Source organism: Rhizobium sp. 01N447_2 (assembly GCF_056399245.1).
Genome location: NZ_JBFTQY010000003.1, coordinates 1 through 57,671 on the forward strand (window position 1 = coordinate 1; position 57,671 = coordinate 57,671).

At 59.8% G+C, this 57,671-nt stretch carries 48 protein-coding genes, 1 tRNA gene and 1 pseudogene (1 of these 50 running past the window's edge); 24 read left to right on the forward strand and 26 right to left on the reverse strand.

Annotated elements, in window-relative coordinates; genetic code table 11:
• Positions 1 to 148 precede the first annotated feature (148 nt).
• From AC1ECN_RS02535 to AC1ECN_RS02595, 13 genes are all read left to right on the forward strand, one after another.
• The gene (locus AC1ECN_RS02535; RefSeq protein ID WP_130671984.1) at positions 149 to 1,468 is read left to right on the forward strand and encodes an ABC transporter ATP-binding protein; all 1,320 of its coding nucleotides are present in this window, start codon (positions 149 to 151) and stop codon (positions 1,466 to 1,468) included.
• Complete coding sequence (locus AC1ECN_RS02540; protein ID WP_477952099.1) at positions 1,465 to 2,445, forward strand: NAD-dependent 4,6-dehydratase LegB; 981 nt, start codon at positions 1,465 to 1,467, stop codon at positions 2,443 to 2,445. Before AC1ECN_RS02535 ends, AC1ECN_RS02540 begins: the two co-directional genes overlap by 4 nt.
• Complete coding sequence (locus tag AC1ECN_RS02545) at positions 2,438 to 3,151, forward strand: nucleotidyltransferase family protein (protein WP_477952101.1); 714 nt, start codon at positions 2,438 to 2,440, stop codon at positions 3,149 to 3,151. Before AC1ECN_RS02540 ends, AC1ECN_RS02545 begins: the two co-directional genes overlap by 8 nt.
• Entirely contained in the window at positions 3,144 to 3,989 is an 846-nt protein-coding gene (locus AC1ECN_RS02550; protein WP_477952103.1) for an NAD-dependent epimerase/dehydratase family protein, read from the forward strand. The genes AC1ECN_RS02545 and AC1ECN_RS02550 overlap by 8 nt, the downstream gene beginning before the upstream one ends.
• A gap of 1 nt (position 3,990) precedes the next feature.
• Complete coding sequence (locus tag AC1ECN_RS02555; RefSeq protein WP_003545680.1) at positions 3,991 to 5,061, forward strand: radical SAM/SPASM domain-containing protein; 1,071 nt, start codon at positions 3,991 to 3,993, stop codon at positions 5,059 to 5,061.
• A 116-nt stretch (positions 5,062 to 5,177) separates the two neighbouring features.
• Entirely contained in the window at positions 5,178 to 6,194 is a 1,017-nt protein-coding gene (locus tag AC1ECN_RS02560) for an N-acetylneuraminate synthase family protein (RefSeq protein WP_130671982.1), read from the forward strand.
• Positions 6,191 to 6,868, forward strand: coding sequence for a cytidylyltransferase domain-containing protein (locus AC1ECN_RS02565; RefSeq protein WP_130671981.1), 678 nt, complete (start codon positions 6,191 to 6,193; stop codon positions 6,866 to 6,868). Before AC1ECN_RS02560 ends, AC1ECN_RS02565 begins: the two co-directional genes overlap by 4 nt.
• Entirely contained in the window at positions 6,850 to 7,815 is a 966-nt protein-coding gene (locus AC1ECN_RS02570) for a PseG/SpsG family protein (RefSeq protein ID WP_024321389.1), read from the forward strand. Before AC1ECN_RS02565 ends, AC1ECN_RS02570 begins: the two co-directional genes overlap by 19 nt.
• Positions 7,812 to 8,513 (forward strand): WbqC family protein, encoded by a 702-nt coding sequence (locus AC1ECN_RS02575; protein ID WP_024321390.1) that lies wholly within the window; start codon positions 7,812 to 7,814, stop codon positions 8,511 to 8,513. Before AC1ECN_RS02570 ends, AC1ECN_RS02575 begins: the two co-directional genes overlap by 4 nt.
• Positions 8,510 to 9,142: a PIG-L deacetylase family protein gene (locus AC1ECN_RS02580; RefSeq protein ID WP_130671980.1), complete on the forward strand. Its 633-nt coding sequence runs from the start codon at positions 8,510 to 8,512 to the stop codon at positions 9,140 to 9,142. The genes AC1ECN_RS02575 and AC1ECN_RS02580 overlap by 4 nt, the downstream gene beginning before the upstream one ends.
• Entirely contained in the window at positions 9,127 to 9,993 is an 867-nt protein-coding gene (locus tag AC1ECN_RS02585; RefSeq protein ID WP_130671979.1) for a motility associated factor glycosyltransferase family protein, read from the forward strand. Before AC1ECN_RS02580 ends, AC1ECN_RS02585 begins: the two co-directional genes overlap by 16 nt.
• Before the next feature lie 121 nt (positions 9,994 to 10,114).
• Positions 10,115 to 10,972, forward strand: a complete 858-nt coding sequence (locus AC1ECN_RS02590) for a glycosyltransferase family 2 protein (RefSeq protein ID WP_024321393.1) — start codon at positions 10,115 to 10,117, stop codon at positions 10,970 to 10,972.
• Complete coding sequence (locus AC1ECN_RS02595; protein WP_024321394.1) at positions 10,969 to 11,991, forward strand: class I SAM-dependent methyltransferase; 1,023 nt, start codon at positions 10,969 to 10,971, stop codon at positions 11,989 to 11,991. The genes AC1ECN_RS02590 and AC1ECN_RS02595 overlap by 4 nt, the downstream gene beginning before the upstream one ends.
• Positions 11,992 to 12,136: 145 nt before the next feature.
• Here AC1ECN_RS02595 and AC1ECN_RS02600 read toward each other — a convergent pair.
• Positions 12,137 to 12,247 (reverse strand): annotated as a pseudogene (locus AC1ECN_RS02600) (glucose-1-phosphate thymidylyltransferase RfbA); the annotation flags it as partial.
• A gap of 117 nt (positions 12,248 to 12,364) precedes the next feature.
• Between AC1ECN_RS02600 and AC1ECN_RS02605 the strand changes: the two are divergent.
• Complete coding sequence (locus tag AC1ECN_RS02605) at positions 12,365 to 13,153, forward strand: glycosyltransferase family 2 protein (RefSeq protein ID WP_024321396.1); 789 nt, start codon at positions 12,365 to 12,367, stop codon at positions 13,151 to 13,153.
• Positions 13,154 to 13,196: 43 nt separating this feature from the next.
• Here AC1ECN_RS02605 and AC1ECN_RS02610 read toward each other — a convergent pair whose 3' ends face one another.
• From AC1ECN_RS02610 to AC1ECN_RS02620, 3 genes are read right to left on the reverse strand one after another with little or no spacing between them, the layout of a single operon-like run.
• On the reverse strand, positions 13,197 to 14,000 hold the full coding sequence (locus AC1ECN_RS02610; RefSeq protein ID WP_130660950.1) for an anti-sigma factor family protein: 804 nt from the start codon (positions 13,998 to 14,000) through the stop codon (positions 13,197 to 13,199).
• Positions 13,997 to 14,602 carry an RNA polymerase sigma factor gene (locus AC1ECN_RS02615; RefSeq protein ID WP_130660949.1) on the reverse strand — a complete coding sequence of 202 codons (606 nt, stop codon included), beginning with the start codon at positions 14,600 to 14,602 and terminating at the stop codon, positions 13,997 to 13,999. Before AC1ECN_RS02615 ends, AC1ECN_RS02610 begins: the two co-directional genes overlap by 4 nt.
• Before the next feature lie 47 nt (positions 14,603 to 14,649).
• Entirely contained in the window at positions 14,650 to 15,186 is a 537-nt protein-coding gene (locus tag AC1ECN_RS02620; protein WP_130660948.1) for a tetratricopeptide repeat protein, read from the reverse strand.
• Between the two features lie 171 nt (positions 15,187 to 15,357).
• Here AC1ECN_RS02620 and AC1ECN_RS02625 point away from each other — a divergent pair, with 171 nt between their 5' ends.
• From AC1ECN_RS02625 to AC1ECN_RS02635, 3 genes are all read left to right on the forward strand, one after another.
• Complete coding sequence (locus tag AC1ECN_RS02625; RefSeq protein ID WP_024321399.1) at positions 15,358 to 16,410, forward strand: type III polyketide synthase; 1,053 nt, start codon at positions 15,358 to 15,360, stop codon at positions 16,408 to 16,410.
• Positions 16,407 to 16,910, forward strand: a complete 504-nt coding sequence (locus tag AC1ECN_RS02630) for an isoprenylcysteine carboxyl methyltransferase family protein (RefSeq protein ID WP_477952112.1) — start codon at positions 16,407 to 16,409, stop codon at positions 16,908 to 16,910. Before AC1ECN_RS02625 ends, AC1ECN_RS02630 begins: the two co-directional genes overlap by 4 nt.
• A gap of 76 nt (positions 16,911 to 16,986) precedes the next feature.
• Positions 16,987 to 18,237, forward strand: a complete 1,251-nt coding sequence (locus tag AC1ECN_RS02635) for an NAD(P)/FAD-dependent oxidoreductase (protein ID WP_018070260.1) — start codon at positions 16,987 to 16,989, stop codon at positions 18,235 to 18,237.
• On the opposite strand, the gene AC1ECN_RS02640 is transcribed toward AC1ECN_RS02635, so the two are convergent.
• The 8 genes from AC1ECN_RS02640 to AC1ECN_RS02675 form a co-directional block, all read right to left on the reverse strand.
• The gene (locus AC1ECN_RS02640; RefSeq protein ID WP_477952114.1) at positions 18,227 to 18,766 is read right to left on the reverse strand and encodes a gluconokinase; all 540 of its coding nucleotides are present in this window, start codon (positions 18,764 to 18,766) and stop codon (positions 18,227 to 18,229) included. The genes AC1ECN_RS02635 and AC1ECN_RS02640 overlap by 11 nt on opposite strands.
• A 27-nt stretch (positions 18,767 to 18,793) precedes the next feature.
• A complete protein-coding gene (locus tag AC1ECN_RS02645; protein WP_018070262.1) occupies positions 18,794 to 19,747 on the reverse strand; it encodes a peptide ABC transporter ATP-binding protein in 954 nt (317 codons plus the stop codon).
• Entirely contained in the window at positions 19,744 to 20,760 is a 1,017-nt protein-coding gene (locus tag AC1ECN_RS02650; protein WP_020572222.1) for an ABC transporter ATP-binding protein, read from the reverse strand. Before AC1ECN_RS02650 ends, AC1ECN_RS02645 begins: the two co-directional genes overlap by 4 nt.
• A complete protein-coding gene (locus AC1ECN_RS02655) occupies positions 20,760 to 21,650 on the reverse strand; it encodes an ABC transporter permease subunit (protein WP_018070264.1) in 891 nt (296 codons plus the stop codon). The genes AC1ECN_RS02650 and AC1ECN_RS02655 overlap by 1 nt, the downstream gene beginning before the upstream one ends.
• Before the next feature lie 9 nt (positions 21,651 to 21,659).
• Entirely contained in the window at positions 21,660 to 22,664 is a 1,005-nt protein-coding gene (locus AC1ECN_RS02660; RefSeq protein ID WP_130664100.1) for an ABC transporter permease subunit, read from the reverse strand.
• An 87-nt stretch (positions 22,665 to 22,751) separates the two neighbouring features.
• Positions 22,752 to 24,347, reverse strand: a complete 1,596-nt coding sequence (locus AC1ECN_RS02665; RefSeq protein WP_018070266.1) for an ABC transporter substrate-binding protein — start codon at positions 24,345 to 24,347, stop codon at positions 22,752 to 22,754.
• A 337-nt stretch (positions 24,348 to 24,684) separates the two neighbouring features.
• Positions 24,685 to 25,167: an iron-responsive transcriptional regulator RirA gene (rirA, locus tag AC1ECN_RS02670; RefSeq protein WP_003545647.1), complete on the reverse strand. Its 483-nt coding sequence runs from the start codon at positions 25,165 to 25,167 to the stop codon at positions 24,685 to 24,687.
• Positions 25,168 to 25,469: 302 nt separating this feature from the next.
• The gene (locus tag AC1ECN_RS02675; RefSeq protein WP_018070268.1) at positions 25,470 to 26,966 is read right to left on the reverse strand and encodes a CoA-acylating methylmalonate-semialdehyde dehydrogenase; all 1,497 of its coding nucleotides are present in this window, start codon (positions 26,964 to 26,966) and stop codon (positions 25,470 to 25,472) included.
• A 179-nt stretch (positions 26,967 to 27,145) separates the two neighbouring features.
• Here AC1ECN_RS02675 and AC1ECN_RS02680 point away from each other — a divergent pair, with 179 nt between their 5' ends.
• Both AC1ECN_RS02680 and AC1ECN_RS02685 read left to right on the forward strand, forming a co-directional pair.
• The gene (locus AC1ECN_RS02680; protein ID WP_018070269.1) at positions 27,146 to 27,460 is read left to right on the forward strand and encodes a putative quinol monooxygenase; all 315 of its coding nucleotides are present in this window, start codon (positions 27,146 to 27,148) and stop codon (positions 27,458 to 27,460) included.
• Positions 27,457 to 28,338 carry a LysR family transcriptional regulator gene (locus AC1ECN_RS02685; RefSeq protein WP_018070270.1) on the forward strand — a complete coding sequence of 294 codons (882 nt, stop codon included), beginning with the start codon at positions 27,457 to 27,459 and terminating at the stop codon, positions 28,336 to 28,338. Before AC1ECN_RS02680 ends, AC1ECN_RS02685 begins: the two co-directional genes overlap by 4 nt.
• Here the strand turns inward: AC1ECN_RS02685 and AC1ECN_RS02690 are convergent.
• The 5 genes from AC1ECN_RS02690 to AC1ECN_RS02710 form a co-directional block, all read right to left on the reverse strand.
• Complete coding sequence (locus tag AC1ECN_RS02690; protein WP_017990318.1) at positions 28,335 to 28,502, reverse strand: hypothetical protein; 168 nt, start codon at positions 28,500 to 28,502, stop codon at positions 28,335 to 28,337. The genes AC1ECN_RS02685 and AC1ECN_RS02690 overlap by 4 nt on opposite strands.
• A 44-nt stretch (positions 28,503 to 28,546) precedes the next feature.
• A complete protein-coding gene (locus tag AC1ECN_RS02695; RefSeq protein ID WP_477952121.1) occupies positions 28,547 to 28,984 on the reverse strand; it encodes a DUF4174 domain-containing protein in 438 nt (145 codons plus the stop codon).
• 381 nt (positions 28,985 to 29,365) lie between these two features.
• Entirely contained in the window at positions 29,366 to 35,959 is a 6,594-nt protein-coding gene (locus AC1ECN_RS02700) for a M10 family metallopeptidase C-terminal domain-containing protein (RefSeq protein WP_477952122.1), read from the reverse strand.
• A 731-nt stretch (positions 35,960 to 36,690) separates the two neighbouring features.
• A tRNA-His gene (locus tag AC1ECN_RS02705) sits at positions 36,691 to 36,767 on the reverse strand.
• 131 nt (positions 36,768 to 36,898) lie between these two features.
• Positions 36,899 to 37,348 (reverse strand): phasin, encoded by a 450-nt coding sequence (locus AC1ECN_RS02710; RefSeq protein ID WP_130671977.1) that lies wholly within the window; start codon positions 37,346 to 37,348, stop codon positions 36,899 to 36,901.
• A 213-nt stretch (positions 37,349 to 37,561) separates the two neighbouring features.
• Between AC1ECN_RS02710 and AC1ECN_RS02715 the strand changes: the two genes are divergently transcribed.
• Positions 37,562 to 41,422, forward strand: coding sequence for an ATP-binding protein (locus AC1ECN_RS02715; RefSeq protein WP_477952124.1), 3,861 nt, complete (start codon positions 37,562 to 37,564; stop codon positions 41,420 to 41,422).
• Between the two features lie 289 nt (positions 41,423 to 41,711).
• On the opposite strand, the gene AC1ECN_RS02720 is transcribed toward AC1ECN_RS02715, so the two are convergent.
• Complete coding sequence (locus AC1ECN_RS02720) at positions 41,712 to 43,664, reverse strand: acetoacetate--CoA ligase (protein ID WP_477952126.1); 1,953 nt, start codon at positions 43,662 to 43,664, stop codon at positions 41,712 to 41,714.
• A 275-nt stretch (positions 43,665 to 43,939) separates the two neighbouring features.
• Here AC1ECN_RS02720 and AC1ECN_RS02725 point away from each other — a divergent pair, with 275 nt between their 5' ends.
• The gene (locus AC1ECN_RS02725; RefSeq protein WP_024320920.1) at positions 43,940 to 45,832 is read left to right on the forward strand and encodes an AsmA family protein; all 1,893 of its coding nucleotides are present in this window, start codon (positions 43,940 to 43,942) and stop codon (positions 45,830 to 45,832) included.
• Between the two features lie 89 nt (positions 45,833 to 45,921).
• Here the strand turns inward: AC1ECN_RS02725 and AC1ECN_RS02730 are convergent, their stop codons facing one another.
• The 5 genes from AC1ECN_RS02730 to AC1ECN_RS02750 form a co-directional block, all read right to left on the reverse strand.
• Complete coding sequence (locus AC1ECN_RS02730) at positions 45,922 to 46,740, reverse strand: ABC transporter permease (protein WP_017967096.1); 819 nt, start codon at positions 46,738 to 46,740, stop codon at positions 45,922 to 45,924.
• Between the two features lie 3 nt (positions 46,741 to 46,743).
• Positions 46,744 to 47,655, reverse strand: a complete 912-nt coding sequence (locus AC1ECN_RS02735) for an ABC transporter permease subunit (protein ID WP_024320921.1) — start codon at positions 47,653 to 47,655, stop codon at positions 46,744 to 46,746.
• Between the two features lie 4 nt (positions 47,656 to 47,659).
• A complete protein-coding gene (locus AC1ECN_RS02740) occupies positions 47,660 to 48,802 on the reverse strand; it encodes an ABC transporter ATP-binding protein (RefSeq protein ID WP_024320922.1) in 1,143 nt (380 codons plus the stop codon).
• A 113-nt stretch (positions 48,803 to 48,915) separates the two neighbouring features.
• A complete protein-coding gene (locus tag AC1ECN_RS02745) occupies positions 48,916 to 50,013 on the reverse strand; it encodes a polyamine ABC transporter substrate-binding protein (protein WP_024320923.1) in 1,098 nt (365 codons plus the stop codon).
• Positions 50,014 to 50,139: 126 nt separating this feature from the next.
• Positions 50,140 to 51,549 carry a helix-turn-helix domain-containing protein gene (locus tag AC1ECN_RS02750; RefSeq protein ID WP_024320924.1) on the reverse strand — a complete coding sequence of 470 codons (1,410 nt, stop codon included), beginning with the start codon at positions 51,547 to 51,549 and terminating at the stop codon, positions 50,140 to 50,142.
• Positions 51,550 to 51,739: 190 nt separating this feature from the next.
• Here AC1ECN_RS02750 and aceA point away from each other — a divergent pair, with 190 nt between their 5' ends.
• Together aceA and AC1ECN_RS02760 are read left to right on the forward strand one after the other, a co-directional pair.
• Positions 51,740 to 53,029 carry an isocitrate lyase gene (aceA, locus tag AC1ECN_RS02755; protein ID WP_130671975.1) on the forward strand — a complete coding sequence of 430 codons (1,290 nt, stop codon included), beginning with the start codon at positions 51,740 to 51,742 and terminating at the stop codon, positions 53,027 to 53,029.
• A gap of 21 nt (positions 53,030 to 53,050) precedes the next feature.
• Positions 53,051 to 53,287, forward strand: a complete 237-nt coding sequence (locus tag AC1ECN_RS02760; RefSeq protein ID WP_003545603.1) for an SMc00767 family acetate metabolism repressor — start codon at positions 53,051 to 53,053, stop codon at positions 53,285 to 53,287.
• 143 nt (positions 53,288 to 53,430) lie between these two features.
• Here AC1ECN_RS02760 and AC1ECN_RS02765 read toward each other — a convergent pair whose 3' ends face one another.
• The gene (locus tag AC1ECN_RS02765) at positions 53,431 to 54,300 is read right to left on the reverse strand and encodes a LysR family transcriptional regulator (protein WP_018072614.1); all 870 of its coding nucleotides are present in this window, start codon (positions 54,298 to 54,300) and stop codon (positions 53,431 to 53,433) included.
• A 90-nt stretch (positions 54,301 to 54,390) separates the two neighbouring features.
• On the opposite strand from AC1ECN_RS02765, the gene AC1ECN_RS02770 reads away from it, so the two are divergent.
• The gene (locus tag AC1ECN_RS02770) at positions 54,391 to 54,627 is read left to right on the forward strand and encodes a hypothetical protein (protein WP_130671974.1); all 237 of its coding nucleotides are present in this window, start codon (positions 54,391 to 54,393) and stop codon (positions 54,625 to 54,627) included.
• Here the strand turns inward: AC1ECN_RS02770 and AC1ECN_RS02775 are convergent.
• Together AC1ECN_RS02775 and AC1ECN_RS02780 are read right to left on the reverse strand one after the other, a co-directional pair.
• Entirely contained in the window at positions 54,600 to 56,447 is a 1,848-nt protein-coding gene (locus AC1ECN_RS02775; RefSeq protein WP_130671973.1) for a methyl-accepting chemotaxis protein, read from the reverse strand. The genes AC1ECN_RS02770 and AC1ECN_RS02775 overlap by 28 nt on opposite strands.
• A gap of 258 nt (positions 56,448 to 56,705) precedes the next feature.
• Positions 56,706 to 57,671: the 3' end of a methyl-accepting chemotaxis protein gene (locus AC1ECN_RS02780; protein ID WP_130671972.1), read on the reverse strand. 1,566 nt of this gene lie beyond the right edge of the window; 966 of the gene's 2,532 nt are visible here — the last part of the coding sequence; its start codon lies off the right edge, out of view; its stop codon occupies positions 56,706 to 56,708.

Consider the following 57,671-nt stretch of genomic DNA (forward strand, 5'->3'; position numbering starts at 1 on the left):
CGGTTCAGCTATTCCGTTGGGCACTTTTCGACGCGTCGCCGCTTCCTCTGAGCATTTGCCTGGCGAATGTCGCGGCCACTCTGATTATTATAATTGGCGGCTTGATACTTTTTGCGCGGGCTGAGGCAACCGCTATGGATACCGTTTGATGAATGATATCGTTATACACGCCGAGAATGTCAGCAAACACTATCGCTTGGGTATCATCAATCACGGCACCTTGTACCGTGACCTCCAAAGCTGGTGGGCGCGGTTCCGCAATCTGCCGGACCCCAATGCCTCCGTGTCGGATTACGCTTCCGACAGACAGAACAAGGCTCGGCTTAAGAACGATATTTTTCACGCCCTGGATGATGTCTCCTTCGAGATTTCCCGCGGCGATATCGTTGGCGTAATCGGTCGCAATGGGGCAGGCAAGTCGACCCTTCTGAAGCTGATGTCTCGCATAACGCGTCCAACCTCGGGCTATATTGGCATTCGAGGCAGGATTGCGAGCCTCTTGGAAGTCGGAACCGGCTTCCACCCCGAACTCACGGGCCGCGAAAACGTTTACTTAAACGGTGCCATTCTTGGAATGACACACTCCGAAGTTCGCACGAAGTTCGATGAAATTGTCGAGTTCGCAGAAATCGGCGATTTCATCGACACCCCAGTCAAACGTTACTCTTCAGGCATGTATGTTCGACTTGCCTTTTCCGTTGCGGCACATCTGGAACCCGAAATACTTCTTGTCGATGAGGTTCTGGCAGTTGGCGACGTCAACTTCCAGAACAAATGTATGGGCCGAATGCGGGAGGTGACCAAGGCGGGCCGAACAATCATGTTCGTCAGCCATAATATGACGGCTGTAAGCAGTCTTTGCCCTCGATCCATTCTGTTGTCCGACGGTCGCGTGGCTGCCGTGGGCAGTACGTCCGATGTCATTCGCGCCTATCTCGACCGGCCTGAACTGAGCGGGAAGATAGATTTTGAAATCGACCCACAGGATGTCGACGGCAACGCGGTGATCTCTCGCCTTTCCATCCGAAACGAAGATGGCGAGCTAGCACAAACTGTTGAACTCACGAAGAATTTTATCATCGAGATGGAGTATGAACTGCGCGAGCCACTGACAGGGCTTTCCGTCGGGCTGCAGATCATGATGGAGGATGGTTATTCCCCGATCATCAGCCTGTCTGATCCGGAACTCGACGTAAGCCGCCTCGACACCCGGTCTCCAGGTTATTATCGGGCGCGAGTAGTCATTCCGGCTGGCTTGTTGAACACCGGAACCTTTTATCTCCGCGCCGGCATTTCCAGCCGTTTTTCGATCTATTCGGTGGTTGAGGGTATTCGCTTCGAAGTCGAAGACAATGTCGGGATCATCCAGATGCTGGGCCAGCAACGAAAACCATCAATTTCGGCGATCCAGCTCCCCTGGGATGTGAAGATGCTCTACCTCCGCGATTCTAAGGGCTTATTGAAATGAAGAAAGTACTTGTGACCGGCGCGGACGGCTTCATCGGCTCGCACCTCGTTGAAACCCTGACAAAGGCAGGCGTCGAAGTCCGCGCCCTTTGCCAGTACAACTCGTTTTCCAGCTGGGGCTGGCTGGACCAGTCTGAATACCGCGGCAAGTTCGAGGTCATTCTTGGAGACGTTCGCGACCCAGCGCAAWTGCGTGCCGTCGCTAAAGGCGTTGACACGATATTTCATCTAGCCGCGCTCATCGCTATTCCCTATTCCTATCAGGCGCCGTCCAGCTATGTGGACACCAACATTAATGGCACGTTGAATGTGCTTCAGGGCGCTCTCGATGCCAGCGTTGGCCGCGTCATCCAGACCTCGACCAGCGAGGTCTACGGAACGGCTCGCTTTGTCCCAATCAGCGAAAGTCATCCGCTGCAGGCACAGTCGCCCTATTCGGCGTCAAAAATCGGTGCTGACGCGATGGCATACAGTTATCATTCGAGTTTTGACCTACCGGTGACGATCGCACGGCCTTTCAACACTTTCGGCCCGCGACAATCTGCAAGGGCGGTTATTCCGACTGTGATTTCGCAGCTTCTGAGTGGACGAACGACGCTGAAGCTTGGTGCGCTCTCGCCCACCCGGGATTTCAATTTCGTGGAGGATACATGCGACGGCTTTCTGGCGCTCGCGGCCTGCACCGAAGCCATCGGACAGACGGTCAATATCGGCTCGGGCAGCGAGATATCGATCGGTGATACCGTCCAGTTGATCGCCGACATCATCGGCGTCAGCGTGGAGATCGAATGCGACGAACAGCGTTTGCGTCCGGCAAATAGCGAAGTGGAGCGTCTGTGCTGCGACAACAGCCTGATCAAGTCTCTGACAGGATTTTCGCCGCGTTACAGCTTGGAAGATGGTCTGAAAGCGACGATCGACTGGCTGCGTCAGCCGCAGAATCTGGCGAGATACAAGGCGGATATCTTCAATGTCTAGGCGCGCAGTCATTCTGGCGGGCGGAATGGGAACGCGGTTGCGGCCCTATACTGTCGTGCTTCCCAAGCCTCTGATGCCGATCGGCGACTATCCTATTCTTGAGGTGATCATTCGTCAGCTGATATCAGGCGGATTTCAGCATATAACACTTGCCGTCAACCACCAGGCCGAGTTGATCAAGGCYTTCTTCCAGGATGGCGACAAGTGGGGTGTACGCATCGACTATTCGCTCGAGGACGAGCCTCTTGGCACCATGGGGCCGCTGCGGCTGATAAAGGATCTGCCGGAGAATTTCCTGGTGATGAACGRCGACATTCTGACGGATCTCAACTATGCCGATTTTCATGATGCTCACGTCCGCGATGGGAATATATTCACGATCTCGTCCAAGACGCGTCAGCATCGCATAGACTATGGCGTTCTTGACACCGGCGAGGCCGGGCTGTTGACCGGCTTTCGAGAGAAACCGACGGCCGAATACAAAGTCAGCATGGGCGTCTACATGGTGTCTTCGAGGGCCGTTGAGCACATACCACAAGGTGGTGCCTACGGCTTTGATCAGTTGATGCTTGATCTTCTTGCGGCAGGCAAGCCGGCCACGGTTCGAGATTTTGCGGGCTATTGGCTCGATATCGGACGGCCTGACGATTATGCCTTGGCAATCGAGCAGTTTGAATCCATGCAGTCCAGGTTCTTGAATGGTTGATGCCATCGTCACCGGTGCTGGCGGTTTTCTCGGGAGCCRTCTGGTCAGACGGCTCAAGGAGGCCGGTTTTGACGTGCTTGCGCTTGACCGAGTACATGGAGATATAAGCGAAGAGCAGGTTTGGCAGGAGCTTCCCGCGGCGCGCACGCTGTTTCATCTGGCCGGCAGGACATTCGTTCCGGATAGCTGGACACAAGGACCGAGTTTCACGGCCGCCAACGTCCTCGGAACGCAACACGCTTTGAACTGGTGCAAGCGGCACAAGGCCAAACTCGTGTTCGCAAGCGCCTATGTTTACGGAGTGCCTGACCGGCTGCCGATCCATGAAAGCGATCCGGTCAGGCCGAACAACCCTTACGCTCTTTCCAAACATCTTGCCGAACAGCTTTGTGAGTTCGCCGCCACGCACGAGCAGATACCGGCGGTGGTATTGCGTCTTTTCAATATATACGGCGCAGGGCAGCGCCCCGAATTTCTGATACCGACGCTTCTGAACCAGATTCGGACGAAGCAGGAAATACAGGTCCTGGATCTCAGTCCCCGGCGTGACTATATCTTCGTCGAAGATGTCCTGAGCGCCTTTACCAAGGCCATGGACGTCGTGGAAGGCTACCATTGCATCAATATCGGCTCCGGAATGTCGTATTCGGTGCGGGAAATAATCGACATCTTGCAAGAAGCTGCCGGCACTGATCTACCTGTAGTGTCATCTTGCACAGTTCGGCGGAATGAAATACCTGACGTGCGGGCCGATATCACGCGGGCTCGCACCGTTCTCGGATGGCGGCCGGAATGGGATCTGCCGGCCGGGATGCGCGCGATGATGAAGGAGTCGTAAATTGAACGAACGTTACGTTCCGATCAACAAGGGCAACTACTCGATGGACACGGTCGAGCGCGAAGCCGCGTTCGACAAATTCCGGGGCGAAGGGTGGGAAGCCGAATACGCGGACTACCGTCGCAAGTGGTCGGAATATGCCCTGAACCAGCAGGTTTCGGATTATCCGCTGCTGGTCGATCTCGAGTTGGCATCGATCTGCAATCTGCGCTGCCCGATGTGCTATACGATCAGCGACGAGTTCAAGAAAAGTGTGAACACGACGCGGATGGACTGGGATCTCTACTGCCGTATCATCGATGAGATCGGCGGCAAGGTTCCTGCGATCCGTCTGTCGCTGCGTGGCGAGGCCACACTGCACAAGCGCTTCGCTGACTGCGTGCGCTATGCCAAGGACCATGGGATCAAGGAAGTCTCGACCCTCACCCACGGCTTCAAGCTCAACAGAGATTATTTCGCTCAGCTTGTCGACGCCGGCATCGACTGGATCACCGTTTCGATCGACGGCACCGGTGAGACCTACGAAAAGATCCGCAAGCCGATCAAGTTCGAGGCGCTACTCGACAAGATCAAGGACATCAAGAAGTACAAAGACGAGCGCGGGCTCCACCGTCCAGTCATTAAGGTGCAGGGCATCTGGCCGGCAATCAGGGAAAATCCGGATCTCTATTATGAAACCTTTGCGCCTCACGTAGATCTTGTTGCCTTCAATCCGCTGATCGACTACCTCGGAAACGATTCTGACGTTCAATATCTGGATAACTTCACCTGCCCACAACAATACCAGCGCCTCGTTATCGGCGCCGACGGGCTTGTGATGAAGTGCTCGAACGACGAGGAAAATCGCGAAGTCATTGGTGATGCGACGACGGAGACGGTACACCAGATTTGGCACGGCGAAAAAATGAATGCAGTCCGCGCCTTGCACAAAGAACCGCAGGGCTTCTTGAAAAGTGAAGTATGCCGCCGATGCTATCTGCCTCGCCTGACGGATGACGAACCGACCGAAATCTGCGGCCGGAAAGTGATTGTCCGAAATTACGTGGATCGGGCTCAGGAAATCGGAAAATAGAGAAGCAGCCGGGAGTTGTATACCGGTCGTGTGCGGGATGACATCGCACAGAGCTGGACTGAGCTGTGTTACCGCTATTGGAACGCCGGCTGTATAGTGAATTGCGGGAGTAGCAGATGTTCCGGAACTACCGACCTGACCGGTGTTATATTATCGCCGAAATCGGCGGGAATTTTACGACTTTTGATCAGGCAAGACGGCTGATCGACGAGGCCAAGGCGTCCGGCGTGGATGCTGTCAAGCTCCAGACTTATCGCGCAGAGACCCTGTCGAGCCGCAACGCCATGTTCGATATGGAAAACACCGGCGTTACCTCGCAATTCGAGCTTTTCCGTAAATATGAAATCGGTCACGAGCTTCACGAAGCGGTTTTCCGCTATGCCGAGAAGCAAGCGCTGGACTGGTTTTCGTCGCCCTCACACGAAACGGATGTCGATCTGTTGGAGAAGTGTGGAGTTGGCGCCCACAAGGTAGGTTCGGACGATGCAGTCAACATTCCCTTTCTTCGCTATCTGGCAAAAACGGGCAAGCCGATAATCTTGTCGACGGGGATGTCGACGCTCGAAGAGGTTCGGGAATCTGTCGCCGCAATCAAGGAGGCTGGCAATCAGAAGCTCATTCTGCTGCACGCCATCACAAGCTATCCGACGCATCCGGAAAATGTGAACCTGCGTGCAATGCAAACGATGATGGAGGCGTTTCCGGATCTCGACGTTGGCTATTCCGACCATACATTGAACCCTGTCGCGAGCCTTTGTGCGGTCGCGATGGGCGCCCGGGTCATCGAGCGACATTTCACCTACGACAAGGCCGCCGATGGTCCCGATCATATGCTTTCGGCCGATCCGGCGGAAATGAAATGGCTTGTGGATGCGATACGTGCGTTCGAGGTGATGAAAGGCAGTGGTCGCAAGGAACCGGCCGCCAGTGAAGCGACGACAAGATTGAACAACCGCAAAAGCATTGTCGTCAATCGACCGCTCAAAGCCGGCCATGTCTTCTCGGCCGGGGATATCTCGGTCAAACGACCTGGGACAGGGATTGAACCTAAGCATCTCGACACTCTTGCGGGGCGACGGCTCGTAAAGGATCTCGATGCGGACGCCGTTCTCCAGTGGAGCGATCTGGCGTGACGCTTGGAATCATTATCCAGGCGCGCATGGGATCGACTCGATTACCTGGAAAGGTGCTTCGCGACATTTCCGGCAAGCCGCTTCTCGAACATGTCCTGGGTAGGCTTCAGATGTTGAAGCGGCCTGCTAGGGTTGTCGTTGCAACATCATCGGCCAGCGAGAACGATGTTGTCGAAGCTTGGTGCCTTGAGCATGGCGTAAGCTGCTTTCGTGGCGACGAAGCCGATGTTCTCGATCGTTATTTTCAATGCGCAAAATCGCTTGGAATGTCCGACATTGTTCGATTGACCGCGGATAATCCTTTCACTGACATCGAGGAGCTCGAAAGGCTGATCGATTTGCACCAAAGACAGGGATTCGACTACACGCATGCGTTCGGCCAGTTGCCTATCGGCGTCGGCGCCGAAATATTTACCTTCGAAGCGCTCTCACGCAGTCATCGCGAGGGAAAGCTGCCGCACCATCGCGAGCACGTGAATGAATACTTCACCGACCGGCCGGAGTTGTTCAAGATTGGCCAGCTCGATGTGCCTCTAGCCAAAATATCCCCAAATCTGCGTCTGACGGTAGATACTGAGGAAGACTGGAGACGTGCTTGTGCTCTGGCAGCGCGGGGGGGTGGGAACTGGCTCGGGACAGAAGAAGCAATCAGACTATGTTCGTCTTCTGCATAGAAAGTTCACATGCACGCGGCATGGGGCATCTGTTTCGGTCGTTGACGCTCGCCACCGAACTGCGTTCACGCGGTCATCCGGTCCTATTTTTAGCGAACGATCATCCGAATTCGTTGAGAATCATCCGAGAGCGCGGCTTTGATGTGGCGCTTCATGACCTCGCCTCCGTGACCGGATGGGAGAATGGCTTTATCGAACCCGATGCATCATCTTCAGTCTGGATTAATGACCGCCTGAACACGCAGCGATCCCACGCTGAAGCGATTAAGCGTTTGGGCGCCAAGCTCGTTACCTTTGATGATCGTGGTGATGGCGCGGAACTTGCCGACATGAATATCTGCGCTCTCCTGTTCGAAAAGACTGAGGGTCTCAAGGGCAAGGATGTTCGGCTGGGGGTGGAGTATATGATACTCAATCCTGAAATCGCGGCGTTTCGCAGACTTCGGCAAAGCCTTGCATCAATCCTTGTCACGCTCGGYGGCGCCGATACCTACGGAGTGACCGTCCGCGTTGCCAAATGGCTGAGCAGCAAGCCTTTTCCTGTCACCATCGTTACAGGCCCGAGCTTCCAACACATGGCGGAGCTTGAAGAGGTCGTCGCGACCGCTGCACCGGGTCGGTTCAAACTGCTCAACCAGGTGCCATCGCTTGCGGCCGAGATGCATGGACACGATCTGGCGATTACCGGCGGCGGTGTTACCCCATTCGAAGCCTGTGCGGCTGGCTTGCCGTGTGTGGTGATCGCCAACGAACCTTTTGAAATCCCGGTCGGGCGTGCGCTCGAAGATCTGGGAGCGGCGTTCTTTGCCGGGCATCACTCGGCGTTCGACCTCGGCATCCTGGAAACGCCGATCCCCATCAGGACCATGAGCCAGACGGCCATGACCAAGGTGGACCTTGGCGGGGTCGGCCGCGTTGCCGATTTGCTGGAAAGACTGGCTGCATGACCATCACAGCGGTTATTCATCAGCCGGATTTCGCCTCATATCTCGGCTTTTTTCAGCGTTTTTTGAATGCCAATCTCTATATCGTTCTCGATCATGTTCAGTTTGTGCATGGTACGAGCAAGAGCTGGACGCACCGTGACAAAATAAAGACGGCACAGGGTGATCGGTGGCTCACCGTCGGAATTAGAAAGCCGAGGCTCGGCACCCCGATCAACGCCGTGGAACTGGCGCCCGGCACCGGCTGGATAGACCAAAACCTTTCCCTGCTTCGCGAAAATTATCGCAAGTCTGCCGGTTGGAGCGAGGTCTTTCCCCGTATCGAGGCCCTCTACGGCAAGCGGTTCGAGCTGTTGGCCGATTTTAACATGCATTTCCTCGAAGGCATTCTGGAGATGCTTGAGATCACCATGCCAACGGTGCGGTCGAGCACCTTAAACCCGGAAGGGCATAAGAACGAGTTGCTTGTCGAACTGCTGCGCAAAGTCGGAGCGACGCGTTATCTCTCAGGTCTGGGTGCGCGCGACTATATGCGGCCGGAACTGTTTGCCGCGGCCGGAATAGAAATCGAATGGCAGCATTTCGTCCACCCGGTTTATCCACAGCCCTTCGGCGAGTTCATTCCCTATCTCAGCATTCTCGACACACTACTGAATTGTGGTATTGCAGGCACGCGTGACCTGCTCTGGAGTTGCAAATGAATATTCTCGCGATCGGTGCCCATTTTGACGACGTGGAACTGGGCTGTGGCGGCGCATTGGCGCGCCATGCGGCAAACGGCGACACGGTGTACGTCTATGTTGCAACCGTATCCGGCTTTTCCAACCAGTATGACCAGTCCGTCCGCAGCAGTCAGGTCGCCAGGGCGGAAGCGGATGCTGCGATGGAAATTCTCGGCGTCCACAAGATGTTTTGCGGCGAGTTCAAGACGCTCCAGATCGAATTCGTCGATCCGCTGAATATCGAGATCCTCAAGCTCGTGCAGGATCTGAAGATCGACGTGGTTTACACCCACTGGGTCGGAGACATCCACCATGACCATCTGGCCTTGTCGCGGGCGTCGCTGCACAGCTGCCGCCATGTGCCGCGCCTGCTGATGTACCGCAGCAACTGGTATCATTCGACGGTCGATTTCAGGGGGAATTTCTACGTCGACATCACCTCCCATTGGGACCAGAAGGAAAAGGCGATCCTTGCCCACGAATCCGAGATGGAGCGCACCGGGCGGAAATGGGTGAGCTTCTTCCGCAATGAAGCCGAGAACGCCGGCCAGCGCATCGGTGTAAAACACGCGGAGGTTTTCGAGGTGGTAAAGTGGCTGCAGCTTTGAGGAAGATTTTGACCTTTGGCTCTATGCTGCTCCCCTATGGTGTGCATGAGCTGAAGCGCAGGCTAAAAAATCGTCACAAATTCTCTGCAGATGTCGCGAGTTCGCTGGCAGAAAATACACAGCTTGCTGGTCTGCACGCGGGGCAGCGCTGTTTTATTTTAGGCAATGGCCCAAGCGTCAAGGGCTTGGATCTGTCGCGACTTCAGGGCGAAACCGTTATAACCGTTTCCAATGGTTACCTGCACTCCGATTTCGACAAGTTCCAGTCTCGTTATCATTGTGTTCCGCAAATTACCTACGTATCGATGACATCGGAGGATGTGATCGACTGGTTTAAAGAGATGCATTCGCACTTGGGCGCCGCGGAACTGTTTCTCAGTTCCACTGAAGCGGAGCTGGTTCGAAAACACAATCTGTTTTCAGGGCGAACGGTTCGGTATCTCGTGCTCGGTGAAAGCTTCGACGAAAGAACATCAGAGGAAATCGTCGATATCTCTCAACCGGTCCCTCGTGTCGAGTCGGTGCCGGTGATGGCCTTGATGATCGCGATGTATCTTGGTTTCAAGGAGATCATCCTGCTCGGCGTCGACCACGATCGTTTCCTGTCGTCAACCTACAGATACGCGTTCGACCTCAAGGTGCAAAAGGGAAAAGATTTCACCGTAAATGTGGACGGCACCTTGACAAGGACCCTTCACGATGAATTCCAACAGCTGGCGCGACTGTGGCGGCAGTATCGAGCCATCTCAAATATTGCCAAAGCGAATGGTATCCGCATCGTCAATTCCACACCCGGCGGAGCACTGGACGAATATGAGAGGCGGCCTTTCCAGGCTTGGTTTGAAGAATGAAGCGCCTTCATCCTGAGTCAATACTGGTTGATAGAACAAACGCGCGGTTCGCTGTCGCCGATGTGTCTTTTGTGCAACGGCCAGATTTCTGTTGGTTCGTAAGGAAAGACGACAATATTTGATGCGCGTAAACGTCTTAATCCCGGTCTTCAATCGGCTTGAACATACTCGCAAAGTCATCGCGGCCTTGAGAGCCCAAACAGTTGCGGACAATATTCGAATTGTCATCATCGATGACGGCTCCACCGATGAAACGGCTGAGTTCCTCGCGGCACAGCCTGACGTGACGAGCATAAGAGGCGACGGCAATCTGTGGTGGGGCGGAGCCATAGAGGTCGGCTTGAAGCGGGTTCTGCCTGACTGCGGCCCCGAAGACTACATCCTGTTCGTCAACAATGACACGTGGTTTGGCCCGACCTATGTCGAGACATTGATACGGTGTTCACGCGAAAATCGGGACGCCATTGTCGGCAGCGTTGTTCATGAGGAGGAGAGCGATCCGCCTTTGACGGGCGTGGGACCGCACTTGAACATAAATCGCATTGCGGTATGGGACATTCTCGCCGAGTTGAGTGACGAGGAGCGCCGAAATCCCAAGCCGCTCTATAAGGCGGACGCGCTCAGCGGTCGCGGAACGTTGTTCCCCGCAGAACTGTTCAAACGGCATGGAACCATGCGTCCGCGTCTCCTGCCGCATTATATGGCCGATTACGAAATATCGATGCGCTTCGCGCGAACGGGCGTACCACTCCTTGTTTCCAGCGAAGCCATAGTTTATTCACCGCCCGTCTACGGCGCTCACGTGTCGAATACGTCTTCGTGGAAGAAACATTTTGGCCGGCGCTCGCCCCACAATGTATTTCAGCGGGTCGCGTTCTATTCTTTGATCGGCACACCTTTGCAACGGATGACAGCGCCATTGCGCATGGGGGCCTTCATGATTATCCGGACGGCGCATGCTCTGCGAGCGAAGAAATGAAAAAGGACAATGACGACGCGATGAAGAGCGATCATCAGATGCAGTGTATTGCCTGCGGTTCGAATATGGAAACATTTATCGAGCGCATATCCGACGATCGATACGGCTGCCCCGGTGTATATTCGATCGAGAGGTGCGTGTCTTGCGGTCATATGACGACGACACCGCCGCTCACGGAAGAAGACCTGCCTGGGCTTTACAGTACGTATTATCCACGCCGGGAAGTTGATTTCTCCGCGATAGAGCGAGAAGCTGCGCTGGTAAACAAGCCTTTCGCCGCTTTCAATCGTTGGATGGCCGGCACCGATCATCAAGGCCACTATCTGGCGCAGCCTGGTGAGAAAGTACTGGATGTCGGTTGCGGCTCATGCATTTCACTCCTTGAAATGCGCAACAAGGGTATTGAAAGCTGGGGGATCGAGGCGGATCCGAATGTGCGGACAATCGCTGATCATTTCGGTCTGCAGGTCCATATCGGCAACATTTACGATCTGCCTTTTCCCGACATGAAGTTCGACCTGATTGTATTGAACCAGGTGCTCGAACATGTGCCGGATCCCTCGGCCATGCTGCAGGCGGTAAGAGAACGTCTCACCCCCCAGGGTCGCGTGATCATGGCGTTCCCCAATACGGGCTCGTTTCATCACAAGATCTGGAAAGACCGCTGGATCAATTGGCACATTCCCTATCACCAAAATCATTTCAACCGCACCTCTTTTACCAAACTCGCCGGCAAGTTTGGTTACAAGGTCGAAAACGTCAGAACGGTTACGCCTAATCTCTGGTCGGTCCTGCAATTACGCACCGCACGCGAGCGGAAGCAGGAGGGTAAGTCATCATCCACCTGGACGCACAATGCTGATGCAATCCAAGTCAGGCCACCGTTCTTCACTCGGCTGAAGAACGTAGCCCTATCGCGTGGCGCACGTGGGGCCGGGATGGTGATGGGATTGGGCAATCGAATTCTGGATGCCGCAGGCAAGGGCGACAGCCTTCTCTTCGTGCTAAGGCCGATCTAGAAATTCCAGCCCGCTCTCCCGCAAGGTCAGGCGATCGCACGTAGGAGAATTCAACGGAACGCTCCAACTGCATAGGAGCGGATATGCGAGCACGGGTGCAGTTCAAGCTCACGCCGCAAGGCCTGGATACAATGAGGTATGACGTGTCAAGAACCGGAAGAAGTTGCTTCGAAATGTCGAGGGGCGCAGGACGGAGCCGAATGCTCGAGCCCCCGGCTAGCAGGATGCCCTTGCGCAGCTTTTTCTTCGAAGACAAGGGACCTTCTACATTGATCAAGGATAATCTGCAGTACTGGATTGCGACGCCGCCTTTCCGTCTGCTACGGGTTGGCCAGATTTCGCCCTTTAGAATGTAAGCAAGACACCCGTCAAAATGGCTGCAGACACCGCCGATCCACGTACTCCCCGGATAAGCCTCATCACTGTTTGCTGGAACGCCGAGCGGACCATTGCCGATACGTTGCGGTCCATCGACACGCAAACCTACCGCGATTTCGAGCACATCATCATTGACGGTGGCTCAAGCGATTCCACGCTCGCCATCATCGCTTTGGCGCCGGCGGACAACCGCCGCGTACTTTCGGGACGGGACGGCGGTATCTATGAGGCCATGAACAAGGGGATTGGCCTTGCGAGCGGCGACATCATCGGCTTCTTGAACGCGGACGACACTTTCGAGAGCAGCGACTCGCTCGAAATCGTGGCGGCCGCGCTGGACGATGAAGCCTATGACGGCTGCTATGGCGATCTCATCTATGTTTCCAACCAGCATCCCGATCGCAAAGTCCGTTATTGGAAATCCTGTGCGTTTGAATCCGGTACATTTGGACGCGGCTGGTGTCCGCCGCATCCTACATTCTATGTTCGGCGTCGCATCTATGAACGGTTTGGGACGTTCGATCTGCGTTATCGGCTGGCAGCCGACGTCGAGCTTATGATGCGATTTCTGGAAGTCGCGCGCATCAGGACCCTTTATATCCCCCGCTTGTTGGTGAGGATGCGCTTGGGGGGCGCCACAAACAAAAACATTCAGAACATATCGCGTCAGAACAAGGAAGTGCTGCGTGCCCTTGCTGACCACGGCTTAAGGGTCTCGACCCTCATGTTCTGGGCATCGAAGCTTGTGAACCGCCTCGGTCAGTTCGTGAAACGAAATCGATAGCAGGATTTATCAAGTCCGATTTCAGGCCGGGGCCAATAGCAGGTCAGACCGCCACTTTCCCCCGCACCCCTTCCGCAATTGCCGTCATCCTGTCAGCCGCGGCATGGCCGATCAGCATGAAGGCGTGCGTGCCGTTCGACCAGTAGACGACGTTCATGCCCTTGCGGCTTTCGAGATCCGGCGCTTTGGGACCGGCATCGGAGCGGACAATGCAGAGCGCCATCGGGCCGGTCTCGGGGTCGAGATAGGCGACCTGGGCAAGCGCCTTACCGTCATATTGCAGCAGCAGGGCGCGTTTGAAATCGATCCCCGGGAGCGAGACGGCTTCAGGGGAGAGTGACAGGCCGAGCTTTTCGTCAAGACTGGCGAGCTGGGCGGCCTGGTCCTCCCTGCCAGGGACGGGGCCGGCGAGCGTTTCCGCGGTATAGAGCGAGATATAGTCGGCGACCACGGCGCGCCATTCGCTGTTTTCGTCCTTTGCCGAAAAGCCTTTGCCGATGCCGATGACGGCGCGGTCGATGGCGATGCCGACGACAAGCGAGGCGGCGAGCGCGCCGAGGAAGCGGCGACGGCTGGCGAATGCGGGCGTGGAGGCTGGTCTTGCGCTCGGCTGCGCCGGGATGGCGGCAAGCATCGTCTCCAGCTTCTCGCGCGGGGCTTCCGACAGCAGCGGGGCGAAGGCCTGCTTGAACGGCAGGCTGGCGCGCGCCAGGAATTCCAGCCGTTCGGCGGTGCTCTCGTCTTCCTCCACCATGGTTTGAATGCGCGCGGCCTCTTCGGCCGTCAGCTCGCCGTCGATGAAGGCGGTCAGGTCCTCGTCGGAGGGAATGGTGTGTTTCGTGTTCATTGCCGTCCCCCTTCCGATCCGGCGCCGGAGAGCTTGGCGCGGGCAGCAGCCAGCCGGCTCATCACGGTTCCGATCGGGATATCCAGTATGCCTGCAACCTCGCGATAGGAAAGTCCTTCCACATAGGCGAGGAAAACCACCGTCCTCTGCGCCTCGGGCAGCGCAATCACCTGTTTCAGCACCTGATGGGCCATCACATGCGTTTCGGTGTCGTGCGCGCCGTCGAAGGTCAGCGTCTCCCCGGCATCGACGAAACCCTGGCCCTGGCGCACCCGGCGGGAGCGAATTTCGTTCAGCCAGATCGAGTGCAGGATCGAAAACAGCCAACGGTCGAGCCGGGTGCCGGGGATGAACTGATCGGCGCGCTCCAGCGCACGAAGGCAGGTCGCCTGGACCAGGTCGTCGGCGACATCGCGCTGATGCGAGAGAACGAGACCATAACGCCAGAGCCTTGCCAGATTTTCCGTCAGGCCGCTTCTGATATCCGCTTCGCTCGCGATGGCCGCCTCCGCCAATCCTGCATCCCTTGGAACCGCCGGATGAACCGGCGATTCCATTCTCGCGCGACTATAGGCAGGAATTATGCTGCGCGCGACCGACATTCTCACATCCCTTTCGTGGTTCCGTTTTCTCGCCCGTGGCCGGCCGATCAGATCTTCGAAGGTTCGAGGATTGCGGCGTTCAAGTCCTGATATTCCTCGCAGCCGGTGCCGCAGATCGCCTTGATCGTGTTCAACTGGTCCTTGGCGAGATCGAGCTGACCCTTGATGACATAGGCTTCGCCGAGATATTCGCGGACCTTGGCATATTGCGGGTCCATCTTCACCGACTGCAGGTAGTAGGAGATGCCTTCGTCGGTGCGGCCGAGCTTGCGGGTGGCATAGCCGCGATAATTCAGCACTTCCGCGGTGTTCTGGTCCTTGACGGTGTCGAGCACGGCAAGCGCCTCTTCATAACGACCGGCCTTGGCCAGCGAATAGGCATAGTCGGCGCGGTTCTCGTCGGAGACGTTGGCGCTCTGCTGCTTGACGCATTTCTTGGTCTTCTGGTCGTAGATCTCGCCCTTCTTGCAGGTGGGCGTTGTGCTACTGTTATCACCAACCGCAAAGACCGGGCCGGAGAAAACAGAAGCGACAAGGCAGCCGCCGAGAACGATGGAAGCGATGCGGGCTGTCATGATCGTCATAGGGAAACTCCTCTAGAAATGACGTTGCGAGGAGAGAACACCGCTGCTTCGGACTTTATTCGGCTGCTCCCCGCATTTTTTTCATCACGGTTTCGTGAAGCACGCTGATCCGAATAATTTCGGCGTAGGCGTGTTCTCAGTCGTTGCGCCGGGAACGACAAGGAGAACTCCGTGACCGATACCGTGAAACTCGTCAGCCTCGCCGTCGCTACACCAGAACATGTCATTTTCCAGAAACAGGCGGTCGAAGCCTCGGCCCGGCTGTTTGCCGACCGCTTCGAGGATTTCCGCCATCTTGCCCGCGTCTTCGACAGCGCCGGTATCGAAAAGCGTCATGCGGCGCGGCCGCTTGCCTGGTTCGACGAGCCGCATGGTTGGCAGGACCGGATGCAGGCCTTTGCAGAGGTGGCAGGCGGGCTATTCGTCGAGGCTGCCAGCTCCGCCCTTCGCCAGGCAGGGCTTGAGGCCAGCGATGTCGACTGTGTCGTGACCGTCTCCTCCACCGGCTTTACGACGCCGAGCCTCGATGCACAGCTTAGCCGCAGGATGGGTTTCAGACCCGATATCGAACGCGTGCCGGTCTTCGGGCTCGGCTGTGCGGCTGGCGTGTCAGGCTTTGCGATCGCCTCGCGGCTGGCGCGAAGCCGGCCGGGCACTGTTGTGCTTTTCGTCTCGATCGAGCTTTGCACGCTCGCCTTCCGGCTGGACGAGCTGACGCGGCCGAACATCATCGCGACAGCGCTTTTTGGCGATGGCGCTGCCGCCTGCGTGCTGCGATCAGGCGAAGACGGGCTGGCGGAGGTGGAGTCGACCGGCGAACATCTCTTTCCCGACACGCTCGATATCATGGGCTGGAAGATCGACGACGGCGGCTTCGGCATCGTACTGGCGCAATCGCTGCCGCCCTTTGCCGAAAAGGAGCTTGGCCCGGCGGTGGGGGCTATTCTGGCGCGCAACGGGCTGAAACCGGAGGATATCGACCGCTTCATCTGCCATCCCGGCGGCACGAAGGTGCTGGCCGCGATGGAGAGCGCGCTTTCGCTGGTGCCGGGCACGCTCGATCACGAGCGCGCCGTGCTTGCCGAATATGGCAACATGTCCTCGCCAACCATCCTGTTCGTGCTGGAGCGGGCAATCCGCGCCGGGTTGCCGGAGCGTTCCGCGATGATCGCCATGGGGCCGGGCTTTTCGGCCAGCTGCGTGACGCTGCGGAGGGCGGCATGATGTGGCCGTCGATCGCGCTTCTGGCATTCGTGACGCTGCAGCGGCTGGCGGAACTCGTGCTCGCGCGGCGCAACACGGCGGCGCTTCTTGCCAGAGGCGCCAGAGAGGTGGCGCCTGAGCATTATCCCACCATGGTGGCGCTGCATGCCGGCTGGATCATCGGGCTTTGGCTGCTTGCACCGGGCAGGCCGGTCGCGCTCTTCTGGTTTTTCGTGTTCATGGGGCTGCAGGCGCTGCGGCTCTGGGTGCTGGCGACGCTGAAAGACCGCTGGACGACGCGCATCATCGTCCTGCCCGGCGCGCCGCTCGTCAGATCCGGGCCCTATCGCCTCCTCCGCCATCCGAACTATGCGATCGTCGTCGGCGAGATCGCCGTCCTTCCGTTCGCCTTCGGCCTGCCGCTTTACGCGATCGTCTTTTCCCTTCTCAACGCGCTTATCCTCTGTGTCCGCGTCAAGGCTGAAAATGCCGCACTGAAAAGCGCAATGATTTTGAAATGAAGGCGATTTTCCGTTTGCGTCGCGGTATCGGCGCGGGCATTTTCACCGCGTTAGACAAAGCGGAATGCAAGCGGAAATGACGAAGAACGCAATCGTGCTCGGCGCCGGCATCGTCGGGGTTTCCACGGCCATCCATCTTCAGCGGCGCGGCCGGCAGGTGACGCTGATCGACCGGAAGGATCCGGGCAACGAAACCTCGTTCGGCAATGCCGGCCTGATCCAGCGCGAAGGTGTTATGCCTTATGGCTTTCCCCAGCAGCTCGGGCTTTTGCTGCGTTATGCGCTGAATAACCGCATCGATGCACATTATCACCTGCGCACGCTGCCGAGCCAGATCGCCTTTCTCGCTCGCTACTGGTGGAATTCCAATGCGCGCCGCCATGCGAACATCACCCGGGCCTATGCGCCGCTGATCGAAAATTCGGTTGTCGAACACAAGGATCTGATCGAGGCGTCGCAGGCCGAAGCGCTGATCCGCAAGGACGGCTGGATGAAGATTTTCCGCAGTGAAGCCAAGCGCGACGCGGCTTTTGCAGAGGCAGCACTTTGGCAGAATGAATTCGGCGTCGAGTATGACAGCCTGACCTCGGCCGATATCACCCGCATGGAGCCTCATATGATGACCAGCGATTTCGCCGGCGGCATCCGCTGGCGCGACCCCTGGTCGGTGCTCGACCCGCATGCGCTGACATCGGCCTATCGCCGCTATTTCGAGAGCCTCGGTGGCCGGTTCGTCGCGGGCGACGCCGCCTCGCTCGGTCCGTTCGGCTCCGGCTGGAAAATCATGACCGCGGAAGGTCCGCTCGAAGCCGACGATGCTGTGATGGCGCTCGGCCCCTGGGCGGCCGTTGCGACGCGCCGGCTCGGCTACTCCTTCCCGCTCGGCGTCAAGCGCGGCTATCACATGCACTATGCCACCGAGGGCAATGCCCTGCTCAACAACTGGACGCTCGATGCCGAACGCGGCTATCTCCTTGCGCCGATGAACCGCGGCATCCGCCTGACGACAGGGGCGGAATTTGCAACGCTCGACGCGCCGAAGACGCCGGTCCAGCTCGGCCGCGCCGAAGCCGCGGCGCGCACGATCTTCCCGCTCGGCGGCAGGCTCGATCCCGAACCCTGGATGGGCGCGCGCCCCTGCACGCCAGACATGATGCCGATCATCGGCAAGGCGCCGCGCCATCAGGGCCTGTGGTTTGCCTTCGGCCATGCCCATCACGGGCTGACGCTCGGGCCAGTGACCGGCCGTGTGCTTGCCGAAGTCATCACCGGCGAGACGCCGTTCATCGATATTGCGGCCTATTCGCCGCAGCGTTTCAAGCCGTGACGCCGAGTATGGCGAGACCTTTCAAGGCCGTTGCCGTAATACCTTCCACCGAGTCGTCGATATCGACAGTGACGACGCCCGGCTCATCTGTGGGCACCTCAAGCGTCGCCAGCTGGCTGTCGAGCAGCGAGRCCGGCATGAAATGTCCCCTGCGCTCGCCCATACGCTTCATCAGCAGCGCCCTGGAACCTTCGAGATAGACGAAGAACAGATAGCCGCCGGCAGCAGCCCTGAGCCTGTCGCGATAGAGACGCTTCAGCGCCGAGCAGGAGACGATAATGCCCTCGCCTTTTTCCAGCGAGGCCTTGATGTCTTCGCCGATGCGGTCGAGCCAGGGCATCCGGTCCTCATCGGTCAGCGGAATGCCCTTCGACATCTTTTCGACATTGGCGGCGGGATGGAGCGCATCACCTTCGACGAAGGCCAGGTGCAGAGCTTCGGCGAGTTTCTCGCCGACAGAGGATTTGCCGCAGCCGCTGACCCCCATGACGATGATCGCATGAGGCCTGTTCATCTGCTCATCCGGCATGTTTACTCCTCGGGCTTATCTTCCCGCTCAATCGAGCGGGAAGTGACAGGCATATTGATGTGTGCCTTCCCCAGTTAATTCGGGAGAAACCTGGCGGCAATGGTCCTGCGCCTTCCAGCAGCGCGGATTGAAGTGGCAACCCGACGGCGGCTTCAACGGCGAAGGCAGTTCACCCTGCAGGCGAATGCGGGTCTTTTCGCGATCGGGATCGGCGATCGGCGTCGCCGACAGCAAGGCTGCCGTATAGGGATGGCGCGGCCTTGCGAAGACCTCGGCGGCGGGACCGGTTTCCACGGGACGGCCGAGATACATTACCATCACCTCGTCGGCGATATGATGGACGACGGACAGGCCGTGCGAGATGAAGAGATAGGCAAGCCCCATCTCCTTCTGCAGGTCCATCAACAGGTTCAGCACCTGCGCCTGGATCGAAAGGTCGAGCGCCGAAACCGGTTCGTCGAGCACCAGCACCTTCGGCCGCAGCATCAGGGCGCGGGCAATGGCGATGCGCTGGCGCTGGCCGCCTGAGAACATATGGGGATAGCGGCCATAATGCTCCGGACGCAGGCCGACGCGGGCCATCATCTCCTCCACCTTGCGGCGGCGGGCGGCAGCGTCGAGATTGGTGTTGATCTTCAGCGGCTCTTCGAGGATCGAGCCGACCTTCTGGCGCGGGTTGAGCGAGCCGTAGGGGTTCTGGAAGACGATCTGCACTTGGCTGCGCAGGCTGCGGTCGCCGACTTGGGCGGGCTTGCCGTCGATCAGCAATTGCCCCGATGTCGGATTCTCGATCATCGTGACCAGGCGAGCGAGCGTCGACTTGCCGCAGCCGGATTCGCCGACGACGGCGAGCGTCTTGCCGGAATGCAGGCTGAAGCTAACGCCGTTCAGCGCCTTGACGGTGGCATCGGCTTTAAACAGGCCACGATTGACGGTGTAGAAGCGGGCGAGATCCCTGCCCTCGAGAACGGCGCCCGTCATACGAGGTCTCCTGCAGTTTCAACGGCCATGATGCCGGGATGTCCGAGCGGCTTGCCGTCCTTCAAAGGATAGTTGCAGAGCGCCAGTCCGAGCTCCGGTCCCTGGCGGACGACGCCGCGATCGCATTCGACCGTGGCAAAGCCGCAGCGCGGCGCAAACAGACAGCCTGTCGGACGACCATGTTGGCCGGGAACGACACCGGCGATCGAGGGAAGACGCTGGCCGACCTTGGCGCGTTCCGGCAGAGCGGCGAGCAGGGCTGCGGTATACGGATGATGCGGATCGCGGAACAGCGCCCTCACCGGCTGTTCCTCGACCTTCTGGCCGGCATATTGCACCTGGACGCGCTCGGCGGTTTCGGCGACGACACCCATGTCGTGGGTGATCAGCACCAGCGCCATGCCCTGCTCCTTCTGCAGGCGAACGAGCAGGTCGAGGATCTGCGCCTGGATCGTCACGTCGAGCGCGGTGGTCGGCTCGTCGGCGATGAGGAGCTTCGGATTGCAGGCGAGCGCCATGGCGATCATGACGCGCTGGCTCATGCCGCCGGACATCTGATGCGGGAAGTTCGACAGGCGGTCTTCCGGCGCCGGAATGCCGACGAGGTTCAAGAGCTCGATCGAGCGTTGGCGGCGTTCCTTGCGGTTGAGGCCCATATGGACGCGCAGGGTCTCGCCGAGCTGGAAACCGACCGTGAAGCACGGATTGAGGCTCGACATCGGCTCCTGGAAGATCATCGCCATATCCTTGCCGACGATCCTGCGGCGCTGGCGGGCGGAGATGCCGCGCAGATCCTGGCCGTCGAACTGCATGCGGTCGGCGGTGATCTTTGCTGTCCAGGGCAGAAGCCCCATCAGGGCGAGCATGGCAACGGATTTGCCCGAGCCGGATTCACCGACGATCGACAGGATCTCGCCCTTGTCGCAGGCAAGCGATACGCCGTCGACGGCGCGGAAAAGACCAGAGGAAGTCTGGAATTCGACAGTCAGATTTTCGATTTCAAGAAGTGGCATCACGACCTCTTCAGCTTGGGATCGAGCGCGTCGCGCAGGCCGTCGCCCATCAGGTTGATGGCGAGAACGGTGATGAGGATGGCAAGACCCGGGAATGTCACCACCCACCAGGCGCGCGAGATGAACTCACGCGATTCGGCAAGCATCGTGCCCCATTCGGGTGTCGGCGGCTGGGCGCCCATGCCAAGGAAGCCGAGGGCGGCGGCATCGAGAATCGCCGCCGAGAAGGCGAGCGTCGCCTGGACGATCAGCGGCCCAAGACAGTTCGGCAGGATCGTCTGGAACATCAGGCGGAAAGTGCCCGCGCCTGAGACGCGCGAGGCGATGACATATTCCTTCTCGCGCTCGGACATGACCGAGGCGCGCGTCAGGCGCACGAAATGCGGCTGGTTGACCAGCGAAATCGCGATCATCGCATTGGTGAGACCGGGTCCCAGCACGGCCACCAGCACGAGAGCGAGCAACAGCGACGGGAAGGCCAGGATGATATCCATCAGGCGCATGATCGCCGTATCGATCTTGCCGCGGAAAAATCCGGCGACGAGGCCGATCAGGACGCCTGAAATGACCGAAAGCGTGACGACGACGACGCCGATGAAGAGCGAGAAGCGCGCGCCGTAGATCAGGCGCGAGAGGATATCGCGGCCGACGGCATCGGTTCCAAGCGGGAAGGAAGCGCTGCCGCCTTGCATCCAGAATGGCACCGACAGCAGGACTGCGCGGTTCTGCTCATTCGGACCGTGCGGCGCAAAGAGCGGCGCGAGGATTGCCACGACGAGGATGATTACGAAAACAACGAGGCCGATGACGGCGCCCTTGTTACGGGAGAAATAATGCCAGAACTCCGCAAGAGCGGATGGCTGGCCGGTTTTGACGGTGACCGTGCTCATGGACCGCTCCTAATGACGAATGCGCGGATTGATGAAGCCGTAGAGAACATCAACAATCAGATTGACCAGCATGATGACGCCGGCGATCAGCAGAAGACCACCCTGGACCACGGCATAATCGCGCTTGAAGACCGAATCGACCATCCATTTGCCGATGCCCGGCCAGGAGAAGATCGTCTCAGTGAGGATGGCGCCGGCAAGAAGGACGCCGATCTGCAGGCCGATCGTGGTGATGACGGGGATCATCGCATTGCGCAACGCATGCACGCCGACGACGCGCAGCGGCTTCAAGCCCTTGGAGCGCGCGGTGCGGACATAGTCCTCGCCCAGAACCTCGAGCATCGCCGAACGCGTCTGGCGCGCAATAACCGCGAGCGGAATTGTCGCCAGCACGATGGTCGGCAGAATGAGGTAACTGACGGCCGAGGAGAACGCTCCCTTCTGGCCCGACAGCAGGCTGTCGACGAGCATGAACCCGGTGACCGGCTTGAAGAAATACATCAGCGAGATGCGGCCGGAAACCGGCGTCCAGCCGAGATAGCCGGAGAAGAAGATGATGAGCAGCAGGCCCCACCAGAAGATCGGCATGGAATAACCGATGAGCGCGACACCCATCACGCTCTGATCGAACCACGTGCCTCGCTTGACGGCCGCAAAGACGCCGGCGGGCACGCCAAGACAGACGGCGATGATGATGGCACAGAGCGAAAGCTCCAGCGTTGCCGGGAACAATGTAAAGAACTCGCCGAGAACGGGCCGCTTGGTGACGATCGAGGTGCCAAGATCGCCGTGCAGCACTTTTACGAGATAATCGAAATACTGCACATATATGGGCCGGTCGAAACCGAGATCATGCATGATCTGGGCGTGACGCTCCGGCGCCATCACACGTTCACCCGACAAAAGCATGACGGGGTCGCCGGGGATCATGCGGATGAACGAGAAGGCTATCAGCGAAACGCCAAGGAATGTCGGGATCAGCACCGCGAGGCGGCCGATGAAAAAACGCAACATAGCAGGTTTTCCAATAGTTTCCGGCGGTCAGGGGAACCTGACCGCCGGCCGCACCCGGCGTTGACCGGGTAGTTTACAGATTTTTTATTATTCGGAAATGTCCACGCCGTCGAAGCGGTGAATTCCGAGCGGATCCATGAAGAAGCCCGAGACCTTCTTGCTCATCGGAACGAAGACCAACGAGTGGTCGAGTGTATTCCAGGGAGCTTCCTTCTTGAAGATCAGCTGAGCCTGCTCATACGCCTTCGTGCGCTCGGCGACGTCGGCCGTCAGCTTGGCCTTCGTCATCAGATCGTCGAATTCCTTGTTGCACCACTGAGCGCGGTTGTTGCCGCCGACAGCATCACAGCCAAGCAACGTATCCATGAAGTTGTCAGGGTCGCCGTTGTCGCCGGTCCAGCCAAGGATCACGGCACCGTCGCGTTTCTTGTCGGAGGAGAGCTTCAGATATTCGGCCCATTCATGGGTGACGATTTCCGCATCGACGCCGACCTTGGCCAAGTCGGCCTGCATCAATTCTGCGGCGCGGCGCGCGTTCAACATGTACGGACGCGAAACCGGCATCGCCCAGATCTTCATCTTCAGATCCTTGACGCCGGCATCGGCCAGCATCTTCTTCGCCGCATCGGGGTCGTACTTGTCGTCTACGACGGCATCATTATAGGACCACATCGTCGGCGGGATCGGGTTCTTGGCAACGGCCGCGGCACCCTGGAAGACGGCGTCGACGATCGCCTGCTTGTTGATCGCCATGTTCAGCGCTTTGCGGACTTCGGCCTTGTCGAAGGGAGCAATCAAGGTGTTGTAGGCAAGATACGAAACGTTCAGGCCGGCCTGCTCGAGCACGGTCAGGTTCTCGTCCTTCTTGAGTTCGGAGACGTCGGCCGCATTCGGATAAGGAATGAGGTGGCATTCGCCAGCCTTCAGCTTCTGCGCGCGGACGGCAGCATCAGAGGTGATCGCGAAAACCAGATCGTCGATCTTTTCCTTGCCCTTGAAATAGGTTTCGTTCGCCTTGTAGCGGATGACAGCATCCGGCTGGTAGGCGACGAAGGTGAACGGGCCGGTGCCGAGCGGCTGCTGGTTCATCTGCGCCATCTTGCCGTCGGCAGCAAGCTTGTCGGCATATTCCTTGGAGACGATCGAGGCGAAGTCCATGGCGAGATCGGCGAGGAACGGCGCTTCGGGATGATTGAGGACAAACTTGACTGTGAGGTCATCGACCTTCTCGATCGACTTGATCAGCTCCGGGAAGCCCATGCCGGCGGCGTATTCGTAAGAGCCGCCCTCGACATACTTGTTCCACGGATTGTCAGCCTTAAGCTGACGCTCGAACGAGAAGATGACGTCGTCGGCGTTGAAATCGCGCGTCGGCGTGAAGAAGTCGGTGGTCTGGTACTTGACGCCAGGATGAAGCTTGAAGGTGTATTCCGTGCCGTCGGCCGAAACGCTCCAGCTGTCGGCTAGGCCCGGCTCGATCTCGGTGCCGCCATGCTTGAATTCGACGAGGCGGCTATAGACCGTGCGCGACGACGCGTCGAAGGTCGTGCCTGCCGTATAGAGGCTCGGGTCGAAGCCTTCCGGCGAGCCCTCGGAGCAATAAACAAGGGTCTTGGACCAGGCCGACGTCGCCATGACGGAAATCAGGGCCGTCGCTGCCAGGAGGACAGAGATCTTTTTCATAATATTGTTTCCCGGTTGTTCTTCTTGATGTTTGGAGATCGTAGAATGCATCTCGATCGACGGTTGATGGAACGATATTTATCTACTGAAAGCAACGGGCTATGCAGAAAAATTTTCCAGCTGGACAATTTTAGAAATTTTCAGTCAAAAATCAGCCGCATTTGGAAATATTCGGACAAAAATGACCGAAATTTTGTCGCATTTGGTATAAAAGCGCGCCCATCGCGACATGCAACCGGCATTTTCCCAGCATTCGGAGGCCGATGAGACGTCCGCAAAAACAAAAACCGCGGTTGCCAGGGCAACCGCGGTTCAGAAGCAAATTCTGATCTTTAAATCAGGCGGCGGGGGCAACGATCGCGGGTTTGCGATATGCCGGCTCGCCGGTAATTCCGAGAAGAAAATTGATCTGCGGACGCGCCTTGACGAGGTCGTCGATGGAATATTCCGACAGCACGGCGAAGAAGGCGTTAAGCGCCTTGCGCAGTGCCGAATTCAAACCGCAGCTGTCGACCAGCGGGCATTCGACCTCACCGTCATCCTCGAAGCATTCGGCCATGGCGAAGCTGTCTTCCGTCACCCGAACGACGTCGAAAAGACTAATGTCGGCGGCCGGTTTGCCCAAGCGCACGCCGCCATTGCGACCGCGCACGGTTTCGACCAGACCCGCCTTGTTCAGCGGCTGAAGGATCTTGAAAAGAAAGAGCTCGGAAACGCCATAGGCCCTGGCGATTTCCGGAATCCGGCTCAAGTGCCCGTCGTTGGCAGCACAATACATCAACATGCGAACCGCATAGTTCGTCTGCTTCGTCAACCGCATGCCATTCTCCTGACTCGTCTGTTCAGACCTATATAGGCGGTTTGCTAGTTTTGAACAATTCCAAAATATGAAATTCGCATTCAGCTTATGAGGCCATTTGCCGCGACGTCAATCCCGCTCCAGGATCCCAACGTCATCGAAGATCGCCTGCTTGCGCTCGGGCGCCTTGCGCATCAGTTTGACCTCGGCGCTGGACATCCTCGACGCCGGACCGATAATCGCCGGCAGTCACTATAACGAGGAAAAATTCGGGGGCCGAAAGGCCCCCGAATTCCAGATTGCAGATTGGAATGTGGTCACGATCACTTCATCGTCGGCATGACGAATTCAGCGCCGCTCTTGATGCCGGAGGGCCAGCGGGCGGTGACGGTCTTGGTCTTCGTCCAGAACTTGATCGAATCCGTGCCGTGCTGGTTGAGGTCGCCGAAGCTCGAGGCCTTCCAGCCGCCGAAGGAGTGGTAGGCGAGCGGAACCGGGATCGGAACATTGATGCCGATCATGCCGATATTGATACGCGAGGCAAAATCGCGAGCGGCATCGCCGTCGCGGGTGTAGATCGCAACGCCGTTGCCGTATTCGTGCTTCATCGGCAACGACAGCGCTTCCTCATAGTTGTTGGCGCGAACGACGGAGAGCACAGGTCCGAAGATCTCGGTCTTGTAGATATCCATCTCCGGCGTGACGTGATCGAACAGGCAGCCGCCGACGAAATAGCCGTCTTCATAGCCCTGGAGTTTGAAATCGCGGCCGTCGACGACGAGCTTGGCGCCTTCCTCGATGCCGCGGTCGATCAACCCGCGAACACGGGTATAGGCTTCCTTGGTGACGAGCGGGCCCATGTCGGCCTTGTCGTCGGTATAGGGGCCGATGCGCAGAGATTCGATCTTCGGCGTCAGTTTCTCGACGAGGCGGTTGGCTGTCTCCTCGCCGACCGGAACGGCAACCGAGATCGCCATGCAGCGCTCGCCGGCCGAGCCGTAGCCAGCGCCCATCAGCGCGTTGACGGCCTGATCCAGGTCTGCATCGGGCATGATGATCATGTGGTTCTTGGCGCCGCCGAAGCACTGGGCGCGCTTGCCGTTCATCGCCGCGGTGCCATAGACGTAGCGGGCGATCGGCGTGGAACCGACGAAGGAGACGGCGCCGATATCGGGATCGGTGAGGATCGCGTCGACGGCGCCTTTGTCGCCATTGACGACGTTGAGGATGCCGGCGGGCAGGCCGGCCTCGATCATCAGTTCGGCGAGGCGGATCGGCAGGGAGGGATCACGCTCGGAGGGTTTCAGGATAAATGCGTTGCCACAGGCGATCGCCGGCGCAAACATCCACATCGGGATCATGCCCGGGAAATTGAAGGGGGTAATGCCGGCGCCGATGCCGACCGGCTGGCGAATCGAATACATGTCGATCGCAGGCCCAGCGCCCTCGGTGAACTCGCCCTTGGCGAGATGGGGAATGCCGCAGACGAATTCGCAGACTTCAAGGCCGCGAATGACATCGCCCTTGGCATCCTCGATCGTCTTGCCGTGCTCCTTGGAGAGGATTTCGGCAAGCTCGTCCATGTGCTTGTTCAAGAGTTCGACGAACTTGAAGAAGACGCGGGCACGGCGCTGCGGATTGGTGGCAGCCCATTTCGGCTGTGCAGCCTTGGCGTTTTCGACGGCAGCGCGCAGTTCCTCGACGCTTGCGAGTGCGACCGTCGCCTGTACTTCGCCTGTTGCCGGATTGTAGACGTTGCTTACGCGGCCGCTGGTGCCGGCAACCTGCTTGCCGCCGATGAAATGACCGATCTCACGCATGGGTGTTCCTCCTGTTTTTCGATGGCCGACAATCGCACTTCAATTTGCACAAATCAATGCGCTGATATAAGCAACCGTTGTGCGCAAATTATAGCCCTATCATTGCATCGGGCGCTGCGGCTGCTTCCAAACTTGGCACCGCACGCCAACAAGTCAAACCCCAAGGGGAGGTCAAACCGATGAGCCGGAAACCCGTCGTCAGAATGGCAGAGCTGGAGATCGATCCGGACACGCTTGAAACCTATCGCGCATTGCTCACGGAAGAAATCGAAGCATCCCTAGCGCTGGAAGACGGCGTCCTTTCCCTGAGCGCTGTTTCCGTCAGGGACAACCCGAACCAGATCCGTATTCTTGAAGTCTACGCCGACCAGGCAGCATACGAGGCTCACCTGCGAACACCGCATTTCCTTAAGTACAAGAACCAGACGGCGCACATGGTGACATCGTTAACGCTTATCGAGGTCGATCCGATCGCGATGCGTGCCAAGCCATGAACTGGGACGATGTTCGTATTTTCCTCGCCGTCGCCCGCACCGGGCAGATCCTTGCCGCCTCGAAGCGGCTGGGGCTCAATCACGCCACGCTCTCACGTCGACTGACTTCGCTGGAAGAGGCGCTGAAGACGCGGCTTTTCATCCGTCGCACGAATGGTTGCGAGTTGACGGCCGAAGGCGAAGTGTTCCTGGCATCCGCAGAGCGGATGGAAACGGAAATGCTCGCAGCACAGGCCAGCCTCGGCCACACAGATACGGCAATTGCCGGGACTGTGCGCGTCGGCGCGCCCGACGGCTTCGGTGTTTCCTTTCTTGCGCCGCGCATGGGCAGGTTGATCGAGCGCCATCCGGAGCTGAAGATCCAGCTCGTACCTGTGCCGCGCTCTTTCTCGCTCTCGCTGCGCGAGGCGGATATCGCCATCACGCTGGAGCGACCGGACCAAGGCCGGCTCGTTTCCTCGAAGCTGACGGATTACACGCTTGGCCTCTATGCCTCGCGGGATTATCTGGCTTTACAGGGAGCACCCGCCGATATCGACGCGCTCAAGGCGCATCGCCGCATCGGCTATGTCGAAGACCTGATCTTCACCGCGTCCCTGAATTTTTCCGGCGCAGTCATGCGGAGCTGGGATGCAGGCTTCGAGATTTCGACGGCGATCGGGCAGACGGAGGCGGTACGATCAGGCGCCGGCATCGGCATCCTGCACGATTATATCGCCAGGCAATATCCGGAACTCCAGCGCATTTTGCCGGAGGTTTCGATCCGGCGCGCCTACTGGACGACCTATCACGAAACGGCGCGCGACCTGCTACGCGTCAGGAGCGTCGCCGATTTTCTTCAGGAACTCGTCAGCGCCGAACGGCACATCTTTCTCTAAGTCTCGAAAGTGTGTTTTGCCGGTTCGTCGTTCTCGTCGGGATTGGGAACCGGCGCTTCGTCGGGCAGCCGATCAGGCTCCGGTTCCTTGATCGGCGGCACCGGCTTCCAGCCGGGCCCGGGCATCGGCGGCTGGTCTGGAATGGGTTCGTTGGGCACGGACATGACCGCCTCCCTTTCATGATCTTGGTTCTACACAACGTTCGGAGTTATTTGTCCGGCTTCAGCGATTCGGCAGCGCGCATCGGCATGCTGTCGATGATGGCGAAGAGCTCACCATTGGTGATCGRCTCGCTGAGCTTGAGCTTGACGGTGCCGTCCTTGCCAAGAAGGAAGGCGGCGAATTCGCCCGCCCCGGGCGCCTCGAGATCGCGGCGGATCGCTTCGCCGTCGAGGCCGTCAGCCGCACCAAAGAGCGATCGAACGCCGGCGCCGGAAATCTTCAGCACCACCAGGTCGCGCTCATCGAGGGCCGAGCGGTCGGCCAGCAACTGATTTTCCTGGCGGGCGGCGCGAGAATTATCCCTGTCGGCGAAAACCACGAAGACGCGGTTCTTCCACTGGAACTGGGCGAGGCTTTCGACCGGCGCATAAGCGCTGTTTGTCTCGTCGATCTTCGTCGCACCGTAGAGAAGGGTTTTCGACATGCATATTCTCCCGTTAACATGGAGAACGGTCCGAGATGGCACGGGTTCCATCTAATCGACAGGATCCCGGTTTTCGTTCCTGCACTCGAGAGTCTGCACGTGCGCTCCCGGATGTCAGTTTGCAAACCTTATGCAGGCCGGCCGCGGCGTTTGATAATCAACCCTTCTTTTGCATTTATGTTGAAGCTCGTGCGGCGAAAATTCATTCAACTATAGCAACGCGGCGGAACTCACCAACTCAGCAGAGCATTTTGATTTGCCCGTTGTCTCTCGCACGACACTGTGGGGGTCCAAACGCTGCCGTCTCAGCGGAATTGATTCACGCCGCTACCGGTTAGCGCCCTTCCCGCCAAACAAGGTGCCACGAGGTCCGAGAAAAAATCACGCAAACAAGAAGTCCCACGACTGAAGGCTTGAAAGAGCAACATTCGTTAGCGTTATGGTGTTGTCGGAATCGGCTGTAATAATTGTGTCACTCCCGAACTGCTCGATTGCCGCAAAAAGCGTTTCCCAGTCGGCGAAAATGCTGTGATCGATCGAAATCGCGTCATGTGCGGAGCCGGTTGCCACGAAGTTTGTGATCGTATCGTGGCCCCAGTTCAGCAAATAGACGAAGACGTCGGCTGCTGCACCACCAGTGAGGGTATCGTTGCCGGCGCCACCCGTCAGCGTATTAGAACCACTGCCGCCGACGATAACGTTGTTCAGCGCATTCCCTGTTCCGGCAAACGCTCCAGTTCCGATATAGGTGAGGTTCTCGACATTGGTCCCCAGTGTGTAGGCCGCCAGGTTCGTGCGAACCGTGTCGGTTCCCTCATTGGCGGCTTCGGTGACGAGGTCGCCGGCATTGTCGACGATATAGGTGTCGTTGCCCGCTCCGCCGATCAAGGTGTCCGCACCGACCCCGCCATTCAGGATATCGTTGCCGGCGCCGCCGGTGATCGTGTTGGCGAGCGCATTGCCGGTGCCGGTGAAGCTGGCAGATCCTGTATAGGTCAGGTTCTCGACATTGTTGCCGAGCGTATAGCTTGAAAGCGCCGTGTGGACTATGTCTATTCCCTCGTTCGCGTTCTCGATCACGATATCAGTCGCAATGTCAACGACGTAAACGTCGTCGCCCATCCCACCCGACATCTTGTCGGAGCCACCACCCCCGATCAATGTGTCGTTGCCCGCCGCCCCCGCGAGGCTGTCAGCGCCAACACCACCTGTGATAACGTTGTCAAGCAGATTCCCTGTTCCAACGAAGGTTGCCGCTCCGATGTAGGTGAGGTTCTCGACATTGGCCGCCAACGTGTGGGCACTCAGGTTCGTTCGAACTGTGTCGATCCCCCCATTGGCCGCTTCGGTGATGAGGTCGCCGGCATTGTCGACGATATAGGTGTCATTGCCAGCACCACCGATCAAACGATCGGCGCCTGCCCCGCCGTTCAGCGTATCGTTGCCGGCGCCGCCTGACAGCGTATCGATGGCAGCGCCACCCGTGATCACGTTGTCGAGATCATTGCCTGTTCCGGCGAAGGCTAGCGTGCCGATATAGGTGAGGTTCTCGAGATCGCTGCCAAGCGTATAGCTTGCCAGCGTCGTGCGAACCGTGTCGATCCCCTCATTGGCCGCTTCGGTGATGAGGTCGCCGGCATTGTCGATGATATAGATATCGTCGCCCGCACCACCGATCAGCGTGTCGGCGCCTGCCCCGCCATTCAGCATGTCGTTGAAGGCGCCGCCAGTGATTGTGTTGGCGAGCGCATTGCCGGTGCCGGCGAAATTGGCAGATCCCGTGTAGGTCAGGTTCTCCACATTGACCAATGTGGCGATCGAGTAGGCTGCAAGCAACGTGCGGATTTCATCGGTGCCGGCGTTGAGCGCCTCGTTGATCACGTCGCCCGCACTGTCGACCACATAGATGTCGTTGCCCGCTCCGCCGATCAGCGTGTCGTTGCCGGCACCGCCGTCAAGCAGATCGTTGCCAGCGCCGCCGATGATCGTGTTGGCAAGCGCATTGCCGGTGCCGGTGAAGCTGGCGGATCCCGTATAGATCAGGTTCTCGACATTGTTGCCGAGCGCATAGCTCGAAAGCGCCGTCTTGATCAGATCGGTGCCTTCATTCAGTCCTTCGGTGACCACGTCGGCCAGATCATCGACAATATAGGTGTCGTTGCCCACTCCGCCGATCAGTATGTCTGCTCCGGCCTTTCCGTCCAGGATGTCGGCACCTGCCGCGCCCCGGATCGTGTTGGCGAGGCCATTGCCTGTCCCTGTAAAGGCTGCCGTTCCGGTATAGGTGAGGTTCTCGACATCGCTGCCAAGCGTATAGCTCGCCAATGTCGTGCGAACCGTGTCGGCTCCCTCATCGGCGGCTTCGGTGACGMKGTCGCCGGCATTGTCGACGRTRTAGGYGTCGTCGCCCTCACCGCCGATCAAGCTGTCCGCACCGGCCCCGCCGTCAAGCGTGTCATTGCCGGCGCCGCCGGAAAGCGTATCGGTGGCAGCGCCACCCGTGATCGTATTGTCGAGATTGTTACCGGTACCAGCGAAAGCTCCTGTGCCGGCAAAGCTCAGGTTCTCGACATTGCCGGCAAGCGTATAGCTCGCCAAGTTCGTGCGAACCGTGTCGATCCCCTCATTGGCAGCTTCGGTGACGATGTCGCCGGCATTGTCGACGATGTAAGTGTCGTGGCCAGCCCCGCCGATCAAGGTGTCCGCACCTGCCGCGCCATTCAGCATATCGTTGCCGGTACCGCCGGTGATCGTGTTGGCCAGCGCATTGCCGGTGCCGGTGAAGCTGGCGGATCCCGTATAGGTCAGGTTCTCGACATTGACCAATGCGGCAATGGAGTAGGCTGCAAGCGCTGTCTGGACCGTATCCGTCCCTTCGTTCACATTCTCGATCACCAGATCGGTCGCAATATCGACCACATAGATGTCGTCACCCGTCCCGCCCGACATCGTGTCGGCGCCACCACCGCCGATCAAAGTGTCGTTGCCACCAGCCCCCATGAGCTTGTCGGCAGCAACACCACCTATGATAACGTTGTCGAGCAGATTGCCTATCCCGGTAAAGGCTGCCGTTCCGATGTAGGTGAGGTTCTCGACATTGGCCGCCAATGTGTGGGCGGCCAATGTCGTACGAACCGTGTCGATCCCCTCATTGGCGGCTTCGGTGACGACGTCGCCGGCATTGTCGACGATAAAGGTGTCATTGCCCTCACCGCCGATCAAACGATCGGCGCCTGCCCCGCCGTTCAGCACATCATTGCCGGCGCCGCCGGAAAGCATATCGATGGCAGCGCCACCCGTGATCGTGTTGTCGAGACTATTGCCTGTTCCGACGAAGGCTACCGTGCCGATATAGGTGAGGTTCTCGACATCGCTGCCAAGCGTATAGCTTGCCAGTGTGGTGCGAACCGTATCGGTTCCGGCATCGGCGGCTTCGGTGACGATGTCGCCGGCATGGTCGACGATATAGGTGTCGTCGCCCGCGCCACCGATCAAGGTATCCGCACCGCCCCCGCCATTCAGCGTGTCGTTGCCGATACCGCCGGTGATCGTGTTATCAAGCACATTGCCCGTGCCGGTGAAGTTGGCGGACCCCGTGTAGGTCAGGTTCTCGACATTGACCAAGGCGGCGATCGAGTAGGCTGCAAGCGCCGTGCGGATTTCGTCGGTGCCGGCGCCGACCGCCTCGTTGATTACGTCGGTCGCACTGTCGACCACATAGATGTCGTCGCCCGTCCCGCCCGACATCGTGTCGGAACCGGCCCCGCCGATCAATGTGTCGTTGCCGGCGCCGCCGATCAGCGTATCATTGCCGGTGCCGCCATCAAGCGTGTCGTTGCCGGCGCCGCCGGTGATCGTGTTGACGAGCGCATTGCCGGTGCCGGTGAAGCTGSCGGATCCCGTATAGAGCAGGCTCTCGACATTCGCCCCCAGTGTGTAGGCGGTCAGCGTCGTGCGAACCGTGTCAATACCCACCTCGGCCGCTTCGGTGACGAGGTCGCCGGCATTGTCGACGATATAGGTGTCGTTGCCCGCACCACCGATCAAGCTGTCCGCACCGGCCCCCCCGTCCAGGGTATCGGCACCTGCCGCGCCCCTGATCGTGTTGGCAAGGTCATTGCCCGTGCCGGTGAAGGCTACCGTGCCGATATAGGTGAGATTCTCGACATTGGCGGCAAGCGTATAGCTTGCCAGTGTCGTGCGAACCGTGTCGCTTCCCGCATCGACGTCCTCGGTGACGCTGTCGCCGGCATTGTCGACGATGTAGGCGTCGTCGCCCKCMCCGCCGATCAAGCCGTCGGCGCCTGTCCCGCCGTTCAGTGTGTCATTGCCGGCGCCGCCGGTGATCGTGTTGGCAAGCGCATTGCCGGTGCCGGTGAAGCTCGCGGATCCCGAATAGGTCAGGTTCTCGACATTGACCAATGCGGCGATCGAGTAGGCTGCAAGCGCCGTGCGGATTTCGTCGGTGCCGGCGCTGACCTGCTCATTGATCACGTCGCTCGCACTGTCGACCACATAGATGTCGTTGCCGGCACCACCGCTCAGCGTATCATTGCCGGCTCCGCCGTCCAGAAGATCGTTGCCGGCGCCGCCGGTGATCGCGTTGGCGAGGCTGTTTCCCGTCCCGCTAAAATCGCCGGTGCCGATGAAGGTCAGGTTTTCGACATTGGCAGTCAAGGCATAGGAGGAAAGCGCCTTGATCAGATCGGTTCCTTCATTCAGCCCTTCGGTGACCACATCGGAAAGATCATCGACGATATAGATGTCGTTGCCCGCTTCGCCGATCAGTATGTCTGCTCCAGCCTTCCCGTCTAGGGTGTCGGCACCCGCCGCGCCCTTGATCGTGTTAGCAAGGCTATTGCCCGTCCCGGTAAAGGCTGCCGTGCCGCTATAGGTGAGGTTCTCGACATCGCTACCAAGCGTATAGGCTGCCAGGGTCGTGCGAACCGTGTCGATCCCCCCATTGGCAGCTTCGGTGACGCGGTCGTCGGCATTGTCGATGACATRGGTGTCGTTGCCCGTACCGCCGATCAAGGTGTCCGCACCTGTCCAGCCATCCAGCGTGTCATTGCCGGCGCCGCCGGAAAGCGTATCGGTGGCGCCGCCCCCGGTGATCACGTTATCGAGATTGTTGCCCGTGCCCACAAACCCAAACGCCCAAGGTCCGTGATAGGTGAGGTTCTCGACGTTGGCGCTCAGTGTGTAGCCCGTAAGATACGTCTGCACCGTATCGATGCCCTCGTCGGCGTTTTCAATGATAGTGTCGCCGACATCGTAAACGACATAAATATCGTTGCCGGTCCCGCCCGTAAGCGAGTCAGCTCCCCGGCCACCGTCCAGAGTATCGTTGCCTGCCCCACCAGAAAGCGTGTCATTGCCCGTCCCACTGGTGATCATATTGTCGAGGCTATTGCCGGTACCGGTAGAATTGCCGTTGCTCCGGAGGACGAGGTTCTCGACATTGGCGATCCCCGCCAGCGAATAAGCGGCAAGATCGGTCAAGATCCTGTCAACGCCGCCGTCGGTCGCCTCGACCACGATATCGCCGAGACTATCGACGATATAAGTATCATCACCCGCACCACCGATCAGAGTGTCGGCGCCGGCCTTCCCATCCAGCCAATCAAATCTCGTCCCTCCGGTAATCACATTGTCCGCCGCGTTGCCATAACCGGCGAACCCGTCGGTGCCGGTGTAGGTCAGGTTTTCGACGTTGGTGCCGAGTGTAAAATCCCCAACCGCCGTCCGGACCGTGTCCGTCCCCTCATTAGCATTCTCAATCACAGCATCGTTGGCATTGTCGACGATGTAGACGTCGTTGCCCACCCCGCCCGACATCTTGTCGATTCCGGTCCCGCCGTCGAGCGTGTCATTGCCGGAATCGCCGGTAAGGGAATCATTTCCTGCATTGCCCCAGAGGGTATTATCCGCCTCGTTGCCTGTGATCGTATCATTGCCGGAGCCGGCCTTAACGTTCTCGATCAAGGACGCAGTATTGTCGTGATAAAGAAGGGCGTTGAAAATATTGCCGCGGGCATAACCATTATTCGGACCTCCTCCCAGGTCGGCCAACTGGCCCTGGGAAAAGACCGAATATCCCCCTGCACGCAAGTCGATCTTGAGGGCGGTGGTATAAGCGCTCAAATCATAGGTATCGATACCGCCGCCGTCCCAGATTGTCGCGAAGATGCGGTTGGCAGCGGGCGTGATGGCCGCAACGCCGTTGACATAAGTGATGCCCTGGTTCGGATTCCATTTGTAGACGGTATCGCCGCTGTTCGTCGTGTAGTCCGCACCATACATTTCCTGCAGGGCGGCGATGTCGAGCATCATGAAGGTTTGTGGCGCGCCATCATGCTCATACTTGGCCCCCCTCTCATCGTCTCCGATAAATGTGTGGTAGGTCATGATCGTGTATTCGAGCGAGTCGTAGGCGCTCGGAACGACTGCCCCCCCTTCGTGAGCATGTTTCAGTCCGAGAGCGTGACCCAGCTCGTGCGCCAAGGTTTGGCCCGCATAGTTGCCGAACCTCGGGAAGCGATAATCATCTTCGGTGCCAGCATATCCCGTCCCGAACCAGATATCACCACCCCGCTCGCCGGCAGCTGGGAAATAGGCCCCTGCCGTCTCCAGATAGGGATCCGAGGTTTGTGCAAACCGCACCGTTGCGGTATTCGCGCTTCCGGCCTCAAAGTTGGCGTTCGTGAACCCCTCGACGGAGAAGCCGTCATTTGCCGCACTCCCATAGGATTGCTCCATAAAGTACAAGGCGAGAGACTGCTGCTGCGACGATATTGGAGTGAAAGAATAATACTTCTCGTAGTATAAATCGGCGCCATCATCGGCATACGATGACGAGGTGGTGGGAAACGCATAGGTTATCGTTCCGTCCCAGGCGGTGCCGCTGAAGAGCCCGTCTACTTTCTGATCCCCAGTCGAGCTGACGTTCTTCGTCGGAGTAATAAGGTCCGTCATAAAATACCCGTTTGCCTATTCCATTCGGCCGCGCCTAATGCCGGTTTCCCTCTGCCCCAAATCAGGGGAAAATTCAACTAAAAGCTTTATTTCGCTTGAGGAAGTTTTTGACCTTAGTAACCAACGCTCATGAAGCGCTTTCTCCGCAACTCTATCGAGGGCCAGAAGCCATATTCCAGGATCCTGTGCTCGCCCGTTCGAACCTTCGCAATTGCTGCCACGACGGCACTTAAATTGACGTTACAGTCATCTGTTGAAATTTAATAAGTCTCAGGCTTGGTGATATCGGGAGAGCGAGAGGTCCGCATTGTTTCGGCGCCGCCGAACGTTGTCTCCGCCTGGGCGGATCATTCCGTATCGAGTGGCGTATTGTCGCAATCGCGGACCTCGCAGCTGCGTGCCTAACATTTAGCTCACACGGCGGTATGGCACCATACGGACGGGTTGCGCTTCTTRAATGTTCGATTTTATGTGGCAAATAAGCAGCAAATTCGCCACCGGCAGCGTAGGTGCTCTTCAGGGTGCCGCGCCATTAGTTTTCGAGATGTTGCTCGTTAGTCGGGGGCACGTTTCGTATGCCATTCCACACGTGAAAGGTCGCGCTTTTGGCAAAACACTCCAACATCGGTGCAGGATCGTTACAGATACAGTTAATCGTCTATATCGACGATTTTCGGTCGAAATGACATTGGCTAAAACAATTCGCCTGATGGGGAGTTGACGTGGGGGGATGGTACGGTTGGGGGGTCTCGAACCTCCGACCTCAGGTGCCACAAACCTGCGCTCTAACCAACTGAGCTACAACCGCATAAATCGCGCTCGGCGCGATGGGGGTCACATACGAGGACTTGGCKACGAATTCAAGCCCCATTCCTCGTCAATATACAAAAAGGCCGGACGCGAGGTCCAGCCTTTTTGTTTCTGGTCGATAGAGACCGATCAGGCAACCTTGAAGGAGGCCATGGCCTTTTCGGCGGCGTCCTTGGAAGGCTTTGCGAGCTTTTCGGCAACCTGCTTGGTGGTTTCCTGCATCGACTTCGCCTGTTCGACAGCCAGCTCGGCCTGCTTGCGCAGGAACGAGGTCTGCAGTTCGAAGAATTCGACGGGGGACTTGACGCCGAGCAGCGCTTCCAGGTGCGAGATCGAGCTCTCGGCGTTGACACGCAGAGCGTCGATCGCCTTCAGGCCGATCTCGACCGTGCCGGCCTGTGCCGTCTGGACGGTGGCCTCGAGCGTCTTGCCGGCTTCCTCGCCAGCGGTCTTCAGCTTGGCATAGGCATCCTTCGACTGCTGAGCGCCCTTTTCGGCGAACTCACGGAAAGATTCGGTGAACTTCGACGGGTCGAAAGAAGCAATTGAAAAAACGTCGTCGGTCTTTATGGTAGCCATGGGTCGCATCCTTTGGGTTGAGGCAGCCGCTGCCTGCATTAGTTGGATGATGCTTATATAAGACATTTCATTGTGCATTGCAACAATTATTGTGCAATGCACAAGACGTTAACCTTTCCGGCCGAAAACCCCCTCCTCTGCTGGACCGGCATGCGCCCCGCAGTTATTAATAAGCCGTTAATTTAAGAAGGCCGACAGCGACAAGGTTCGAACATGCCCGCAGTCCRATATCCGTTCATCGACATCGCCGTGCATGCACGGGTGCGGGAACGCTTTTCACGCGGCGAGGCCATGGTGCTGCTTTCGGCCGATCTTGCCCGTCTGCTCTGGGCGAACGGTGCGGGTGCGGAGCTTTTCGGCCATTCGGCGGTCTATGATCTGCTCGATCAGGGCGTCGACCGCGCCGACATAACCTTCCGCCAATTGGAAACGGCGGCGCGCCAGCTCACCGATATCGGCGACAGCCGCAGCCTGATGATCCGCGTTGCCAAGGGCTTTCAGCGTGCACAGGTACAGGCGGCTGCCGAACTGATCCGCCTTTCCCAGGGCGAAAAGGCCATCCTGTTTTCGGTGCCGGTCTCGGCAAAGCCGCTCGCGTCAGGCGCATCGGCGGCCCAGATGCTGCAGGGACTTGATGATCCCGATACGCATATGGCGGTGATCGGCGCCAATGGCGAGGTGATCGCGGCTTCGCCGGGCTTTGTCTCGCTCGGGATCTCCGAGCAGACGGCAAAGACCTTGATCAACCTTGCCGGCGCACATCCCGACCGGTTGGTGAAGCGTCCCGTCGCCACCGCCAGAGGCAATCTTCCGGCCGCGGTCGGCAAACTCAGCGACGATCCGGCGCTCAATCTGCTCTTTGCTGTGGAGACCGCGATCGATCATATCGACCCGATCGATACGCCCGCGCTCGACCCGGTCGATGCGCCGGCACAGGAAGAAAGCGCGCCGTCTGCCGAAGCGCTTCGGGACGAGCCTCTTGCCACCGCAGGCTTCATCGAGATCATCGACGCGGTCTCGGGGATCGAAGAGGTCGAGGAGACGCTCGAGGAGATCGCCGGGGAAAGCGAACAGCCGACGGAGACTGCGGCGGCATCCACAGACGAGGCGGTTGAAGAGACGCAAACTGCCGGACATGCGGAGCCCGATAGCGACGGCGGCGTGATCGACGGTGGCGCGGATGAGGCCCAGGAGCCTGCCGCGGTCATCGAGGACAACTTGGCCTCCGTTGCGGAGACGGTGGAAACAGCGGCGCCGGCGGAAGCGCCTGTCGACACCAGCGAAACGCCTATCGAAGACACGCCGGAAGCGGTCCATGAAGAACCCGTCATCGCAACGCCTATGGTCCCCGACGCGCCCCCTGCCGTTGAGCTTGCGGCTGAGCCCGGCTTCGTCTTCAGGCCGAATAGCCGCGCCACGCGCTTCGTCTGGAAGATCGACGCCGAAGGCCGGTTCAATGAGGTCAGCCACGAATTTGCCCAAGCCGTCGGTCCRCATGCGTCCGACATTATCGGCTCTGCCTTCGGCGACGTCGCCGCCCTCTTCAATCTCGATCCTGACGGCAAGCTTTCCGAGGCGCTCGCCCGCCGCGACACATGGTCGGGCAAGACGATCCTCTGGCCGGTCGAAGGCACCAGCCTCGTCGTTCCGGTCGATCTGGCGGCGCTGCCAACCTATACCCGCAACCGCGACTTCGATGGTTTCCGCGGCTTTGGCGTCGTCCGGCTTTCCGATGCGCAGGAAGATCCGCTGGCGCTCGGCCTGACACTCGGCCCGGACGGCATTGGCCATGATGCAGCGAGCCTCGGCCCGCCCGCCGAGGCCATTGCCGAGGTGGCACACGAAGCCGAGGCAGAGCCTGAAGAGGCCCCGATCGAGCCCGCCCTGACGGACGGGATCGAGGACCGGGCGCTTATGACAAGCGAGCCGCTGACAGAGCCAGCGCCGGAAGAGATTGCCACCGAGCAGGCGACCGGCGAGGCATCTGCCCCGGAAAGTGCTGCGGAAAAAACGGAAGGCAGCGCACAAGCCGGCGACGTGTCTGCCACCGAGCCAGCGGCGGAGTTTTCGGACGAGCCGCCGGCGCTTCGGATTTCGGAAACGCCCAATCGCCGTTTCTCCGACAAGATCGTTCAGCTCCACAACAGCGGCGCTGGACTGACGGCTGCCGAACACGCCAATTTCCGCGAGATCGCCAAACGTCTCGAAGCCTTCGGCACCCGCAAGGAAGAGCCTGTCGCCCCGGCGCCGATGGAACCCAGCGCCGCGGCGCCGGCGGAACCCGCCGTCACGGAAACGGCGGGCTTCGAAGAGGCCTCCGGACCCGAAGAGTTCGAGGCCGAAACTCCCACCGCCGACAAGGCGGAAATACCGTCGATCGAGGAGATCGCGCCGCAGGAGGCGATCTTCGAGAATGCCGTCGAGGCGCAGCGCGAAGACGACGGCGCCACCGAAGAACCGGCTGTCATCGCCGAGGACGAGGCGACGGAAGGGCTGGAGGAGACGGTCAGCCAGATCGAGGTTCTCACCAGCTTCATCCCGCCGCGCGTCAAGATGACGGACGGGCTGTCGATCGGAACGGTCGACCTACTGCCTGTTGCCGTGCTCATCCATGTCGGCGATGCGCTGCTCCACGCCAATCCGGAATTCATGCGGCTGACCGGCTACAATTCGCTCGAGGCATTGCGTGAGGTGGGTGGCATCGAAGCCCTGCTGCAGCGCCGCGAACTCGAGGAGAGGGCCACCGGTTCCAGCACCATGATGCTCGTCAAGGCTGATGATACTCTGGCGCCGGTAACCGCGCGGCTGCAATCGGTGCGCTGGGAAGATGCCAACGCCCTGATGCTGGCGCTGATGCCGGTGGAAGGCAAGGACGATGGCCGTGGCGAAGCAAGCCGTTCCGAGGGTCGTTCCGAAGGCCGCCCCGAGCGGATGGTCGAAAAGGTCGCCAAACTTCAGGTCGAAGTGGAAGAATTGCGCTCGATCCTGGAAACTGCGACCGACGGCGTCGTCGTCATCGGCACGGAGGGTGACATCCGCTCGATGAACCGCTCGGCCAGCGCGCTTTTCAACTACGACGAGCAGGAGACGCGCGGCAAACCCTTCGTCATGCTGTTTGCCCATGAGAGCCAGAAGGCGGTCATGGACTATCTGAACGGCCTCTCCGGCCATGGCGTGGCAAGTGTGTTGAACGACGGGCGCGAAGTGATCGGCCGCGAGGCCGCCGGCGGCTTCGTGCCACTGTTCATGACGATGGGCCAACTCACCTCCTCCAATGGCTATTGCGCGGTGATCCGCGATATCACCCAGTGGAAGCGCACCGAGGACGAACTGCGCAACGCCAAGGGTGCGGCCGAAACCGCCAACGCTCACAAGACCGATTTCCTCGCCCGTGTCAGCCATGAGATCCGCACACCGCTCAACGCCATCATCGGCTTTTCCGACATGATGGCGGGCGAGCGTTTCGGGCCGATCGGCCATCCCCGTTACATCGAATATGCCAACGACATCGGCCGCTCCGGCCGGCACGTGCTCGACATCGTCAACGACCTGCTCGACATTTCGAAGATCGAAGCGGGCGAAATGGACCTCGACTTCGCCGCTGTCGGCCTCAACGAGGCAGTCTCCGAGGCCGTGGCGCTGGTACAGCCGCAGGCGAACGGCCAGCGCGTCATCATCCGCACGGCCCTGTCGCAGGCAGTACCCGAGGTCGTGGCCGATCTGCGCTCGATCAAGCAAATCGCCCTGAACATCCTGTCGAACGCCATCCGCTTCACCCCATCAGGCGGGCAGATCGTCGTTTCCACGTCTTATGAAGCGAATGGCAGCGTCGTCCTCAGGGTTCGCGATACCGGCATCGGCATGACGCGAAGCGAACTCGACCAGGCGATGAAGCCGTTCCGGCAGGTCTCCTCGACCCAATCGCGTCATCGCGGCGACGGCACCGGGCTCGGCCTGCCGCTGACCAAGGCGATGGTCGATGCCAACCGGGCGACATTCTCGATCAATTCGGCGCCGAACGAGGGCACGCTCGTCGAAATCACCTTCCCGTCACAGCGCGTGCTGGCCGGCTAAAGCACCGTGCGTCGATTCAAAAAGTGTTACAGCGTCCTTTGCGCGCATAATGAGACACGCTGCGGTGTAAGCGCCATAAAGAAAAGGCAGCCAGAGGCTGCCTTGAATTTGGTGCTGTTCAACAAGAGCTTGGTGAATCAACGTCATGTTTCGGAGGCCAGAAGGCCTCAGGCCGCCTCGTTCATGTGCGGCCCCCAAGATAGCTTCACATTTGACAAACCTTTCTTAACGAAAGGTTTCCATGACAGGACATTGATAAAGGGTGAAAGCTTGTAATCTCCGATCGCAGTCAATCCCTCAATTCGCTTAACCCGGCGAAGAGCCGCAGCGCCTCAGGATTGGCAAGCGCTTCCTGGTTCTTCACCGGCCGGCCGTGAACGACCTCCCGCACGGCAAGCTCGACGATCTTGCCGGATTTGGTTCGGGGAATGTCGGCAACCGCGATGATCTTCGCCGGCACGTGCCGCGGCGAGGCGCCGGTGCGAACACGCGTCTTGATCGCCTTGACGAGATCCTCCGTCAGCGTCACATCGGGGGCAAGGCGAACGAAGAGGATGACACGCACGTCGTCGTCCCACTCCTGGCCGATGCACAGCGCCTCGGCCACCTCCTCCATCTGCTCTACCTGATTGTAGATCTCGGCCGTGCCGATGCGCACGCCGCCGGGATTGAGCGTCGCATCCGATCGGCCGTGGATGACAAGGCCGCCATGCTCCGTCCATTCGGCGAAATCGCCGTGGCACCAGACATTGTCGAACCGGTCGAAATAGGCGGCGCGATATTTGGCGCCATCGGGATCGTTCCAGAACATCACCGGCATCGACGGGAAGGCCTTGGTGCAGACGAGTTCACCCTTCTCCCCTCGCACCGGTTTGCCATCATCGTTCCAGACGTCGACCGCAAGGCCGAGGCCGGCTCCCTGGATCTCGCCGCGCCAGACCGGCTGCAGCGGATTGCCGAGCACGAAGCAGGAAACGATATCGGTGCCGCCTGAGATCGAAGCGAGCTGTACATCCTTCTTGATGCYCTCATAGACGAAGGTGAACCCCTCCGGCGACAGCGGCGAGCCGGTCGAGGTCATCAGCCGGAGGCTGGAGAGATCGTGGCTCACACGCGGCGTCAGCCCGCCCTTGCGCACCGCATCGATATATTTCGCCGAGGTGCCGAAGATGGCGAATTTTTCGGCCTCGGCATAGTCGAACAACACGTTGCCGTCGGGTGCGAAGGGCGAGCCGTCGAACAGGCAGAGCGTTGCGCCGCTGGCAAGGCCGCTGACCAGCCAGTTCCACATCATCCAGCCGCAAGTGGTGAAGTAAAACAGCTTCTCGCCGGCCTCCAGGCCGCAATGCAGCCGCTGCTCCTTGAGGTGCTGCAGCAGCGTGCCGCCGGCCGAATGCACGATGCATTTCGGCACGCCCGTGGTGCCTGATGAAAAGAGGATGTAAAGCGGGTGCGAAAAACCGAGCCGTGTGAACTCGACCTCCCTTGCCTCGTAAGGCGCGACAAAGGCTTCGAGCGTTAAAGCCCCCGGGGTCTTGAGCGCCACCGCCTCGGCATCGCCGGCGTAATGGACGATGATCGTTGGGACATCCAGGCTTTTTGCGACCGCCGCGACCTTGGCGCCGACATCCTGCAGCTTGCCGGAATACCAATAGGCATCGCAGGCGATGAAGAGCCTTGGCTCAATCTGGCCGAAGCGGTCGAGCACACCCTGCTCGCCGAAATCAGGCGAACACGACGACCAGATGGCGCCGACCGAGGCGGCGGCGAGCATGGCGGCGACGGTCTCCGGCATGTTCGGCATCATCGCGGCGACGCGGTCGCCCTTGCCGATGCCGCGTGCTACAAAGGCCTGCTGCAGCTTCGAGACCAGCGCGCGCAGCCGGTCCCACGACCAGCGGTCCTCGGCCTTGTCCTCGCCGCGGAAGATGATCGCATCGCCCTCACCGCGGCCAGACAGCAGGTTCTCGGCGAAGTTCAGCGTCGCATCGGGAAAGAAGCGGGCTTCCAGCATGCGGTCGCCATTGGCAAGCACCTCTGCGCCACGCTCCCCCTGCACGCCGCAAAAATCCCAGACGGTCGACCAGAAGTTCTCCCGCTCGGCCACCGACCATGCATGCAGATCCTCAAAGCCCGAAAGAGAAAGCCCGAAGTCGGCATTGCAGCGCTCCATGAAGGCATGGATCGGGCTCTTTGCAATGGCATCCTCCGAGGGCACCCAAAGTGGTCTGTTATCCTGCATTCAATCCTCCTCCCCAATGCCGTCCTTATATCATGCTGCATTGCATTATAAAGCGTGGAACCGACGCGATCCGACGCCTAGAGTATGATGTCGAAAAGTGTGAGCGATTTTCGGACGACATCATGCTCCAACTATTTAATTGAAAGTGCTACAGCGTCCTTTGCGGGTCTGAAAAGACGCGCGGCGCTGTAGGGATTTGCATATGCCTGATATTTCCTATATCCGGCGAAATCAGCGCATAACGGGATGACCGGCTGAATTTGCCGGCGGAGATCATGAGCACGTCAAGACATCGCAGGTGGCGCAGGAAGATCGGACCCGTTTCGCGCTGGCTTCCGGCCTTCGCCCGCCTGTCGACGGTATTCCTGCTGATCGCGCTGGCGCTTTTCGTGGCGCTCAGGGTTGCCGCGCCCTATCTCATTTCGACCGGCTTCGTGCGCTCCGGCATCGAGGACGCACTGTCGAAATGGACCGGCTACCATGCCGAGATCAAGGGTAGTCCTGTTCTCGAATTCTGGCCGACACCGCGCATTACGCTGAACCAGATCACCATCCGCCAGCCGCGCGAAAGTGGCGACAAGCTGCTCGGCAGCATTGAAAGCCTGTCGGCCGATTTCAGCCTCATCGATGCGTTGCGAGGCCGGACTAGCTTCCACGAATTCCATTTGGTGCGCCCCAACCTGGCGCTGACGCGCGACGAGAAAGGCCTGATCGACTGGAGTTATGCCGGCCTGCTCGCACGTGCGATCAGTGGCGTACGCTACGAAAACGGAGCCGAGGTGCTCGATCCTGATCTCGATGCCGAGATCGGCGCAGTGACCGTCGAGGACGGCACGCTTGTGGTCACCGACGTCAAGACCGCCAAGGCCTATCATTTCGGCAGCGTCACCGCAGATATTGCCTGGCCGAGACTTTCCGGCGCGATCTCGGCGGTCGTCATCGCCCGCATCAACGGCGAGGATCTGAAGGTCGATTTCGCCTCACGCCAGCCGCTGCTCGCCTTTGCCGGCAGGAATGCCGAGACACGGACGTCGCTCACATCAAACCTTTTGACGGCGCACTTTCAGGGGATTGCCAGCATCGCCAGCCTTTCGGCCCTTTCCGGCAATATCACCGCCAGCATTCCCGATGTGCCGGCGCTGCTGACATGGTCGGGCAAGTCGATCCCCGGTATCGCAACGCTGAAGAGCGCTTCGCTGGAATCTGACATCATGTCGTCGGGCAACGGGCTGCGCTTTAACAATCTCAGTCTCTCGTTGAACGAAGCGAGCGCCACCGGGGTGATGGACCTTTTCACTCAACCCGGCAAACGGCCGAAAATCGGCGGCACGCTCGCCTTCGACCAGATGAACCTCAAGCCTTTCCTCGACGCCTTCGCGCTGAGGCTCGCCGCCGGCGAGGCAGAGGAAATCTCCGCCGGCATAGGCGGGCCGCTGCAGGCGCTCGATGTCGACGTCAGGCTTTCGGCGCGGCGCGCCCAGATGGGGCTCTTCGAGCTTTCCGACGTTGGCGCCAGCATGATCGTTGCCGGTGGCGAGGCGAAATTCGATATTGGCGACAGCCAGTTCGAAGGCGGCGAGATGACGGCACATCTGGAAGCGACGCAGCGCGACTTCGACGGCGGCGGCAAGCTGCAGCTGTCGATCCGCAATGCCGACTTCGCAGCCCTTGCCGAGCGCCTCGCGCTGAAGGGTCCGCTGCCGCTAGCAACAGGATCGCTCGATCTCGACCTGCAGTCGCCAAAGGCGATCTGGACGACCGGTCTTGCCGACGTCACCGGCAAGCTGCACTTCTGGACGGGCGAAGGCACGATTCCCGGCATCGATGCCGCTGCACTCCGGACGCAGGCGGCCGACAAGCCGTTCTTTCCGCTGAGCGCGGCAGCAGGCGGCGCCTTCGCCTTCAACCAGCTGAACCTTCAGGCCGATTTCGCCAACGGCACCGCCGAGATGCACGACGCCCATATCGCCGGCGCCACGCAGACACTGACGCTTTCCGGCGTCATCACCTATCAGTCGAACGGGCTGGCGCTTTCCGGATCGCTGGAGGCAACCGATCCGGCCAAGGCCGCGGAGCTGCCGCTTCTGCCGTTCTTCATCGGCGGTTCATGGCCGAACCCGGTGATCTCGCCGGTTCCGCTTTTCGGCAATACACCTCACGCGCAATGAAGCACGTCGCGCAAAAGTGTGCAGCGGTTTTGCGATAACGACATGCGTAAAATAGAGACATAAAGCGCGAGGAGCACGCGCTTTAGACCTCACGCGCCGGCCGCGGCGGCGCGCTCGTCCCTCTGGCGCTGCGTTTCGCGGCGCTTGGTGATGATCGAGGCGCAGATGACGCCAACCGCCACGATGCCGATCAGGATCGTGCACACCGCGTTGATCTCGGGCGTCACGCCGAGGCGCACCTGGCTATAAATCCTCATCGGCAGCGTGGTGGCGCCAGGTCCCGACGTGAAGCTCGCAATCACCAGATCGTCGAGCGACAGGGTGAAGGCAAGGATCCAGCCGGAGGCGACGGCGGGCGCGATGATCGGCAGGGTGATTTCGAAGAAAGTGCGCACCGGCGGCGCGCCGAGATCCTGGGCCGCTTCCTCGATCGAATGATCGAAACTCAGCAGGCGCGACTGCACGACGACGGCAACGAAGCACATGGTCAGCGTCGTATGCGCAAGCGTGATCGTCCAGAAGCCGCGGTCGAGACCGATCGCGACGAAGAGCAGCAGCAATGACAGGCCGGTGATGACCTCCGGCATGACGAGGGGGGCATAGACCATGCCCGAAAACAGCATGCGACCGCGAAAGCGGGTGTAGCGCACCAATGTCAGCGCCGCCATCGTGCCGAGGATGGTTGCCAAGGTTGCCGACAGCAGCCCGACGCGCAGCGTTACCCAGGCAGCGTCAAGCAAGGCCTGATTGCTCATCAACGAGACATACCATTTCGTCGAGAAGCCTCCCCAGACGGTCACGAGCTTGGATTCGTTGAAGGAGAAAATGACGAGAAGCACGATCGGCAGATAGAGGAAGGCGAAGCCGAGGGTGACGGAGAGGATGTTGAAGCGGGTCCATTTCAACATGGCTTATTTCCCCCGCTCTTCGGCTTTAGCCTGGACATTCTGGAAGAAGACGATCGGGATGACCAGGATCAGCAACAGGATGGTCGCCACCGCCGAGGAGACCGGCCAGTCGCGGTTGGAATTGAACTCGTTCCACAGCGTCTTGCCGATCATCAGCGTCTGCGACCCGCCGAGCAGATCGGGAATGACGAATTCGCCGACGGCCGGGATGAAGACCAGCATGCAGCCGGCCACCACGCCGGGGATCGACAGCGGGAAGGTGACGCGCCAGAAGGCGGTGATCGGCGGGCAGCCGAGATCCTGCGCGGCCTCGATCAGCGTGCCGTCCATCTTCTCGAGCGCCGAATAAAGCGGCAGCACCATGAAGGGCAGATAGGAATAGACGATGCCGATATAGACGGCGGTATTGGTGTTGAGGATGATCAGCGGCGTGTCGATGAGGTGCAGCGACAGCAGCAGCTGGTTGAACAGGCCCTCCGGCTTCAGGATGGCGATCCAGGCGTAAACGCGGATCAGAAAGCTCGTCCAGAAGGGCAGGATCACCAGCATCACCAGCGTCGGGCGCAGGCCACGCGGCGCCTGCGCCATGCCGTAGGCGATCGGATAGGCGATCAGCAGCGTCAGGAAGGTTGAGATCGCGGCGATCACCACGCTCGACACATAGGCATTGAAATAGAGCGGGTCGTCGGTGAGGTAGGTGTAATTGTCGAAGGAGAGTTCACTGAGCTTGCTTAAGAGGCCAGCCCAGCCGTCGGCGAAGGTGAAGACGGGCTCATAGGGCGGCATGGCGATCGCCGTCGTCGACATCGAAATGCGGAAGACGATGAAAAAGGGCGCCAGGAAGAAGAGCAGCAGCCAAGCGTAAGGGATGACGATGACGAGGCGATTGTAGAGGCCGGACGTGAACTTGCCCATGATGTTAATCCTTCAGCAACACGCCGGCGTTTTCGTCGAAGGAGACCCAGACGTCCTGATCATAGGTGAAGGGGTCGTCGACGGAGCGCTGCGCGTTGAGGGAGGAGGCCTTGACGACCTTGCCGCTCTGCAATTTCACATGGAAGACGGTCATGTCGCCGAGATAGGCGATATCCCAGAGTTCGCCCTTGGCAGCGTTGACCGAAGCGTTGGCGGGAGGCGTGCGCCCGACCCGCATCTTTTCCGGCCGGATGGCGAAGCCGACGGCGCTGCCTGCCGAGGGTGTCTCGGCGGCGGCGACACGCACGCTGAAGCCGCTATCGACTGATATCTCGACGGTGCCGTTGCCCGATGAGGCGACCTTGCCATCGAAGATGTTCACGTCGCCGATGAAATCCGCGACGAAACGGCAATTCGGCGCCTCGTAGATCTCGGCCGGGGTCGCCACCTGCACGACCTTGCCGTGGCTCATGACGGCGATACGGTCGGCCATGGTCATCGCCTCTTCCTGGTCGTGGGTGACGACGACGAAGGTGAGGCCGAGGTTCTGCTGCAGGTCCATCAGCTCGAACTGAGTTTCCTCGCGCAGCTTCTTGTCGAGCGCGCCGAGCGGTTCGTCGAGCAGCAGCACCTTGGGGCGCTTGGCGAGCGATCGGGCCAGCGCCACACGCTGGCGCTGGCCGCCGGAAAGCTGGTTCGGCTTGCGGGAGGCAAACTGTTCCAGCTTGACGAGTTTCAGCATCTGCAAGACGCGGTCAGTCATCTCGTCCTTTGCCATGCCGTCCTGTCTCAGGCCGAAGGCGATGTTCTTCTCGACCGTCATGTGCGGGAAAAGCGCATAGGACTGGAACATCATGTTGACGGGGCGCCGATAGGGCGGCGTGCCGGCCATGTCGGTGCCGTCGAGCACGATTTCGCCCGAGGTCGGCTGCTCGAAACCGGCGAGCATGCGCAGAAGCGTCGACTTGCCGCAGCCGGAGGCGCCGAGCAGCGCGAAGAATTCACGGTGATAGATATCGAGCGACAGGTTATCGACGGCAGTGAAATCGCCGAAACGCTTGGTGACGTTCTTGATTGAAATAAAGGGCTTGGCGGAGGGATCGGTCCAAGGTGCGAAAGAGCGGCGAATATTGCCTAGAGACTTCATATTGTTCCCCGAAAATACATTATTTTCTTTTGTTCTCGGCTTTTGTTCCCGGCTTCACCCGACCGGAATCGTCAAAAAAAGGCCCGGACGTTTCCGTCCGGGCCACTATCAAATCATTGGCCGGTGACCACGGTGGTCCATAGCCGCGTCACGATCCGCTGGGTCTTCGGATCGAGCGGCGGAACGGTAAAGAGTTTCGCCATCACTTCCGGCGTCGGATAGATCGCCGTATCGTCGAGGACCTCCTTGTCAAGGAACTGCTGCGACGCCTTGTTGCCGTTGGCGTAGAAGACGAAGTTCGAGGCCTTGGCGATCACTTCCGGCTTCATCATGTAGTTGATGAATTCATGGGCTTCGGCCACGTGCGGCGCATCCTTCGGAATGCCAAAGACGTCGAAGAAGATCTGGGCGCCCTGCGACGGCACCGAATAGTCGACCTTTACGCCGGCATTGGCTTCCGCGGCACGGTCGCGGGCCTGGAACATGTCACCGGAATAACCGAGCGCGATGCAGATATCGCCGTTCGCCAGCGCGCTGATATATTCGGAAGAGTGGAACTTGCGGACGAAGGGACGAACAGCCGTGAGGACTTCCTGGGCCTTCTTGAGATCGGCGGGATCGGTGCTGTTCGGATTGAGCCCGAGATAGGCGAGCACCGAGGGCACGACATCAGTCGGGGAATCCAGCATATAGATGCCGCAATCCTTGAGCTTCGCTGCTTTCGCCGGATCGAACAACGCGTCCCAATTGGGCTTTTCGTCGGTGCCGAGGGCAGCCTTGACCTTGTCGACATTGTAGCCGATGCCCGTCGTGCCCCACATGTAGTCGACGCTGTATTCATTGCCGGGGTCGAAGGACGCCACGCCCTTCATGATGACGTCCCACATGTTGACCAGGTTCGGCAACTTCGACTTGTCGAGCTTCTGGTAGACGCCGGCGGCGATCTGGCGCTGCATGAAGGATACCGTGGGGACGACAACGTCATAACCCGAACCGCCGGCCAAGAGCTTGGTTTCCAGCGTCTCGTTGGAATCGAAGGTGTCGTAGACGACCTTGATCCCGGTTTCCTTGGTGAAATCCTCGAGGATGGAACTGTCGATATAATCCGACCAGTTGTAGACGTTGACCACACGCTCCTGCGCAAAGGCCGGCACGGCAGTAAGGAGTGCGGTAACGGCGGCGGCCGTCACGCATAGGATGGTTGACCTCATGACTTCTCCTGTTTGTTCAAAGATTCCGCACCCCCGGACATCTTTTCCCTCTGGTTTTCCACGCAGACTAAGAAGGAATTTCACAGCCCACAAGCGCAAAATCCTGCGCCCTCAATGATTTCACAATCACTGGAAATCGAAGGCGCTGAGCCCGGCCACCATCTCATCGAGCCCGAGCGGTCTCGTCACCGGCGGCTCGGCCCGGGAAAGGCAGCCGCGCCGCTCGCAAAGCCGACAGGCCGGACCGATCGCGACCGGATCAAGCGCCATCGCCTGCCCATAGACCACACCCTCGCCAAGGGCAGCGTCGCAGCCGATCAGGATCGCGGTGCGCCTGACCCTTTCGCCGAATTCGACGCTCGGTCCCTCCAGGGTGCGGGCGACCGTCAGGAAGGATGCGCCGTCGGGCATGACCACCGTTTCGGCGAGGATCTGGCCCGGCTGCAGGAAAGCGGCGTGGATATTGAGCTTCGGACAGCCGCCGCCGAAACGGGCCTGCGGAAAGCCCTGGGCGCCTGCCCTGCGTAGCCGGTGGCCCGCGGCATCGATCTCGATCAGGAAGAAAGGGATGGCGGCCGCGCCCGGGCGCTGCAGCATGGCAAGGCGCGCGGCGGCGTGGCCGAAGGAGACGCCGAAGCGTGCACGCAGAATATCGATATCGTAGCGCGTTGCCTTGGCCGCTGACAGAAAGGCTTCATAGGGCATTGCGAGCGCCAGCGCGGCGATGCGAGCAAGCTCGAAGCGGGCGATGCGGCGTGCCTCGGCGGAGGAGAGCGAGAGATCGTCGAGCTCGGCATCGATTGCCGGCAGCAAAGCGAGAGTCGCAGCCTCGATTGATATCTCATGCGCACGGTCGGCCTGTGACAGGCGCTCCGAGATGAAAAGCCGCATCGAATGGCGATCGAAACGGCGGCGCAGATCCGGCATCACATGGACGGGCAGGACACGCACCGCGATGCCGCGCTCGGAGCGCAGCCAATCCTTCAGCCCGGCGGCAAGATCGACACCCCAGGGCAGCGTTGAGGCAAAGGCTTCCGCCGCCGTCTCGATCCGTCCGAAATAACCAGACCTGCGTTCCAGCGCCTCGCGCACCTCGTCCAGCGGCAACCGGCCGGCGGCGACCGGCGCATGCCCTTCGGCGGCCATCAGCGCCGTCAGATCGGACAGCCTTGCCGCCTGCTCGCGATAGGCGCGGTAGAGCTTGATCATGCCGCTCGCGGCATTGGGTGCTGCCTCGGCCACCTCCACCAATTCCTGATCACCCGGCAACTCGCCCGACAGCAGCGGATCGGCAAAGATCTCCTTGAGCTGGTCGAGACTGCCGCCGGTCTGCCCCCGCAACTCCTCCAGATCGACCCTATAGACGCTTGCAAGCTTGAGAAGGAGCTGCACCGTCAGCGGCCGCTGGTTGCGCTCGATCAGGTTCAGGTAGGACGGCGATATTTCAAGCGCCTCGGCCATGGCGGTCTGCGTCAGCGCCAGCGCATTGCGGATGCGCCTGACTTTCGGGCCTGCGAATATCTTTCGTTCCGCCATGTTACACCCTTTGACAGGCAAGGAGCGCTGTATTTACAAAATTTTACAAATTCACAGCGCCGCTCTGTCAATCCTCGTCATCTTAACCTCTTTCCGAGCAGGAAATCAAAGGTTTTTCTGGCCATAACGGCTGATATTGTCAATCTTGTCATGCAGCACCTTTGTCGGGCTTTTTAGTGAGGAGAGCAGCATGACGGATTTTTACAACCTTGTTCCAAACGCATCAGCACGCCGCTTCGATGGCATCGAGAGACCGTACTCGGCCGAGGACGTGCAGCGGCTCAGAGGCTCGGTGGCGCTGCGCCATACGCTGGCCGAAATGGGGGCGGACCGGTTGTGGCGGCTCATCCACCAGGAGGATTTCGTCAATGCGCTCGGCGCACTTTCCGGCAACCAGGCCATGCAGATGGTGCGCGCCGGACTGAAGGCGATCTATCTCTCCGGCTGGCAGGTGGCGGCCGACGCCAATACGGCATCGGCGATGTATCCCGACCAGTCGCTCTATCCGGCCAATGCCGGTCCGGAACTGGCCAAACGCATCAACCGCACACTGCAGCGCGCCGATCAGATCGAGACCGCGGAAGCCCAGGGGCTTTCCGTCGAGACCTGGTTCGCGCCGATCGTTGCCGATGCGGAAGCAGGCTTCGGCGGACCGCTCAATGCCTTCGAAATCATGAAGGCCTATATCGAGGCGGGTGCCGCGGGCGTTCACTTCGAGGACCAGCTCGCTTCGGAGAAGAAATGCGGCCATCTCGGCGGCAAGGTGCTGATCCCGACGGCCGCCCATATCCGCAATCTCGATGCCGCGCGGCTTGCCGCCGACGTCATGGGCGTTGCGACGCTCGTCATCGCCCGCACCGACGCGGAGGCGGCAAAGCTCTTGACGTCGGACATCGACGAGCGCGACCAGCCCTTCGTCGACTATGATGCCGGCCGCACGGTCGAAGGTTTCTATCAGGTGCGAAACGGCATTGAGCCCTGCATCGCGCGTGCCGTCGCCTATGCGCCGCATTGCGATCTCATCTGGTGCGAGACCTCGAAGCCGGACCTCGATCAGGCGCGGCGCTTTGCCGAAGGCGTGCACAAGGTCCATCCCGGCAAGCTGCTCGCCTATAATTGCTCGCCTTCCTTCAACTGGAAGAAGAACCTCGACGAGGCGACGATTGCGCGGTTCCAGCGCGAACTCGGCGCGATGGGCTACAAGTTCCAGTTCATCACGCTCGCCGGCTTCCACCAGCTGAACTACGGCATGTACGAACTGGCGCGCGGCTACCGGCAGCGGCAGATGTCGGCCTATTCCGAGCTGCAGCAGGCGGAATTCGCCGCCGAGGTCAATGGCTATACCGCCACCAAACATCAACGCGAGGTCGGCACCGGCTATTTCGACGCCGTGTCGCTCGCCATCACCGGCGGCCGGTCTTCGACCACGGCGATGCACGGTTCGACCGAACATGCGCAGTTCAAACCGGCTGCGGAATAACTCGAAGAGGAGGAGAAGATCATGGCATCCATCACACGCGTCAGGGAACGGGCCGAGGAGCAGGCAAGCAGCATGAGCGAGGATCAGCAGACGACGATCCGCATGCTCGCCAACGACCTGCATCGGCTGAACCAATCGGTCATGAAAGCGGTCGAGGCCGGCGTCTCGGTCGAACTGGTGCGCTCGGCCCGCCATCATGGCGGCGACGGCCACTGGGGCGACCTGCTGATTCCGGTCGTCGTCACCAATCGGCATTGACGAAAAGCCGACCGGTGGCGGGCCGGTGAATGTCGGCCCGCTTCTTCCATCGCCGCGCGACCTATCGGGTGCGCGGCGCTTTACGTCTCTATCTTATGCATGTCGTGGCGCCAAAACCGCTGCCCAGTTCTGGGCGACACGCTTCAACCGCGGCTCGGTCGTTTTCCGGCGAAGAGATCGGCATAACTTCTGATGAGCTTGGTCATGCGGTCGGCGACCGTGCGGATCTCCGGGCGGTGGCGGTCCTCGGCATTCATGACGATCCATTGCCGGTGGCGCAATTCCGGCAACTCGCCGCCCTGCCGCTGCAATTCGGGATGGAGATCGCCGACGAAACAGGGAAGCACGGTCTTGCCGGCGCCGGCGCGCACCAGATCCGGCAGCGAACGCGGCCGATTGACCGTGGCGACGATCCCTGTTGCGGCATGGGCGTGCGGCCAGCGCAGATAGGCCGATATCGCCTCGTCCTCGGCGACTGCAATCCAGCGCTCGTCGGTCTCGGCGGCGTTGCGCCTGATATAGACGGCATAGGCCACCTCCCCGAGCTGACGTGCGGCGAGATTGGCCTCCTCGGGCTCGAAGGCACGAATACCGATATCGCTCTCGCGATAGGCAAGGCTTGCCCGCGCCTCGCCGATGGTGAGCGAAATGGCGAAGGCATCGCCCGGCATGCGGATTGCGGCGAAATTCTCCGTCAGCAGCCAGGCGAGCCAGGTGCCGGCGGCGACCCTGACGGTCGTGCCGCCCTCGCCGGATTGCCGCCACGCCGCCACCTTGCGGGCGGCGGCCTCCATCTCCTGAAGGTGATCGAGCAGCGCCTGGCCATCCTGCGTCAGACGGTATCCGGTCTGGCTGCGCGAAAACAATGCGCGGCCGATCTCCTGCTCGAGATCGAGCATGCGCCGGCCAACGGTCGCAGGACTGAGCCCGCTTGCGGTGCTTGCCCCCGTCAGCCCGCCGAGCCGGGCGACCTGCAGGAAAAGTTGATAGGAATCCCAACTCGCGTTTTTCATCGATGAAAAACATAGCGGGATTTTCCCCGTTTATAAAGAGAAATTCGATGCCTAGATCAGCTGATGTCTGACATAGGAAAGGACATTGCCATGATCGACATGATCACCATCGCAGGCACTATCGGCTATCTGCACTATCCCCAGCGAAGCGGCGGCAAGGCGGAAGAGGACAGATTCTATGCCGAGTTCGGAAACAATAGCCTCATTGGCTTTATCGCCTGGCTGACGTTGCTCGACCTCAATCTAGGAAGGCGCCGCAAGGCCGCGGCGCAATCCCGCAGCGGCTGCGGCTGCGCGGTTCAGGCGACTCTTCTTGCTCCGAGATGAGCCGGTGCCGATTCTGCGACGATGCGGAACCGCTCGATCAGCGCCATCAGCGTATCGGCCTCGCCGGCAAGCAGGCGGCTTGCCTGCGTCGTCTCGGCAACCATCGATGCGTTCTTCTGGGTCATCTGATCCATGGCGTTGACCGAACCGTTGACCTCCTGCAGCGCGGCCGACTGATCGCGGCTGGCGGTGGCGATGGTCTCGACATGACCGCTGATCGCGATGATCTCCTGGCTGATCGAGGCAAGGACGCTGCCGGTCTTCTGGACCAGTTCGGAACCTGCCGTCACTTCCCGGCTCGATGTCTCGATCAGCGACTTGATCTCGCGCGCCGCATCGGCCGAACGCTGGGCGAGTTCGCGGACTTCCTGGGCGACGACGGCAAAACCCTTGCCCGCCTCACCGGCGCGCGCCGCCTCGATGCCGGCATTCAGCGCCAGAAGATTGGTCTGGAAGGCGATGTCGTCGATCACCTCGATGATTTGCTCGATGCGCTGCGAAGCCTGTTCGATACGCTCCATGGCGGAGACGGCATCGCCGACGACGGCGCCGGAATTGTCGGCGGTCTTCTTGGTCGCGGCCACGACATTGTTGGCTTCCCGGGCACGCTCGGCGGAAGAACGAACCGTCACGGTGATCTCCTCCACCGCGGCCGCGGTCTCCTCGAGGTTTGCCGCCTGCGCCTCGGTGCGTTTCGAAAGTTCGCCGGCAGAGGCAGAGACGGCGCCGCTGTTGCGCTGGATGCTCGAGGCGCTGTCGCGGATGCCGGACAGCGTATCCTGGAGCCGCAGAAGCGAAGCGTTGAAATCGACGCGCAACTGCTCCAACCGGCCGACGAAAGGCGTCCCGATCGTCTGCGAGACGTCGCCCTGCGACAGGCGCCCGAGGCCGGCAGCAAGCTGGTTGACGGCAAAGTCGATCTGGCCGTCGAGCGAGCGCTTGTCGGCATCGTTCCTGGCGCGTTCGGCATCGCTCAAGGCGCGCTGTTCGGCAGCCTGGGTTTCCAGATCACGCCTTGCGCGGGCGCTATCGCGGAAAAGCGCCAGAGCACGGCCGATATCGCCGAACTCGTTCTTCTTTTCGATACAGGGGATCGCGCCATCGAGATCGCCCGCGGAAATCGAGTGCACGCTCACGGTCAGCGCCTGCAAAGGCTTCACCGACAGGCGGATCGCATAGAAAGCGAGAACGCCGACGATGAGCATGACGATGGCGCCGACGCCGAGAACCAGCATCTGCAGCTCATACATACGCTGGTAATAGACCTCCATCGGAATGCCGATGAAGAGAATGCCGACATTGGCGTTCGAGGCGTTCTTGATCGGGAAATAACCGGTCATGAACTTGCGGCCGAAAAGCTCCGCCGGTCCATAATAGGCTTCACCCCTGGCGAGAACCGGCTGGGCCGGGTGCTCGGCGACCAGCTTGGTGCCGACGGCGCGGTCGCCGTTTTCCTTCTTGACGTTGGTGGATATGCGGACGTAGTCGCTGCCCTGCTTTTGGAAGATGGTCGCAACGCCGGCGATCGACTGCGCGGTGCGATCGACCAGCGAATGATCGGCAAGGGCCGGAATGGCGTCTTCGGTGACGGCGGAGAGCTGATTGTCCTTCAGCTCGATCTTTGCAGCCTGATCAGCTGCACCGTAGAGGACAGCCATCGCACGGGCGGCGTCCTTCGCGTCGGAGACGGCCCCGTCCATGACCTGATGGCTCAGATTGTAATAGGTCACGCCGACGATGGCGGCCGTGCTGATGGCCAGCAGAAACAGCGTGATCGCAACGATCTGGCGTACGATCGACGTAGAGAAAAGGCGCAGCATCGAGACCCCCGGGAGATAAACCAAGGTTAAATTAGACTAAAAGCGTTAAGGAAGATTCTCCGCAAATCATGGCTGTCGGAGATATTCATCGCCTGGTTTGCAAGCGTTTTCCGATGATCCCGGCGTGATAGGCGGCCGGGCATTCGACCTATTCTTCCATCGTTCAAATCTTCTCAATCGCGGCGCTATTTTGCAGAATAAATAGAAACGGCCCCGGAAAGTCCGGGGCCGTCCGCATGAAGACGGATCGATCGACGATCAGGCGGCGCGGTAGACCGGCGCGGCGGCTGCCTCGCCGTCGATCTTGAACTGCTGGATGAGCCGGCGCAGCGAATCGGCCTCGTCGGCCAGCTCGCGGCTGGCGGCGGTTGTTTCCTCCACCATGGCGGCGTTCTGCTGCGTCATCTGGTCCATCTGGTTGACCGTCGCATTGACGCTCTGCAGCGCGTTGGACTGATCGTGGCTGGCGCGGGCAATCATCTCGACATGCTGGCTGATCGTGACGATCTGGGCGCTGATCTTGGCGAGCACCGTGCCGGTCTCCTGCACGAATTGCGAGCCGGAATTGACCTCGTTGGTCGACTTGTTGATCAGCCCCTTGATCTCCTGTGCCGCGGCGGCGGAGCGCTGGGCCAGTTCGCGGACCTCCATCGCAACCACCGCGAAGCCCTTGCCGGCTTCACCGGCGCGCGCTGCCTCGATGCCGGCGTTGAGCGCCAGGAGGTTGGTCTGGAAGGCGATCTCATCGATGACGCCGATGATCTGCTCGATCTGGCGCGAGGCATCCTCGATGCGGCCCATTGCGTCGATCGCATTGCTGACCACGACGGCGGAATCATCGGCGCTGCGCTTGGCCTGACGGACGATCTGGTCGGCATCCTTGGCGCGTTCGGCCGACGAACGGACCGTGACGGTGATTTCATCGACGGCAGCCGCGGTCTCTTCGAGCGAGGCAGCCTGCTGTTCGGTGCGCTTGGAGAGGTCCTCGGCCGACTGGGCCATCTGGTTGCCGTTGCCCTGGATCAGTTCGACATTGTCGCGGATCTGGCTCATCGTCGCCTGCAGGCGCATCATCGAACCGTTGAAATCCTGGCGCAGCTGTTCGAGACGGCCGATGAAGGGCGTTTCGATCGTCGTCGAGATATCACCCTGTGACATGCGTTCGAGGCCGGCGGCGAGCGCATTGACCGCAAATTCGATCTGACGATCCATCTCACGCTTTTC

What these genes read in the sequence shown, in the direction of transcription:
- AC1ECN_RS02535 (WP_130671984.1), top strand. Translation starts at nt 149, where the DNA reads ATGAATGATATCGTTATACACGCCGAGAATGTCAGCAAACACTATCGC.
- AC1ECN_RS02560 (WP_130671982.1), top strand. Translation starts at nt 5,178, where the DNA reads ATGTTCCGGAACTACCGACCTGACCGGTGTTATATTATCGCCGAAATC.
- AC1ECN_RS02575 (WP_024321390.1), top strand. Translation starts at nt 7,812, where the DNA reads ATGACCATCACAGCGGTTATTCATCAGCCGGATTTCGCCTCATATCTC.
- AC1ECN_RS02580 (WP_130671980.1), top strand. Translation starts at nt 8,510, where the DNA reads ATGAATATTCTCGCGATCGGTGCCCATTTTGACGACGTGGAACTGGGC.
- AC1ECN_RS02590 (WP_024321393.1), top strand. Translation starts at nt 10,115, where the DNA reads ATGCGCGTAAACGTCTTAATCCCGGTCTTCAATCGGCTTGAACATACT.
- AC1ECN_RS02595 (WP_024321394.1), top strand. Translation starts at nt 10,969, where the DNA reads ATGAAAAAGGACAATGACGACGCGATGAAGAGCGATCATCAGATGCAG.
- AC1ECN_RS02605 (WP_024321396.1), top strand. Translation starts at nt 12,365, where the DNA reads ATGGCTGCAGACACCGCCGATCCACGTACTCCCCGGATAAGCCTCATC.
- AC1ECN_RS02610 (WP_130660950.1), bottom strand. Translation starts at nt 14,000, where the DNA reads ATGAACACGAAACACACCATTCCCTCCGACGAGGACCTGACCGCCTTC.
- AC1ECN_RS02615 (WP_130660949.1), bottom strand. Translation starts at nt 14,602, where the DNA reads ATGTCGGTCGCGCGCAGCATAATTCCTGCCTATAGTCGCGCGAGAATG.
- AC1ECN_RS02620 (WP_130660948.1), bottom strand. Translation starts at nt 15,186, where the DNA reads ATGACGATCATGACAGCCCGCATCGCTTCCATCGTTCTCGGCGGCTGC.
- AC1ECN_RS02630 (WP_477952112.1), top strand. Translation starts at nt 16,407, where the DNA reads ATGATGTGGCCGTCGATCGCGCTTCTGGCATTCGTGACGCTGCAGCGG.
- AC1ECN_RS02635 (WP_018070260.1), top strand. Translation starts at nt 16,987, where the DNA reads ATGACGAAGAACGCAATCGTGCTCGGCGCCGGCATCGTCGGGGTTTCC.
- AC1ECN_RS02645 (WP_018070262.1), bottom strand. Translation starts at nt 19,747, where the DNA reads ATGACGGGCGCCGTTCTCGAGGGCAGGGATCTCGCCCGCTTCTACACC.
- AC1ECN_RS02650 (WP_020572222.1), bottom strand. Translation starts at nt 20,760, where the DNA reads ATGCCACTTCTTGAAATCGAAAATCTGACTGTCGAATTCCAGACTTCC.
- AC1ECN_RS02655 (WP_018070264.1), bottom strand. Translation starts at nt 21,650, where the DNA reads ATGAGCACGGTCACCGTCAAAACCGGCCAGCCATCCGCTCTTGCGGAG.
- AC1ECN_RS02660 (WP_130664100.1), bottom strand. Translation starts at nt 22,664, where the DNA reads ATGTTGCGTTTTTTCATCGGCCGCCTCGCGGTGCTGATCCCGACATTC.
- AC1ECN_RS02665 (WP_018070266.1), bottom strand. Translation starts at nt 24,347, where the DNA reads ATGAAAAAGATCTCTGTCCTCCTGGCAGCGACGGCCCTGATTTCCGTC.
- rirA (WP_003545647.1), bottom strand. Translation starts at nt 25,167, where the DNA reads ATGCGGTTGACGAAGCAGACGAACTATGCGGTTCGCATGTTGATGTAT.
- AC1ECN_RS02675 (WP_018070268.1), bottom strand. Translation starts at nt 26,966, where the DNA reads ATGCGTGAGATCGGTCATTTCATCGGCGGCAAGCAGGTTGCCGGCACC.
- AC1ECN_RS02680 (WP_018070269.1), top strand. Translation starts at nt 27,146, where the DNA reads ATGAGCCGGAAACCCGTCGTCAGAATGGCAGAGCTGGAGATCGATCCG.
- AC1ECN_RS02685 (WP_018070270.1), top strand. Translation starts at nt 27,457, where the DNA reads ATGAACTGGGACGATGTTCGTATTTTCCTCGCCGTCGCCCGCACCGGG.
- AC1ECN_RS02690 (WP_017990318.1), bottom strand. Translation starts at nt 28,502, where the DNA reads ATGTCCGTGCCCAACGAACCCATTCCAGACCAGCCGCCGATGCCCGGG.
- AC1ECN_RS02710 (WP_130671977.1), bottom strand. Translation starts at nt 37,348, where the DNA reads ATGGCTACCATAAAGACCGACGACGTTTTTTCAATTGCTTCTTTCGAC.
- AC1ECN_RS02725 (WP_024320920.1), top strand. Translation starts at nt 43,940, where the DNA reads ATGAGCACGTCAAGACATCGCAGGTGGCGCAGGAAGATCGGACCCGTT.
- AC1ECN_RS02730 (WP_017967096.1), bottom strand. Translation starts at nt 46,740, where the DNA reads ATGTTGAAATGGACCCGCTTCAACATCCTCTCCGTCACCCTCGGCTTC.
- AC1ECN_RS02735 (WP_024320921.1), bottom strand. Translation starts at nt 47,655, where the DNA reads ATGGGCAAGTTCACGTCCGGCCTCTACAATCGCCTCGTCATCGTCATC.
- AC1ECN_RS02740 (WP_024320922.1), bottom strand. Translation starts at nt 48,802, where the DNA reads ATGAAGTCTCTAGGCAATATTCGCCGCTCTTTCGCACCTTGGACCGAT.
- AC1ECN_RS02745 (WP_024320923.1), bottom strand. Translation starts at nt 50,013, where the DNA reads ATGAGGTCAACCATCCTATGCGTGACGGCCGCCGCCGTTACCGCACTC.
- AC1ECN_RS02750 (WP_024320924.1), bottom strand. Translation starts at nt 51,549, where the DNA reads ATGGCGGAACGAAAGATATTCGCAGGCCCGAAAGTCAGGCGCATCCGC.
- aceA (WP_130671975.1), top strand. Translation starts at nt 51,740, where the DNA reads ATGACGGATTTTTACAACCTTGTTCCAAACGCATCAGCACGCCGCTTC.
- AC1ECN_RS02760 (WP_003545603.1), top strand. Translation starts at nt 53,051, where the DNA reads ATGGCATCCATCACACGCGTCAGGGAACGGGCCGAGGAGCAGGCAAGC.
- AC1ECN_RS02765 (WP_018072614.1), bottom strand. Translation starts at nt 54,300, where the DNA reads ATGAAAAACGCGAGTTGGGATTCCTATCAACTTTTCCTGCAGGTCGCC.
- AC1ECN_RS02770 (WP_130671974.1), top strand. Translation starts at nt 54,391, where the DNA reads ATGATCGACATGATCACCATCGCAGGCACTATCGGCTATCTGCACTAT.
- AC1ECN_RS02775 (WP_130671973.1), bottom strand. Translation starts at nt 56,447, where the DNA reads ATGCTGCGCCTTTTCTCTACGTCGATCGTACGCCAGATCGTTGCGATC.